Annotated in this window: 46 protein-coding genes and 1 tRNA gene (1 of these 47 only partly in view); 26 read left to right on the plus strand and 21 right to left on the minus strand. The window is 46.8% G+C overall.

All coding sequences use genetic code 11. The features are described from left to right. The 4 genes from COW15_RS16760 to COW15_RS16775 form a co-directional block, all read left to right on the plus strand. Nucleotides 1–192: hypothetical protein (locus COW15_RS16760; RefSeq protein ID WP_293633940.1), on the plus strand; the 192-nt coding region annotated here is incomplete at its 5' end. Nucleotides 193–443: 251 nt separating this feature from the next. Further along, nucleotides 444–857, plus strand: coding sequence for a septal ring lytic transglycosylase RlpA family protein (locus COW15_RS16765; protein WP_293633942.1), 414 nt, complete (start codon nt 444–446; stop codon nt 855–857). A gap of 199 nt (nt 858–1,056) precedes the next feature. Then, entirely contained in the window at nt 1,057–1,914 is an 858-nt protein-coding gene (locus COW15_RS16770) for a sulfurtransferase (RefSeq protein WP_293633944.1), read from the plus strand. A gap of 103 nt (nt 1,915–2,017) precedes the next feature. Beyond that, entirely contained in the window at nt 2,018–2,527 is a 510-nt protein-coding gene (locus tag COW15_RS16775; RefSeq protein ID WP_293633946.1) for a DUF2937 family protein, read from the plus strand. A gap of 123 nt (nt 2,528–2,650) precedes the next feature. Here the strand turns inward: COW15_RS16775 and COW15_RS16780 are convergent, their stop codons facing one another. Further along, nucleotides 2,651–3,958: an FAD-binding oxidoreductase gene (locus COW15_RS16780; protein WP_293633948.1), complete on the minus strand. Its 1,308-nt coding sequence runs from the start codon at nt 3,956–3,958 to the stop codon at nt 2,651–2,653. A 233-nt stretch (nt 3,959–4,191) separates the two neighbouring features. Here COW15_RS16780 and COW15_RS16785 point away from each other — a divergent pair, with 233 nt between their 5' ends. The 10 genes from COW15_RS16785 (at nt 4,192) to gabT (ending at nt 16,414) form a co-directional block, all read left to right on the plus strand. Continuing rightward, nucleotides 4,192–4,740, plus strand: a complete 549-nt coding sequence (locus tag COW15_RS16785) for a cupin domain-containing protein (RefSeq protein WP_293633950.1) — start codon at nt 4,192–4,194, stop codon at nt 4,738–4,740. 423 nt (nt 4,741–5,163) lie between these two features. Further along, nucleotides 5,164–5,925, plus strand: a complete 762-nt coding sequence (locus COW15_RS16790) for a gamma-glutamyl-gamma-aminobutyrate hydrolase family protein (protein WP_293633952.1) — start codon at nt 5,164–5,166, stop codon at nt 5,923–5,925. 2 nt (nt 5,926–5,927) lie between these two features. After that, nucleotides 5,928–7,283 carry a glutamine synthetase family protein gene (locus COW15_RS16795; RefSeq protein WP_293633954.1) on the plus strand — a complete coding sequence of 452 codons (1,356 nt, stop codon included), beginning with the start codon at nt 5,928–5,930 and terminating at the stop codon, nt 7,281–7,283. Between the two features lie 632 nt (nt 7,284–7,915). After that, on the plus strand, nt 7,916–9,016 hold the full coding sequence (locus COW15_RS16800; protein WP_293633956.1) for a polyamine ABC transporter substrate-binding protein: 1,101 nt from the start codon (nt 7,916–7,918) through the stop codon (nt 9,014–9,016). A gap of 173 nt (nt 9,017–9,189) precedes the next feature. Beyond that, nucleotides 9,190–10,326: a polyamine ABC transporter ATP-binding protein gene (gene potA / locus COW15_RS16805; RefSeq protein WP_293633958.1), complete on the plus strand. Its 1,137-nt coding sequence runs from the start codon at nt 9,190–9,192 to the stop codon at nt 10,324–10,326. Further along, nucleotides 10,323–11,228 carry an ABC transporter permease subunit gene (locus COW15_RS16810; protein ID WP_293633960.1) on the plus strand — a complete coding sequence of 302 codons (906 nt, stop codon included), beginning with the start codon at nt 10,323–10,325 and terminating at the stop codon, nt 11,226–11,228. Before potA ends, COW15_RS16810 begins: the two co-directional genes overlap by 4 nt. Further along, a complete protein-coding gene (locus COW15_RS16815) occupies nt 11,225–12,040 on the plus strand; it encodes an ABC transporter permease subunit (protein WP_293633962.1) in 816 nt (271 codons plus the stop codon). Before COW15_RS16810 ends, COW15_RS16815 begins: the two co-directional genes overlap by 4 nt. A gap of 268 nt (nt 12,041–12,308) precedes the next feature. After that, nucleotides 12,309–13,595, plus strand: a complete 1,287-nt coding sequence (locus tag COW15_RS16820; RefSeq protein WP_293633964.1) for an FAD-binding oxidoreductase — start codon at nt 12,309–12,311, stop codon at nt 13,593–13,595. A 60-nt stretch (nt 13,596–13,655) separates the two neighbouring features. Next, nucleotides 13,656–15,104: an NADP-dependent succinate-semialdehyde dehydrogenase gene (gabD, locus tag COW15_RS16825; protein ID WP_293633966.1), complete on the plus strand. Its 1,449-nt coding sequence runs from the start codon at nt 13,656–13,658 to the stop codon at nt 15,102–15,104. A 32-nt stretch (nt 15,105–15,136) separates the two neighbouring features. Further along, entirely contained in the window at nt 15,137–16,414 is a 1,278-nt protein-coding gene (gene gabT / locus COW15_RS16830; RefSeq protein ID WP_293633968.1) for a 4-aminobutyrate--2-oxoglutarate transaminase, read from the plus strand. Nucleotides 16,415–16,505: 91 nt separating this feature from the next. On the opposite strand, the gene COW15_RS16835 is transcribed toward gabT, so the two are convergent. The 10 genes from COW15_RS16835 to COW15_RS16880 form a co-directional block, all read right to left on the minus strand. Further along, nucleotides 16,506–18,068, minus strand: a complete 1,563-nt coding sequence (locus COW15_RS16835; protein WP_293633970.1) for a peptide MFS transporter — start codon at nt 18,066–18,068, stop codon at nt 16,506–16,508. A 241-nt stretch (nt 18,069–18,309) separates the two neighbouring features. Beyond that, nucleotides 18,310–19,098 carry a DUF6445 family protein gene (locus COW15_RS16840; protein ID WP_293633972.1) on the minus strand — a complete coding sequence of 263 codons (789 nt, stop codon included), beginning with the start codon at nt 19,096–19,098 and terminating at the stop codon, nt 18,310–18,312. A gap of 9 nt (nt 19,099–19,107) precedes the next feature. Then, complete coding sequence (locus COW15_RS16845) at nt 19,108–20,619, minus strand: tryptophan halogenase family protein (protein ID WP_293633974.1); 1,512 nt, start codon at nt 20,617–20,619, stop codon at nt 19,108–19,110. A gap of 20 nt (nt 20,620–20,639) precedes the next feature. Further along, nucleotides 20,640–21,659 (minus strand): cupin-like domain-containing protein, encoded by a 1,020-nt coding sequence (locus COW15_RS16850; RefSeq protein ID WP_293633976.1) that lies wholly within the window; start codon nt 21,657–21,659, stop codon nt 20,640–20,642. Between the two features lie 13 nt (nt 21,660–21,672). Then, the gene (locus tag COW15_RS16855; RefSeq protein WP_293633978.1) at nt 21,673–22,395 is read right to left on the minus strand and encodes a SapC family protein; all 723 of its coding nucleotides are present in this window, start codon (nt 22,393–22,395) and stop codon (nt 21,673–21,675) included. 58 nt (nt 22,396–22,453) lie between these two features. Beyond that, entirely contained in the window at nt 22,454–24,085 is a 1,632-nt protein-coding gene (locus COW15_RS16860) for a tryptophan halogenase family protein (protein ID WP_293633980.1), read from the minus strand. Between the two features lie 248 nt (nt 24,086–24,333). After that, on the minus strand, nt 24,334–27,330 hold the full coding sequence (locus COW15_RS16865) for a TonB-dependent receptor (protein ID WP_293633982.1): 2,997 nt from the start codon (nt 27,328–27,330) through the stop codon (nt 24,334–24,336). A gap of 543 nt (nt 27,331–27,873) precedes the next feature. Further along, nucleotides 27,874–28,881, minus strand: a complete 1,008-nt coding sequence (locus COW15_RS16870) for a LacI family DNA-binding transcriptional regulator (RefSeq protein WP_293633984.1) — start codon at nt 28,879–28,881, stop codon at nt 27,874–27,876. 58 nt (nt 28,882–28,939) lie between these two features. Further along, nucleotides 28,940–30,265 carry a glycoside-pentoside-hexuronide (GPH):cation symporter gene (locus COW15_RS16875; RefSeq protein WP_293633986.1) on the minus strand — a complete coding sequence of 442 codons (1,326 nt, stop codon included), beginning with the start codon at nt 30,263–30,265 and terminating at the stop codon, nt 28,940–28,942. A 10-nt stretch (nt 30,266–30,275) separates the two neighbouring features. Continuing rightward, nucleotides 30,276–31,631 (minus strand): GH1 family beta-glucosidase, encoded by a 1,356-nt coding sequence (locus tag COW15_RS16880; RefSeq protein ID WP_293633988.1) that lies wholly within the window; start codon nt 31,629–31,631, stop codon nt 30,276–30,278. Between the two features lie 267 nt (nt 31,632–31,898). Between COW15_RS16880 and COW15_RS16885 the strand changes: the two genes are divergently transcribed. The 4 genes from COW15_RS16885 (at nt 31,899) to COW15_RS16900 (ending at nt 39,391) form a co-directional block, all read left to right on the plus strand. Continuing rightward, a complete protein-coding gene (locus COW15_RS16885; RefSeq protein ID WP_293633990.1) occupies nt 31,899–33,194 on the plus strand; it encodes a sugar MFS transporter in 1,296 nt (431 codons plus the stop codon). A gap of 82 nt (nt 33,195–33,276) precedes the next feature. Then, nucleotides 33,277–35,949 (plus strand): exo 1,3/1,4-beta-D-glucan glucohydrolase, encoded by a 2,673-nt coding sequence (locus COW15_RS16890; protein WP_293633992.1) that lies wholly within the window; start codon nt 33,277–33,279, stop codon nt 35,947–35,949. Between the two features lie 193 nt (nt 35,950–36,142). Next, nucleotides 36,143–37,039, plus strand: coding sequence for a fructokinase (mak, locus tag COW15_RS16895; RefSeq protein WP_293633994.1), 897 nt, complete (start codon nt 36,143–36,145; stop codon nt 37,037–37,039). A 231-nt stretch (nt 37,040–37,270) separates the two neighbouring features. After that, entirely contained in the window at nt 37,271–39,391 is a 2,121-nt protein-coding gene (locus COW15_RS16900) for a methyl-accepting chemotaxis protein (protein WP_293633996.1), read from the plus strand. An 86-nt stretch (nt 39,392–39,477) separates the two neighbouring features. Here the strand turns inward: COW15_RS16900 and COW15_RS16905 are convergent. The 5 genes from COW15_RS16905 to rpsU all read right to left on the minus strand — a co-directional run bounded on the left by COW15_RS16905 (nt 39,478) and on the right by rpsU (nt 44,369). Continuing rightward, nucleotides 39,478–39,554, minus strand: a tRNA-Ile gene (locus tag COW15_RS16905). A gap of 360 nt (nt 39,555–39,914) precedes the next feature. Beyond that, on the minus strand, nt 39,915–41,759 hold the full coding sequence (gene rpoD, locus COW15_RS16910; protein WP_293633998.1) for an RNA polymerase sigma factor RpoD: 1,845 nt from the start codon (nt 41,757–41,759) through the stop codon (nt 39,915–39,917). Between the two features lie 136 nt (nt 41,760–41,895). After that, nucleotides 41,896–43,620 (minus strand): DNA primase, encoded by a 1,725-nt coding sequence (gene dnaG, locus COW15_RS16915; protein WP_293634000.1) that lies wholly within the window; start codon nt 43,618–43,620, stop codon nt 41,896–41,898. An 83-nt stretch (nt 43,621–43,703) separates the two neighbouring features. Continuing rightward, nucleotides 43,704–44,147 carry a GatB/YqeY domain-containing protein gene (locus COW15_RS16920; RefSeq protein ID WP_293634002.1) on the minus strand — a complete coding sequence of 148 codons (444 nt, stop codon included), beginning with the start codon at nt 44,145–44,147 and terminating at the stop codon, nt 43,704–43,706. 6 nt (nt 44,148–44,153) lie between these two features. Next, nucleotides 44,154–44,369 carry a 30S ribosomal protein S21 gene (rpsU, locus tag COW15_RS16925; RefSeq protein ID WP_006080725.1) on the minus strand — a complete coding sequence of 72 codons (216 nt, stop codon included), beginning with the start codon at nt 44,367–44,369 and terminating at the stop codon, nt 44,154–44,156. A 215-nt stretch (nt 44,370–44,584) separates the two neighbouring features. Here rpsU and tsaD point away from each other — a divergent pair, with 215 nt between their 5' ends. Further along, complete coding sequence (gene tsaD / locus COW15_RS16930) at nt 44,585–45,601, plus strand: tRNA (adenosine(37)-N6)-threonylcarbamoyltransferase complex transferase subunit TsaD (RefSeq protein ID WP_293634246.1); 1,017 nt, start codon at nt 44,585–44,587, stop codon at nt 45,599–45,601. Between the two features lie 65 nt (nt 45,602–45,666). On the opposite strand, the gene plsY is transcribed toward tsaD, so the two are convergent. Then, a complete protein-coding gene (gene plsY / locus COW15_RS16935) occupies nt 45,667–46,278 on the minus strand; it encodes a glycerol-3-phosphate 1-O-acyltransferase PlsY (protein WP_293634248.1) in 612 nt (203 codons plus the stop codon). A gap of 268 nt (nt 46,279–46,546) precedes the next feature. Between plsY and folB the strand changes: the two genes are divergently transcribed. From folB to COW15_RS16955, 4 genes are all read left to right on the plus strand, one after another. Further along, a complete protein-coding gene (gene folB, locus COW15_RS16940; protein ID WP_293634250.1) occupies nt 46,547–46,915 on the plus strand; it encodes a dihydroneopterin aldolase in 369 nt (122 codons plus the stop codon). Between the two features lie 50 nt (nt 46,916–46,965). Continuing rightward, a complete protein-coding gene (gene folK, locus COW15_RS16945) occupies nt 46,966–47,469 on the plus strand; it encodes a 2-amino-4-hydroxy-6-hydroxymethyldihydropteridine diphosphokinase (protein WP_293634252.1) in 504 nt (167 codons plus the stop codon). A gap of 18 nt (nt 47,470–47,487) precedes the next feature. After that, a complete protein-coding gene (locus COW15_RS16950; protein WP_293634254.1) occupies nt 47,488–48,288 on the plus strand; it encodes an undecaprenyl-diphosphate phosphatase in 801 nt (266 codons plus the stop codon). Nucleotides 48,289–48,389: 101 nt separating this feature from the next. Beyond that, nucleotides 48,390–49,250, plus strand: a complete 861-nt coding sequence (locus tag COW15_RS16955) for a putative RNA methyltransferase (RefSeq protein ID WP_293634256.1) — start codon at nt 48,390–48,392, stop codon at nt 49,248–49,250. Nucleotides 49,251–49,852: 602 nt separating this feature from the next. Here COW15_RS16955 and COW15_RS16960 read toward each other — a convergent pair. Together COW15_RS16960 and COW15_RS16965 are read right to left on the minus strand one after the other, a co-directional pair. After that, a complete protein-coding gene (locus COW15_RS16960; RefSeq protein WP_007650000.1) occupies nt 49,853–50,119 on the minus strand; it encodes an Lpp/OprI family alanine-zipper lipoprotein in 267 nt (88 codons plus the stop codon). A 234-nt stretch (nt 50,120–50,353) separates the two neighbouring features. Further along, entirely contained in the window at nt 50,354–51,604 is a 1,251-nt protein-coding gene (locus COW15_RS16965; protein WP_293634259.1) for a multifunctional CCA addition/repair protein, read from the minus strand. Nucleotides 51,605–51,790: 186 nt separating this feature from the next. Here COW15_RS16965 and COW15_RS16970 point away from each other — a divergent pair, with 186 nt between their 5' ends. Both COW15_RS16970 and COW15_RS16975 read left to right on the plus strand, forming a co-directional pair. Next, entirely contained in the window at nt 51,791–53,470 is a 1,680-nt protein-coding gene (locus COW15_RS16970; RefSeq protein WP_293634261.1) for an ExeA family protein, read from the plus strand. Then, nucleotides 53,470–54,567, plus strand: a complete 1,098-nt coding sequence (locus COW15_RS16975; protein ID WP_293634263.1) for a general secretion pathway protein GspB — start codon at nt 53,470–53,472, stop codon at nt 54,565–54,567. Before COW15_RS16970 ends, COW15_RS16975 begins: the two co-directional genes overlap by 1 nt. A 105-nt stretch (nt 54,568–54,672) precedes the next feature. On the opposite strand, the gene nhaD is transcribed toward COW15_RS16975, so the two are convergent. Continuing rightward, nucleotides 54,673–55,920: a sodium:proton antiporter NhaD gene (nhaD, locus tag COW15_RS16980; RefSeq protein WP_293634265.1), complete on the minus strand. Its 1,248-nt coding sequence runs from the start codon at nt 55,918–55,920 to the stop codon at nt 54,673–54,675. Nucleotides 55,921–56,468: 548 nt separating this feature from the next. On the opposite strand from nhaD, the gene COW15_RS16985 reads away from it, so the two are divergent. After that, nucleotides 56,469–56,666, plus strand: coding sequence for a hypothetical protein (locus COW15_RS16985; RefSeq protein WP_006080737.1), 198 nt, complete (start codon nt 56,469–56,471; stop codon nt 56,664–56,666). 103 nt (nt 56,667–56,769) lie between these two features. Here the strand turns inward: COW15_RS16985 and hemL are convergent, their stop codons facing one another. Then, a protein-coding gene (hemL, locus tag COW15_RS16990; protein WP_293634271.1) for a glutamate-1-semialdehyde 2,1-aminomutase crosses the window boundary here: on the minus strand, nt 56,770–57,671 show its 3' portion. The gene runs 391 nt beyond the window's last position; only the last 902 of its 1,293 coding nucleotides appear in the window; its start codon lies beyond the right edge, outside the window; its stop codon occupies nt 56,770–56,772.

Below are 57,671 nucleotides of genomic sequence, written 5' to 3' on the forward strand. Positions count from 1 at the left end.
TACGTTAATGCTAAAAAGGTGAGCCAAGGTGATTTGCGAGACGACCGTCCGCCCCCATGGATGGGGCGGTCGAGCATCCAGGGAGGGACTTGCTGCGTGTCGGTGAGTGAACACCATGGCTTGCCCATCAGTAGGGGCCAGCATTTAAGTTACCAAACAAGTTATTTAGTCGTACTAGGCCTCTATTTTTAACGCTATTCTGTCTGTTTTTTAAGTCAGTATGTCCGCAACCTTTTGGCTTCAAACCGAGAGCATTCACCTGTAAATACGTGATTTTAGCGTGCAACTGCGGTAGCCTCGTGGACATTTATTGTTTCTTGTTCTGATCTTTTAGGATGTGGGCCTTGAGCTTTGTCATCTAAGGTTATTCGTTATTTTCCCTGTGACGTTTGCTGAGCCTATTGCTCGTCAGTAAAGCGTTCACTCATTAGAGAGGGGGTCGTGTGAATGCACTTCAAAACATAATTAAGCCGCTCAATTTCGTCAAATTAGCTGTGCTGGCATTGTTAAGTTTTTTGGCCGGTTGTTCTTCAATGCAGACGGGTGAGAATGGTAATTGGGTGGGATTCACTGAAGCTGGCCAGGCTTCCTTTTATGGGGATAAACATCAAAATAAGCAGACGGCCAGCGGTGAGCTTTACCAGCATAAATTAAAGACGGCGGCGCATAAAAAGCTGCCCTTTGGCTCGAGCGTTAAGGTCACCAATGTCGATAATGGTAAAAGTGTGATTGTGAAAATCAATGATAGGGGGCCTTTCGTGCGTGGCCGTATTATTGATCTGTCTAAATCGGCCTTTAGTAGCATAGGCAACACTTCCTCTGGTTTGATTGATGTGAAAATTGAAGTCATTAAGTAGCGGCTATTTTAAAAATGAGCGGCTTGAGAGCACTGTTCAAAATACGGCTTCGCCGCAATCTAATGATTGAGTGCATAAAATCGAGTCCACGCTTTTAAATAAAACCCCAAAGCAGACAATTTGTTAAGCCGATATTTGGGCTTTATGACATTTGGTGAGAGACTAGTGGCAGACTTAGATAACAGTAAAAGGACCCGCTATGGAATACCCACTTGTTAGCACGCAGTGGCTCGAAGCACACCTCACCGATCCCCATTTAGTCTTGCTCGATGCCAGTATGGAAACCGTTATTGGTAAAGACCCCCTAGTTTACGATGAGCCTATTTGCATTCCGCGCTCACGTCGGTTCGATGTGGAAAATGTATTTTGTGATACGACTTCCACCCAAATCCATGCCTTGCCGACATTTGAGCAATTCATTCAAGGGATAGCGCAACTTGGCATTGAGACTGACAGTGTTATCGTTATCTATGATAATCAAGGTATTTATTCATCCCCACGGGCATGGTGGACCTTTAAAGTCATGGGCTTTAATCGAGTCTATGTGCTTGATGGTGGCTTGCCCCAGTGGATTGAAGAAGACCGCATCACTTCATCGCGTTATCAAGCCGAAGGCGTCGATTATGGCCCGACGGATATCGATACTTTAGCTGATGTACTGCAATACCACCCCGAGCGGGTGGTGGATGCCGAGGCCGTGTTATCACGTATCGAAGATGCCGAAACCGCGATTGTCGATGCCCGTGGGGCGCCACGGTTTTTAGGTCAAGTCAGTGAGCCGCGCCCCGGTGTGCGCTCAGGGCATATTCCTCGCTCGGTTAACCTACCCTTCGCTCAAGTGCTCGATGGCAATAAAATCAAAACGGCCAGTGAGTTACAGGTTATTTATCAAGGGCTAGCTGCGGATAAGTCTGCACGGATATTTAGCTGTGGTTCTGGGATTACGGCGTGCATTTTGATCTTGGCTTCGGTAGCGGCGGGGCATACCAATCCCATTCTCTATGATGGCTCCTGGGCGGATTGGGGCAGTCGTACCGATCTCCCCATAGAGTGCTAAGTGAGCTTTATATTGACATTCGTGCTGTAGATTAAGTTAGCGTGGTTTTTGTTGAACATCATGGGATTTTTACGTCGTTTGGCAAAATGCTAAGGAGACGGTCTTGATTGGCAGATTAATTGATAAGTTGATGTTTGGGTTGATTCTGGTGATTGCCTTACAGTTACCGCAACTGGCTGATCATTATCAGCAATTTCTAGCTGGGCTTTATGAGTCGACTCGATGGCAGGTTGAGGGTTACGAGGCAACGGCTAAGGAATATCATTATGCCGATGTTGAGGCCATGATTGCCCGTCACCAGCAAAATGAGGAACCTAGTGTGCGTGCCGACGCCGAACAAAAGCTGCAGACACTGGCGCTTTATAAAGAGCTAACACAGGGCGTGGCGATCTTTAATACGGGCAATTTGTTTGAGAAAACTGCCTATATGTTTAATCCCGTCCGCTTTGATTATCTTAAGAAAACCATCAGCAACTTTAAGTCTGGGATACCTTTAACCGCCAGTGGGATTGGCTTTGGTGTTGTGGTGGCGTTAGGCGTGCATTACCTTGGTTCTATCCCTTTTATCCTGTGTGCAAGGCGTAAAAAGCGGCAGAGATTGGCGAGCACTTAAACAATGAGCATTTAAACAATGAGCACTTAAATGACTCGTACTTAAATAATAGTGATGCCCATCGAATCGTTTATCCGGTGGGCATCATGCGCTAGTTTTTAAACAAGTCCTTAAAATAAGCTCTTAAAACAAGTCCTTAAATCTATGATACAGCATGCCAGCCGCGAGCATAGGTGAGCGAAATGTCGGGCCGCCGGGGAAGGTCATGTGCTTGATTTTAGCGAATACATCGAAATGTCCCGCCTGTTGGCAAATGGCCTCGGCCAGTAGTTTGGCCGCCATATGGGTGGCGTTCACCCCATGTCCCGCATAGGCTTGGGCATAGAAAATATTATTGGCATCGGGTAGGCGACCAATTTGTGGCATACGGTTAGCACCGATACCTATCATACCGCCCCATTTATAATCGATGCGTACGCCTTTTAACTGCGGGAACACCTTCTCCAGATTTGGTCTCAGTGCCGCTTCAATATCTCTGGGGTCTTTACCTGAGTAAGTGCAGAGGCCGCCAAACAGCAGCCGGCGGTCTGCGGATAAGTGAAAGTAATCTAAGGCAATTCGCATATCGGCGAAGGCCATATTTTGCGGAATGATACTCGCGCATTGGGCTTCGGTTAAGGGTTCTGTCGCCAGCAAATAACTGCCAGCGGGCAAGACTTTACCACCGAGGTAAGCATTGAGTTTATGGCCTATATAGGCATTGCCCGCCAAGACTAAATATTGGCAATTGACAGATCCCTTGGCGGTAATGACCTTAGGTCTAGCCCCTTGAATAATCTTCTCTGCAGCACTGTATTCAAACAACTGAGTACCGAGATTGCGGGCGACTCGGGCTTCACCGAGGGCAAGATTGAGCGGATGCAAATGGCCACTGCCCATATCGACTAGCGCACCTTGATAAAAATTTGAACCTATGACTTCACCTAGTTGTGGCTTAGTTAACAGCTTGATTTCTTGCTGATAACCCATGGCTTTGAGTGCGCTAAATTCTTCTTCAAGCTCATCCATATGGCGAGGTTTTACCGCTAAGTCGCAATACCCCATTTGCAGATCGCAGTCGATTTGATGTTCTTGGATGCGATTGCGCACAATTTCCACCGCTTCAAAGCCCATTTGTTGAATGGCTTGCACCCCTTCTATGCCGATTTCATTTTGAAATTGCGAAGGGTCATGGCCTATGCCGCGAATGAGTTCGCCGCCATTACGCCCCGATGCCCCCCAGCCGATACGCTTGGCTTCCAATAAAACCACACTCAGCCCACGCTGAGTGAGTTCAATCGCGGTATTGATGCCGCTAAAGCCGCCGCCCACAATACAGACATCGGCGCTGATTTCGCCTTCAAGCTGTGGATGCGCATAAATTTCCTTCGCTGTATCCACATAATATGAGTGTGGGTACTGTTCGCTGTGCACTGGGGGGGGACTTGCCATTATGGCTCCAAAAATTGTTTTTATTGTAAATTGGACTTGTCTCAGTATACTCATCACACTTTTAACATGGCACAAAAAAGTGTTCGTTTTATTTAACACGCTTTTTATGTAGAATACAATGAAAGCGGTAAAACACGCGCTTGGGAGCGAAAAATCGCCCTAGATGGTGTTTATCCTGAACAACCTGTTCGTCATCTATCGGGGAGACCCGAGCCTTTGGGGAGATGTTAAATTTGGATATTGGAGCCAGTCTCAAAACTGTTCGAAAAATGAAAGGCTTATCTCAACGAGAATTGGCCAAACGTGCTGGTGTGACTAACAGTACGATTTCAATGATCGAAAAAAACAGTGTTAGCCCATCGGTCAGTTCTTTGAAAAAAGTATTGTCTGGTATCCCTATGTCTTTAGTGGACTTTTTCTCCATTGAGGCCTCATCTGATAGTGAGCAGAAGGTTGTTTATCGCTCCGATGAGTTGTTGGATATTGGGACGGGTCCATTGGAGTTTAAGCTGATAGGCCGTGACTTTCCGAATCGTGCAATGTCAGTGATGAGCGAAACCTATCCACCTGGCTCTGATACGGGTGAGGAGATGCTAAAGCACGAAGGTGAGGAAGCCGCTATGGTGGTCGAGGGGAAATTGGAACTGACTGTTGGGGATGACATTTATATTCTGGCTGCGGGTGATAGCTATTATTTTAACAGTGAGTTGCCCCATAGATTTCGCAACCCCTTCGACGAACCTTGCCGTTTGGTGAGCGCGACGACACCGGCAAATTTCTAATTAAATCACCAACTTGCTATATTGGTTAGGCCACTTATTCGCTAAAAGTGAGTGGCGTAATACTGTTATTCAACACAACTGCGTATTTATCTTTTCTCATCCTGTCATATTTGTTATATACCCTCCTCTTTGTGTAAATAATATTGGTTCAAATTTAACTCGGATACGATTTAATTTACGCTACAAAAAGCGGGGTTTTTGCCAACTGAAGCACTATTTTATTCACATGAAATAACATTAAATAACCTGAATATAGATTTAACTATATGTTATTTATACCTATTAATCGCAGGCGGATTAAATAGCCTTTAACAAGTACTTAACCTCTTGCCTAGGGGGTAAATTCGGTGTACTGTGTGAAAAAATGAACGTTTGAAGTTAAAGTGTTCGTTATGCTAGTAAAATAAATTCTTAAGGTGAGCTATGTCTGTCGAGTTGCCCTTCATTGGCGTGATTGCATGTAATCAACAGTTAGGATCACATCCTTTTAATATAGTGGGTGAAAAATACCTACTCGGTGTAGTGAATGGCGCGAAAGGTTGGCCCTTAGTGATCCCGTCTTTGGGGGCGGACCAACCCATTGAAGCTATTTTGGCACGACTCGATGGCCTTTTGTTTACTGGCTCACCTTCCAATGTTGAACCCCACCATTATGCAGGCCTTCCCAGCGAGGAGGGGACACACCACGATCCCAAACGTGACGCGACCACGCTGCCGCTTATCCATGCTGCCATTGCAGCTGGCGTGCCAGTGCTGGGGATTTGTCGCGGTTTTCAAGAGATGAATGTAGCTTTTGGGGGCAGTTTGCATCAAAAGCTCCATGAGGTGGGTGGTTTTATTGAACATAGAGAAGATAAAAATGCCTCGTTAGAGGTGCAATATGGGCCATCCCACAGTATCACTGTGGAGCCTGGGGGGGTCATTTACGAGGCCTGGGGCCGTAGCTCTGCAGAGGTTAACTCTGTTCATACTCAAGGCGTGGAGCGTCTGGGTGTTGGGTTGCGGCCAGAAGCTTATGCTCCCGATGGATTAGTGGAGGCTTTCTCCGTAATAGGTACTAAAGAATTTGCCCTAGGTGTGCAATGGCATCCGGAATGGAAGGTGAGTGAAAACCCATTTTACCTGTCTATTTTCAATGCCTTCGGTGATGCATGCCGACGTAGGGCGACAACTCGAGTGAAATAATAATGAATAAGCTAATCGCTTTTTTAAAAGAACGAAAAATCACAGAAGTCGAATGTGTTATCAGTGATATGACCGGCATTGCCCGCGGTAAAATTGCCCCAGTAGATAAGTTTGTCTCTGAGAAGGGCATGCGTTTGCCCGAAAGTGTGCTGTTGCAGACGGTGACCGGTGATTTTGTCGGTGAAGATATTTATTACCGCTTACTCGATGATGCGGATATCGATTTTGTCTGCGTTCCCGATGAAAATGCCGTCTTTATGTTGCCTTGGACCATAGAAGCCACGGCACAGGTGATCCACGATTGCTATGACAGAATGGGCAATCCTATCGAGTTATCACCTCGTAACGTGTTGAAAAAAGTGTTATCCCTCTACGAAGAGAAAGGTTGGGAACCTGTTATTGCACCGGAAATGGAATTCTATTTGACCCGCCGTAGTGATGACCATGACTTACCGCTCAAGCCGCCTATTGGGCGTTCGGGTAGACCCGAGGCGGGCCGCCAGTCATTCTCTATCGATGCAGCCAACGAATACGACCCCTTGTTTGAAGACATGTATGACTGGTGTGAAATTCAAGGCTTAGATATCGATACCTTGATCCATGAAGATGGCCCCGCACAAATGGAGATCAACTTCAGTCATGGCAACCCTCTATCTCTAGCCGATCAGGTTTTTATCTTCAAACGTACCCTACGTGAAGCGGCTCTTAAGCACGATGTGTGTGCTACTTTTATGGCCAAGCCGGTTACCGATGAACCGGGCAGTGCGATGCATATTCACCAGAGTGTGATTAATAAAGAAACAGGTAAAAATATTTTTACCAATGAAGATGGCACTCAAAGCGCATTATTTCTGAGTTATATTGCAGGGTTACAGAAATTTATCCCTGAGTTGTTACCTTTGATGGCGCCGAATGCTAACTCCTTCCGTCGTTTTCTTCCCGGAACATCTGCCCCGGTTAACTTAGAGTGGGGTGTTGAAAATCGTACCTGCGGTCTACGTATTCCTGAGTCGTCACCACAAAATCGTCGTATCGAAAACCGTATCCCAGGCGCCGATGCTAACTGCTATTTAGCGATTGCAGCGAGTTTGTTATGTGGTTATATCGGCATGGTCGAAGGACTAAAACCCTCGACGCCTGTGCAAGGCAAATCGAACGAAAGTCGTAGCAATAACCCGCATTGCTTGCCTCTAACCTTAGAGGAAGCGTTAGCGGCAATGGAAGAGAGTGATGCCTGTAAGGAATATTTAGGCGAAGCCTTCACTACGGGGTTTGTGGCGGTAAAACAGGCCGAACTTGAGAACTTCCGCCGTGTGGTCAGTTCTTGGGAACGGGAGTTCCTGCTTCTGAGTGTGTAATGCGGGTTGTTTTAACATAGAAATGGCTCGGCATTTGGCTATCTTGACTCAACATGTTGCCTATGTTCGAGCCGAGTTAAAAAATCCTTCGCACTACTTTGGTGCTCTTGATTAACTTTGGTTGCTTAACTTTAGTGCAGCAGTATTTTTAACTCAAAGGCCGTTATTTATCTGAGTTTGGGTAAATAAATTTATGTAGACCCATTCAGTTAGGCATGAAGCGGAAGATTTTTTTCAGCATTGGTATTATGTACAAACAAGATTAAAATTTATTTTAGCTAACTGGTTGTTAGTCAAATTAAAAAGATACTTTATTTTGATGGTTTCAGCGGTTGTTTTAGGGACTTGAGGCATTTGCCTTAATGTTGCAATATGTAGGGTATGTGTCATATCTAGTCTGTTTTTGTGAGTGTTAATGCAATCGTGAAAACAGATCAATTTGGCATGAAATCTGATATCTACAAATTGCAGCGACCTAAATCAGAAGGCATGATTAGGGTGCTGTAGAGACTGCCGATGCGGTTTTTAAGGTGTAGCATTGGTCGAGAATAACAACAATAACCGAGCTGTTGGTCGGTGACACAATTTCAGAATTGATATAGGCAATTCTGCTACCCGAGAAAGGAGAAAGCATGAAGCTATTTAATAAGATGACCACTCTGGCTTTAGTGACGGCCGGCGCACTCGCTAGCGTCGCAGCACAGGCCGAAGAAGTGGTGCGCATGTATAACTGGTCTGATTATATCGCGGAAGATACCTTAGAAAACTTCAAGAAAGAAACGGGCATTCGGGTGGTTTACGATGTGTTTGACAGTAACGAAGTGCTGGAAGCTAAGTTATTGTCTGGCCGCAGTGGTTATGACATCGTTGTGCCTTCTAATCACTTTCTTGCAAAACAAATCAAAGCCGGTGCTTTTAAGCCGTTAGATCGTTCTAAACTCCCTAACTTTAAAAATCTTAATGCTGAGCTGATGAAACAGCTTGAAAAAGCCGATCCGGGTAATCAATATTCAGTGCCTTATTTATGGGGTACTAACGGCATTGGTTACAATATCGATAAAGTGAAATCCGCCGTGGGTGAGGATGCGCCATTTGATTCTATGGAGCTGATTTTTAACCCTAAATATGCTGAAAAAATCTCAAAATGCGGTTTTGCTATGTTAGATTCCGCCGACGATATGGTGCCACAGGCCATGATTTACTTAGGCTTAGATCCCAACAGCACTAAGGCAGAAGATTATGAAAAAGCGGGTGAATTACTGGAAAAAATCCGTCCCTATGTGACTTATTTTCATTCATCGCGTTATATCTCCGATCTCGCCAATGGTGATATCTGCGTGGCCTTTGGTTTCTCCGGTGACGTATTCCAAGCTGCGGCCCGTGCCGATGAAGCGGGGAACGGCAATAAGATTGGTTATTCGATTCCCAAAGAAGGGGCTAACCTCTGGTTCGATATGTTAGCTATTCCAGCCGATGCGGCGAACGTTGAGAATGCCCATAAGCTTATCAATTATTTGTTGCGTCCTGACGTAATCGCCCCCATCTCTAACTATGTAGCTTATGCCAATCCAAACGATCCGGCTCAGCCTCTAGTTGATGAGGCAATCCGCACCGATCCCGCAATTTATCCACCTAAAGAAGTCCTAGAGAAGTTGTACATTGGTGAAATCCGCCCCCTAAAAGTTCAACGCGTACTCACCCGCGTGTGGACCAAAGTGAAGTCTGGCCAATAATCGATTCGGGGCAGGCTCTGCTTGCCCCTGCTTTGGTCTACTCACTAAATACATAGACTATCCCCTCAGCATGGTTGGGAAGGGTCAACAGATTTAGCCTCTATTCATTAATTTATTGTGTAAATCCCAAGTGTTGAGCGTGCTATCGTATCAATCTTGGGTGGAGAAGTACTATGGCAAGCACCTCGGGCGTCACCAATAAACCGACAACAAAGACGCAAGAAAAAGTACTGCTCAAGATTGAGCGGGTAAGCAAACTCTTCGATGATGTCCGCGCGGTTGATGATGTGTCATTGACTATTAATAAGGGAGAGATTTTTGCCTTACTCGGTGGCTCAGGCTCGGGTAAGTCGACCCTATTGCGCATGTTAGCGGGATTTGAAAAGCCCACCTCTGGCCGTATTTATCTTGATGGTGAAGATATCACCGATTTACCCCCCTATGAACGTCCTATTAATATGATGTTCCAGTCCTATGCTTTATTTCCCCATATGACTGTCGCGGAAAATATTGCCTTCGGTTTAAAGCAAGATAAGCTGCCTAAAGCTGAAATTGAACAGCGTGTGCAGGATATGCTCAAGCTGGTGCATATGGAGCAATACGGTAAGCGTAAGCCGCACCAGTTATCCGGTGGCCAGCGTCAACGTGTTGCACTAGCACGCTCCCTTGCCAAACGTCCCAAATTATTACTGCTCGATGAGCCTATGGGGGCATTGGACAAAAAACTGCGTACGCAGATGCAGTTAGAAGTGGTTGAAATTCTTGAGCGCGTCGGCGTGACTTGTGTGATGGTGACCCACGACCAGGAAGAAGCCATGACAATGGCGGGGCGTATCTCCATCATGAGTGATGGCTGGATTGCCCAAACGGGCTCGCCAATGGACATCTATGAGAGCCCAAATAGCCGCATGATTGCCGAATTTATCGGTTCGGTGAATCTCTTCAGTGGTGAGATTGTGGTCGATGAAGTCGACCATCTGATCATCAAGCCCAACGAGTTAGCCCAATCTTTTTATGTGGGTTATGGTGTAACGACCAACGTCGAAGATAAACATGTTTGGTTAGCCGTGCGCCCCGAAAAGACCATTATTAGCCGCGAGCAGCCAGAGGGTGAATATAACTGGGCAAAGGGGGTTGTGCATGATATCGCCTATTTAGGCGGGATTTCAGTGTATTACATTCGTTTGGAGAATGGTCAAATTGTCCAGTGCAGTATGACTAACCGTGAGCGCCGCGCCGATCATGCCACCTGGGGGGATGAAGTATTCATCAGTTGGGAGGACACCAGTGGCGTGGTGTTGAGATCATGAAGATACCGTCAAAATTAAAATGGCTGAAAGGGCGCGTCTGGACCATAGGATTTCCCTATGCTTGGTTATTGCTGTTTTTTGCTTTGCCCTTTGCGATAGTCCTTAAGATCAGCTTCTCAACGGCGGCGATTGCCATACCCCCCTATGAAGCCACGTTCCAATATAGCGACGATGTGTTAAATATCTTCCTGCATTTAGGTAACTATTTGATGTTGCTTGATGATTCGCTGTATTACACGGCTTATCTCAGCTCATTGAAGATGGCGTTAATTTCGACCATCGGCTGTTTGATTATTGGCTATCCAATGGCCTATGCGATTGCCCGTGCCCCAGCGCGTTTGCAAACCGTGTTGTTATTGTTAGTCATGCTGCCTTCGTGGACCTCATTCCTGATTCGAGTTTACGCTTGGATGGGGCTGTTGAGTAACACCGGCATTATCAACAATACCTTGATCTGGTTAGGTATTATTTCCGAGCCGCTCCAGATCTTAAATACCAATATTGCCGTATATATCGGCATCATCTATGCCTATCTGCCCTTTATGATCCTTCCGCTTTACGCCACCTTAGTAAAGATGGATATGAGCCTTATCGAAGCGGCATCGGATTTAGGTTCTAGCCGATTAAATACCTTCTGGAAAATTACGTTCCCACTCTCTAAGAGCGGTGTGATTGCCGGTTCTATGTTAGTGTTTATTCCTGCCGTGGGTGAGTTTGTGATCCCAGAACTCCTCGGCGGCCCAGATTCCCTGATGATAGGTAAAGTGTTGTGGCAAGAATTCTTCAATAACCGTGATTGGCCCGTGGCCTCCTCATTGGCGATTGTGATGTTGGCACTCTTGATTATTCCTATTACCTTATTCCATCGCTATCAGGCCCGTAGTTTGGAGAAAGACCTATGAAAAAGCTGAGTTTTTCTTCTGTGATGTTGTGGTTCGGACTGTTTTTTCTGTACGCACCTATGCTGATCCTGGTGATTTATTCATTCAACGAATCTAAGCTCGTGACCGTATGGGGAGGATTTTCCCCTAAATGGTACGGGGAATTATTTAAGGATCAGCAAATTTTGGATGCGGTTTGGACCAGTTTGCGGATTGCATTTTACAGTTCCACCATGGCGGTGATCATTGGCACTATGGCTGCCTTTGTGATGACGCGTTTTAAGCGTTCATGGGCAAAGTTAACCCTATCAAATATGATCACAGCACCGCTGGTGATGCCTGAGGTGATCACGGGTCTGTCTTTGTTACTGCTGTTTGTGCATATGGCGGATCTCTTAGGTTGGCCAAAGGAGCGTGGCATGTTGACTGTGTGGATTGCCCACTCGACCTTCTGCGCCGCCTATGTGGCCGTGGTCGTGTCCTCAAGACTGCGTGAGTTGGATATGTCGATCGAAGAGGCGGCAATGGACTTAGGGGCAACACCGCTTAAGACCTTCTTCCTGATCACTGTGCCTATGATTTCGCCGGCACTAGTGGCGGGTTGGTTGTTGTCTTTCAGCTTATCCCTAGACGACTTAGTGATCGCAAGTTTTGCCTCGGGCCCAGGAGCAACAACCTTGCCTATGGTGGTGTTCTCCTCGGTGCGTTTAGGGGTATCACCTAAGATCAACGCCCTAGCGACGCTGATCATTCTGTGTGTGTCTTTAATCGCCTTCCTCTCTTGGTATATGGCAAGACGAGCCGAACAGCGTGAGCGCATGCCGCTTAACTAATGATAAAAGCAGCTGATAAAAGCAGCTGATAAAAGCAGCATGGCCTTATTAATCAAGGTTATGCTGCTTATTTTCAATAAACCCCTCTCCAGCCATTTTCGTTAAGCCATATTCACACTTTGGTCATACTGGGCGCAGAATATTTGCCTGTTTGAAATATCAAACAAAATGTAAATTATTATGCTTTTGTGGCTAGTCATTCGATTTTTGAAGGTGTAGGATGTGATAGTTGTTTAAAATAATGAACAAAAAAACTCAAGGGAACATCATGTCTGCCATACCCCACACTGGATCATATTATGCGGCATCGGCCAACGATAAAGTCGAACGCCCGCGCCTACAGGAATCGATTGAAGCCGATGTTTGTGTGATTGGCGCGGGTTATACGGGCCTTTCTGCCGCACTGCATTTATTAGAATCAGGCATGAGTGTCGTGGTGTTAGAAGCCGCTCGCATTGGCTGGGGCGCCTCGGGCCGTAATGGCGGGCAGATCGTCAATAGTTATAGCCGTGATATTGATACCATTGAAAAAACCGTCGGCAAAGAACAAGGTAAGCTCTTTGGCAAAATGGCCTTTGAGGGCGGGCAGATCATCCGCGATCGCATCGCTAAGTACAACATTCAATGCGATCTCAAAGATGGCGGTGTGTTTGCTGCGATGAACGAAAAGCAAATGGGCCATCTGCGCCATCAAAAACAACTGTGGGAAAGCCATGGCCATGTTAATCAGCTTGAACTCCTCGATGCCAAAGGCATTCGCGGTGTGGTAAATACTGAGCGCTATGTCGGTGGTATGTTAGACAAAAGCGGCGGCCATATTCACCCGCTTAACTTAGCCCTAGGCGAAGCGCGGGCGGTGGAATCCCTCGGCGGTAAGATTTTTGAAGACTCGGCGGTGTTGAGTGTCGATGAGGGCGATAGCCCTGTTGTGCATACGGCGCAGGGCAGTGTCAAAGCCAAGTTTGTGGTCGTGGCGGGTAACGCCTATTTAGGTAAGTTAATGCCAGAGCTACAGGCAAAATCTATGCCCTGCGGCACGCAAGTGATCACCACAGAGCCCTTGAGTGCCGATCTGGCGGCGAGCTTATTACCACAGGATTACTGCGTCGAAGACTGTAACTATTTGCTCGATTATTTTAGGCTTTCAGGCGACAAGCGGATGATTTATGGCGGCGGCGTAGTCTATGGCGCCCGCGATCCGGCCGATATCAAGTCGATCATCATTCCGAATATGCTCAAAACCTTCCCGCAATTAAAAGATGTGAAGATCGATTATGCCTGGACGGGTAACTTCCTCCTGACACTGTCGCGCCTGCCACAGGTCGGTCGTATCGGTAAGAACATCTATTATTCACAGGGCTGCAGTGGCCACGGCGTCACTTATACCCATCTGGCGGGCAAGTTACTGGCCGAGATGCTCAATGGCCAAGCCACGCGTTTCGATGCCTTTGCTGCATTGCCACATTATCCCTTCCCCGGTGGTCACGCACTTCGCATCCCTTTTAGTGCTATCGGAGCTTGGTATTACACTTTGAGAGACAAGCTAGGTATCTAGTCTGTTTCATTTATTTTTATTCGAGGCAAGCGATTGCCTCACTAATGCGAGGACGTCCTTGTGTTGCTAAAAGATCCGAGTTTGCTGCGTCAACAATGTTATATCAACGGCCAGTGGTGCGATGCCGAGTCTAAAGAGACTGTGGCTATTGCTAATCCTGCGACAGGCGCTGTGATTGCAAGTGTTCCTGTAATGGGGCAAGTCGAAACCCAAGCCGCGATTAAAGCGGCTGAAGCGGCTTTACCTGCATGGCGAGCACTGACGGCCAAAGAGCGCGGCGCTAAATTAAGACGCTGGTTTGAGTTACTCAATGAAAACAGTGATGACCTCGCGTTATTGATGACCACAGAACAGGGCAAACCGCTGGCGGAAGCCAAGGGTGAAGTGACCTACGCGGCGTCCTTTATCGAGTGGTTTGCCGAAGAAGCGAAACGTATCTATGGCGATACTATTCCTGGGCATCAAGGGGATAAACGCTTGATGGTGATCAAGCAGCCCGTTGGCGTAACGGCGGCGATTACGCCGTGGAATTTCCCCGCGGCGATGATCACCCGCAAAGCGGCTCCGGCTCTCGCCGCGGGTTGTACTATGGTGGTTAAGCCTGCGCCGCAAACGCCGTTTACCGCATTAGCCTTGGCTGAACTTGCCGAGCGTGCGGGCATTCCTGCTGGGGTGTTCAGTGTGGTGACGGGTGATGCGATCGCGATTGGTAATGAAATGTGCAGCAACCCGATAGTGCGTAAGCTGTCGTTCACTGGCTCAACCAATGTCGGCATTAAGCTGATGGAGCAATGTGCGCCAACTCTTAAAAAATTATCTTTAGAATTAGGCGGTAATGCGCCATTTATCGTGTTTAACGATGCCAATATCGATGCCGCTGTCGAAGGCGCCATGATCGCTAAGTACCGTAATGCCGGCCAAACCTGCGTCTGCGCTAATCGCATTTATGTGCAAGACGATGTATACGACGAATTCGCCCTAAAACTCAGCACAGCTGTGGGCAAGCTCAAAGTCGGAGAGGGGATCAAGGAGGGCGTGACTACGGGCCCGCTGATCAATGCCGCCGCGGTCGAGAAAGTCCAGAGTCACCTTATCGATGCCATCGCCAAAGGCGCATCTGTGCTCACAGGCGGCAAAGTCCACGATCTTGGCGGTAATTTCTTCGAGCCAACCGTGCTCACCAATGTCGATAAAAGCATGCGTGTCGCCCGCGAAGAGACCTTTGGCCCACTCGCGCCGCTGTTTAAATTCAGCGATGTCGACGATGTGATTAAACAGGCTAACGATACGGAATTTGGCCTCGCTGCCTATTTCTATGGCCGCGATATTTCGCTGGTGTGGAAAGTCGCTGAGGCCTTGGAATACGGCATGGTTGGGGTCAACACTGGCTTGATTTCGACTGAAGTCGCGCCCTTTGGCGGGATGAAATCCTCAGGACTGGGGCGCGAAGGTTCTAAGTTCGGCATCGAAGAATATTTAGAAATGAAGTACATCTGCATGTCCGTTTAATACGGCCCGATTTGGCGTGTGAGGAACACTAAATGACAACAACCAATGATTCATTGATGGCACGTCGCCAAGCCGCAGTTGCGGGTGGCGTCGGGCAAATTCACCCTATTTTTACCGCGCGCGCCGAAAACGCGACCGTGTGGGATGTTGAAGGTCGCGAGTTTATCGATTTTGCGGGCGGCATTGCCGTGCTCAATACCGGTCATCTGCACCCTAAAGTGAAGGCGGCGGTTGCGGCTCAGCTGGATAATTTCTCCCACACTTGTTTTATGGTGCTCGGTTACGAGAGCTATATCCAAGTGTGTGAAAAGCTCAATCAACTGGTGCCAGGGGATTTTGCCAAGAAGACGGCACTATTTACCAGTGGTTCAGAAGCGGTTGAAAACGCAGTTAAAGTGGCGCGTGCCTATACCAAACGTGCCGGTGTGATTGCCTTTACCTCTGGCTACCATGGTCGCACTATGGCGGCCTTGGCACTGACCGGAAAAGTCGCACCCTACAGCAAAGGTATGGGGTTGATGTCGGCGAATGTGTTCCGCGCCGAGTTCCCCTGCGAGCTGCACGGCGTGTCCGATGATGATGCCATGGCCTCGATTGAACGTATCTTTAAAAATGATGCCGAGCCAAGTGATATCGCCGCCATTATTTTAGAGCCAGTGCAGGGCGAGGGCGGTTTTTACGCGGCATCACCGGCCTTTATGCAGCGGCTGCGCGCACTGTGCGACCGTGAAGGCATAATGCTGATCGCCGATGAAGTGCAAACGGGCGCTGGCCGTACTGGCACTTTCTTTGCCATGGAGCAAATGGGCGTAGCTGCGGATATCACGACTTTTGCTAAATCTATCGCGGGTGGTTTCCCTCTTTCGGGCATTACCGGCCGCGCGCAAGTCATGGATACGGTGGGCCCCGGTGGTCTTGGTGGCACCTATGGTGGTAATCCGTTAGCCTGCGCCGCTGCACTTGCTGTCATTGAAGTGTTTGAAGAGGAAAAGCTGTTAGACCGCGCTAATGCAATAGGTGAGCGTATTAAGTCTGCATTGAATGTGATGCAAATCGAACATGCACAAATCGCCGATGTGCGTGGTTTAGGCGCCATGATCGCCATCGAATTGATGGAAGATGGCAAGCCTGCGCCACACTATTGCGTGCAAGTGTTGAGTGATGCCCGTGACCGTGGATTGATTTTATTATCCTGCGGCACTTACGCTAATGTGCTGCGTATTTTGGTGCCATTAACGGCGCCGGATGCACAAATCGATGTGGGCCTGGGTATCCTCAAAGCCAGCTTCGATGCAGTGCTAAAAAGTTAATGCTGGTCGCTAATCCGTAGTCAATAAAAAATGCCAGTCAGTAATACTGACTGGCATTTTAGGTTTGTGGTTATACCGACTCAGTGCTTATTTATTGCTCAGCTTTTATATCGCGCAGTGATGCCGCGGCACTGTCATTACCATAGCCATCGGTATTGTTATGGGCATGGTGACTCTCCGTCAGTCGACGCATGAGCGGCAATACGGCTAAGGCGATAAAGGTACAGATTATGGCCGCAATACCTAGTTTGTTGAACAGACTGGTATACACAGGTAAGGTTTGCAATGGGTCGACCAAATCCTGTGGCACACTGGCGAAGTTAGCAACCACACCGCCCAGATACTGTGAAATACCGGAGGCGACGAAATAGGCGCCCATCATAAAGCCGCCCATGCGTGCAGGTACGTAGCGGGCAATCATGGCAAGACCAAGACCACTCACTAGCAGTTCACCTAAAGAGTAAGAAGCATAGCCCCAGATCATGATCCAAGATGAGGTTTTACCGTTGACGGCAAATTGGCCTGCAAAACCATAGATAAAGAAACCTATCGCCACTACCGCAAAACCTAAGGCAAACTTAGCGGCAATCGAAAAGTCTTTATTATTGCGTCCTGCCCAAGAATAGCTCCAAGCCAGCACAGGACTTAACACCATGATCCATAGCGGGTTAAGCGCTTGGAATTGGGCGGGTGACCAAGTCCATAAATGGGTGCCAAACACTTGGAAATCCCAATCCACGTTACGTAATGCGAAGAGTGCAAGCGAGGTGGACATTTGTTGATAGAAGATAAAGAAGAACACGGTTTGTACCGTCAAGATCAGTGCCGCAATTAAGCCTGCACGCTCGCTTGGCTCACTGGTACGAATTAAATGGAAGAAAATACCTAATACGGCTACGCCAGCGGCGTAAACGAATACACGGGCAACATCTTCATATTCAAGAATAATGGCCGAAGCAACAACAGATAGTGCCGCCAATACTAACACTATAGCGAGACTTTTCTTGTTCACCGGGCGCGTATCAGGCTCGGAGCCATAATGGGCCAGACTCTTACGCATTAAGGCGTAGTTACCTAAACCGACCAGTAAGCCCACACAGCACACGGCAAAGGCGGCGTGCCAACCATATTCATTGCCATATTGGGCGTTAACGTAATCTTTAATCCAAGGCGTTAGCAACATGGAGAAGGTTGAGCCGACGTTGACCGCCATATAATAGATGGTAAACGCACTGTCGATTTTTGAGTCGTCACCTTCGTAGATCTTACGGACTAAGTTACCCGCATTGGGTTTGAACAGGCCGTTACCGACCACAATCACCCCAAGAGCGGAGAACATAAACCAAGTGTTTTCGGTTGGCACTGTCATCAGTGTGTAGCCTACTGACAATATTCCCGCACCCAGCAACATAGTGCGTTTGGTACCGAGGATCTTATCCCCAACCCAGCCACCAATTGCCGGTGATACATAAATGAGCGCCGCGCAGGCGCTCCATACTAAGTTTGCCCGTGAGTCATCAAAGCCAAGGCGCTGCACCATAAAGTACACGATCAGCGCCTGCATGCCGTAATAACCAAAGCGTTCCCATAATTCGATAAGAGACACAGTCATAAATGAATGTGTTTTACTTACCGGAGCAGTCCCAATAGTCATATCGCTCGCTTCCAACATTGTTGTTTTAATATTTGAACTCAAAAGTATAAGGCGATAATCCAAGCAAACCAATGGCAGAGACTGGCAAAAACAGACTTTGTTACAAATGAACTGATAAATTTTAAGCTGTATTTAAGGCGTTGGGTCCTGTTAACTACGATTTGGGAGCGTAGATAAACCGAGCTAAAACGAAAGTCGTCAGCGTCAGCCACAGTGGCATAAGGCTTTATGTATCGCTGAGTTAGCGGGCTGAGGGTTTAAACTCGATAAAAATATTGCTCGTTAGCCGGCCTGTTTGGGGGTTGGCATCAATATCGGTTTGTGGGTTCACTAAGGTGGAATGCAGTAGATTACCGGGATAAATCACTAAACGATTCGGGCGATACTCTACTTGATGATAAATCTCAAAATGACTATCGCTTTCAACACAATAGCCCGAAGGATGGCGAGTAATCTCATCGACCAAGGGCTGAGCCGACTTAAAGTAGTCCGGCATACGTTCTTCATTTATCCGCTCAAAGCCCGTCGCAATATGGCGGAAAAACGCCGTATTGCCATGGGGGCCGTCGTTTAAATAGTGCAACAGCGCGAAATAGTGCGGTGATGGAGTATCAAAATGTGGCAGGCATTGCAGCGGCTTAAGGGCACTCGCGGGGGTGCTGATCAGCGAGAAATACAGCGCCTGTAATTTGATGCTTAAGCTCGAAGGGAGTTGATACACATCATAAATCAGTTGGTACACAAGATTGAGCACATCGGTGACATAGGCCTGCGGCAAGGGGGCACGCACGCCGGGGTAAAAAGACCCGTTATCGGCAGAAAAGTGCGCTTGGTTGTAAGCGCACTGGCGTATTGGCAACAGATCCGCCGCAAAATTATCGATAATAATCAAGGGCGTCTTTTCATTGCCAAGATAGACTAGCTGAGGCGTGAGCTTGACTGCCTGTGGCTTAGTTGCCTGTTGTTTAGTTGCCTGTTGTTTAGTTGCCTGTGGCTTAGCCGTATTCGCGTTGCGATCTATGGTTTGCATCCCTGTCCCTCACATTGCCATAGGTTTAGTGTTGGTCAAAACCTCAGCAGGGCAATAGTGCTGAATAAAATCGAGGTGGGCAGGTAGGCTTTCTACCTTACGCTTAACGGTCGATTTAATGTTGTTTAAGAAGGCTTCGAGTTCAGGCTCTTCCATCACATCGACTATCGGGTGATAGTGTTTTGGCATTATGCCTTGGCCCATCATCACTTGGATCCATGAGCTTTCGCCAAAGAGTTCGCTACCGTATTTATAGACTTTGCCGCTGTCGGCAAACATTTCGATTCGATGTTTGAGTGACGCTGGAATGTCCATATTTTTACAATAACGCCAGAAACGGCTGTCCTCGCGTTCCGTGGCCTTGTAATGCAAGATGATAAAGTCGCGGATATTGTCCATTTCGAGTTTAGTTTGTTGATTAAACTCATCAATATCGGATTGCATTATGCCCGCCGACGGAAATAGTTGCATCAATCTGATAATACTACGCTGGATCAAATGAATGCTGGTGGATTCCAGTGGCTCTAAAAAGCCGCCGGACAGCCCGACAGCAACACAGTTTTTATGCCAATGCAGGCGACGGGTGCCGGTTTTAAACTTAATGACCCTAGGTTTATTCAGCGGTTCCCCTTCAAGATTAGCGAGGAGCAACTCAGTGGCATCCTCATCTGAGATAAATTTGCTGCAAAAGACGAGGCCATTGCCCGTGCGATTTTGCAGTGGAATACGCCACTGCCAACCCGACTCGCGGGCAATCGAGCGAGTATAGGGAATAGGGGCACCTACGGACTGGGTTTGCACCGCAATCGCACTGTCACAGGGGAGATAATGACTCCAATCTTCAAAGCCAGTATTAAGGGTTTGCTCGATCAGCAGTGCGCGAAAGCCGGTGCAATCGATAAATAAATCCCCTTCGATTGTTTCGTCATTCTCTAGGACGAGCGCTTTGATATTGCCGCTATCATGATGCTGTAATACCTGTTTTATTTTTCCTTCAATACGATGAATGCCGTGTTGCTCGGCCATTTTTCGAAGGTACTTGGCATAGAGGCTAGCGTCCATGTGGTATGCATGGTTGTAATCTTGGTTTGGCAATACGGCAAAGCGTCCTTGGCGGGCGGCGAGATGTTCGGCGCAGTAGTCGCCAATGTCACTCACTATGCCGAGCTGTTTACCTTTCAACCAAAAATGTTGAAAACCACAGGCCCAACAATCTTTACCTAAAAAACCGAAGGAATGCAGGTAGTTTTTATTGGTATCCTGCCAATTTTCAAAGGAGATCCCGAGTTTAAAGGTCGCATTCGTCGCAGCCATCACCTCTTGTTCTTTGAGGCCGAGTAATCGATGAAAAATGTGCAATGTGGGAATTGTCGCTTCGCCCACGCCGACCGTACCAATTTCATCGGATTCGACCAGCACAATTTCTAAGTGTTTGCCCATCAACTTAGTGAGCGCCGCAGCGGCCATCCATCCGGCTGTTCCGCCACCCGCTATCACGACTCTTTTTATGGCTGTTGTCATCGTTTATATCCTCAATTGGGCTAACGTTTGAGCTTATTGGTTAAATCTGCCCGCAATTTTCGGGCGTTGACTTCATCGAGTGGGGTAGTCAGCATGCCTTGGGCTGCGCTAGGAATATGCTCTTGATCGCCATCTTCATGGTCAAAAATATAGTGATCGAACAGGGCCTTCCACGCCTGACGTTGCGCCTTGGGTAAGGAGCGTAAACTTAACATCGCATGCAGTAAGGCATTATTGGGGCGACCAAGATAGCCGGGCGTATCTCGCCACCAATGGGTAATGAGCACATTAAAGCCATCCATTCCGCGCACATGGTGCCACCACATACTGGGGATGAATAACACATCACCGGGTTCCAGTGCGGCGACTTGCGCGGCTTCCATCGCCTTGGCAAATTTAGGAAAGCGGTCAAAATCGGGGTTATCCATATCGACTAGGCTAATATCTTGGCCGCCCGGGGCAAACTCCATTGGGCCAATATACAGATTGCTGATTTGCTCCGGCGGAAACAGGGTAAAAGTGCGTCTACCGACGACATTGCAGGCTAAGTTATGGGGAAAGTCGAAATGGGCCGCGATACGAGTTTGATTGCCAAGCCAGATATTGGTGAGCGGTGACAAAGGCGCAAGATTAAAACTATTATCGGCGCCAAGTCCAGGTAAGCACTGATTAATATCGGTTGAGCCCATATAAATACTGGCATCTTGCGGTTGAGATAGCTGGGTGAAGATTTGCCGCAGATCTAACTTACCCGCCTGATAATTAAACCCATCTAAAGTGTCGTTATAAAACACGCGGCCTCGATGTTCTGGCGCTAAATAATAGGCGGTGACGGGCATGCCTTTATAAAACTGGGCCAGATACTTCATCGCGCTATCGCTGGATTCAAGCCCTGCTTTCACTAAGGGCCAGTTTGCGCAAAGTCCTTTAAATACCAAAGGCTGCTCAGCGTCTTTAATCAGCGCGAGCATCTCCTCGGTTGAGCAGTTTTCAAGGTGTTTGACGACATTAGCTTTAGGTTCAATCAGATCAAGACTCATGGCTACGACCTAGTTAACCTTGCGCATTTTTAAGGTTAAGCAAGTCACGTACTCTTGCCTGTGAGGCCAAGGTCATGTAAATCGCCTCTAGGTAACCCTTAGCATGCAGTTGCGTGAGCACTTCTGCCGAGAGGGCCGCTAGCGTTTCTTCATTAATGGTATAGAAACCCATCATTTGATGCTGGTGGCCATTGTCGAGCTTGATATCTAAGGTAAAGGATTCCAGCAACTTATGTTCGATAAGCAAATCGATAAAGTGCTTACTGTCGATAAGCCCGTGGTGGATACCTTCCAGCATATCCCCAATGTCATCCAGATATTGCGTATTGCCACCATAGGGATGGAACAAAGCTTGGCCTTCGGTTGTGCTGACTCTTGGGCTCGCCATATCGATATGTATGACCCTCTGTTTGCGCTCGACACCGTCTTCGCGCACGTTTTGCTGACCAATCAGAAACGGCTGACGACGTAGGGTGAGGGGAATATAAGACGCCTGCCAAGTGCCATTATTTAGGAACAGATTCTCATTATGTTGGAAACCATAAAGCGCCACCGCAAAGAGCTGGCCTGTGGTCTGATCCTTTTGGAAAAAAATCGGATAATACGCCTGTACGCTGCGAAACTCCGCCGGAAAGGTGACACTGAACCAGACATTATCGCCGTACTTAGCACTACGCTCAGTAATAATTTTAATATCTTTATGATCTACGCTATTAAGTAATACGTGTTGGCTCATAGGGTTACCTTTGTCCTTTGTTGGTTCTCACTGCCGCGAGTTATTCTTGTTATTTGTGTTAAATCTTAGAAAAACCAAATTGCCTGACCTTGTTTAACAGGTCGCGATTGTTCGGAAGACTCTGGCTCAATGCATTAATCTTTTTTTGATTCTCGCTAAAAAGTCTTTGGGCGACTTGCTGTTGCGACGGTTTGATATGAGTCGGTAGGGCAGTATGAAAGCCCATTCCATAAAGTACATATTGGAAACTTGCCGCCGGAAATAAGGGTTCTTTATAGCTAATATCGTGACTGCTTGGCGCTTGATAACGCCATAGGTCGAGTTGCTGCTGTAATCTTTCAGGAATGGATGCGGTGTCCCGGTGATCGCGCCAGTAACCATCCACTTCGCGTCGACTCACGACATAATGCAGTTTCAAAAAATCGATGATTTGCTGCCAGTGGCGCTCGTAGCGTTCATTCACTCGCTGGGCAATTGTATCCATCACGCCGCGATGCGTTGGCAGTTGTGTGGCTAAGGTATTTGCCGTCCATTCCACTAAAGCCAATGCCGATGCTTCTAAAGGTTCAATGAAGCCTGCCGCCATGCCGATGGCAATACAGTTGTTTTGCCAGCATTTTGCATGGTAGCCAGGGTTGATATTCAGCTTTCGATATTCTTGTTTACGACTATCAACTGCGTTGCTGGATGCCGATTGAGGCTTGGTTGATGTGTCATTGGCTAAATAGGCTCTCAAGGTTTGTTCTGCCTCGTCATCGCTACAATGGGCCGATGAATAGACATAACCCACGCCTTTGCGAGTCGGTAAACCTATATCCCAGATCCAGCCATTGGGCTGCGCCGTCGAGAGTGTGCATGAGGCGATAGGGCTATTTTCTTCGGCATAGGGGACTTGTATTGCTAAGGCGCTGTCGTTAAACAGCACAGCTTTTTGGCAGAGGAAGGGCACGTTAAAATGCTCGCCCAGCAGCAATGATTTAGTGCCAGAACAATCGACAAACATATCCCCTAAGATCACGCCATGTTCTTTGGTCGCAAGGCTTTCGATATCGCCATTGGGATGACTGTGAACCTGAGTGACATGATCACGAATATACTTGATCCCCAGTTTTTCGGTGCAATGCTGCATTAACAGCTGACTAAATTTTCCCGCATCTAAGTGATAGCCGTAATTGTTTTGAAAATGATATTCAGGCGTCGCAATGGTTTTCGGTGCCAGCCCTAACTGAGTCAGCGCATCTTGGTTGGATACCGCATGGGCAAAACTGACCTTGTCACTGTGGGGTAACCAAAAGGGACACAAATCTAACTCTTGATGGCCATGGGGCAGGCTAAAGGGGTGTATATATTGGTTGGAACCGAATGGGTTAGTGTGTTCAGTATCGTCGTGCTGCCAGTGAATAAAGCGTGAGCCTTGCTTGAAACTCGCGTCGCATTGGCGGATAAATTCGGTTTCGCTGATGCCGATTTTATCTAAGGTGTTACGCATCGAAGGCCAAGTGCCTTCGCCGACGCCGATAGTGGCAACATCGGGGGATTCTATCAATGTGATATCGAGTCTAGGAGAGTGCGCAAGCTGGCCTTTATCGACATTATGCTCGGCGGCCAAAAGAGCTGCGGTTATCCAACCGGCTGTGCCGCCACCGACAATGACAATCTTATTAATGGCTGTGTGAGTTGCTTGCTGCATATTGAATGCCTAATCTTTTATTGTTGTTTATGAAAGGCTTTTATATTTTTTCGTTACCACTAACGCGGTTAACGCTTGCGTTAGGATTGAATAGTTTTACTGCGATTTCCAGTATTTATTTTGCGCATATTGACTAAAAAGAGCGGCTACCTCCGTGTAGCCTGCCGTCATCCTGATAAAAATGAGGCATCTATGGCATACCTCACACGACCTTAGGGTAAAGATCTGTTGCTCTTTAACTAGTACGACTAGAAAGTGTAACGTGCACCTATACTGTAACGCGCTCCAGTCTGGGTGTAGTTCAACACTTGTTCCGTCGCACGACCATGTACACGGGTGGCTTCATTGGTGATGTTTAAGCCTTCAATGAAGATGGTTAAACCTTCAACCGCTTCAACGTCGTAGCCTATGTTAAAGTCCACCTGTGAATAGGCTTCGGTATATTGAGGGTTAGCCCCCGTGCCTTGGCCTGTTGAATTTAGGAACTCATCACGCCAGTTGTAGGCGATACGAGCCGAAAAACCATAGTTTTCATAGATACCGACTAAGTTTGCGGTATCGCTGATCCCTAAAATCACGTTCTGAGTAGCATCACCTGGGCGGCCTAAGTTAAAGTTATCGTAGCTGTCCCCCGCATCCACCATAGTGTAGTTGGCTTGGAGACCAAATCCTGATTCACCAAAGAAGTGCTGGATAGAAAACTCCCAACCATCGATCACATTGCTTAAATCACTGTTAGTTGGGTTGGTAATAAGAAAGTTTAGCGCTGGATCACCTGGGTTACCGGTGATCTCGATGTTGCCGTTATCAGGGTTGAGCGTCACATTCGGATCGGTTGCACCGTATTTGTCATAAATCCATTGACGTTGCTGAATCGCAGTAGTGGCACCTGCCGCAATGGCTTCATCAACATACTTGCCATGTGCTGGATCCGGAATGTTGTAGATGTCTGAGTTTTCAGGGTTGCTGCTGATAAAGTTAGTCACATCTTTACGGAAATAACCGATTGAGACATAACTGGCATCGTTGTAATACCATTCAGTCGACAGGTCGTAGTTCGTTGACTCGAGTGGTAACAGACTTGGATTACCCGCCGAGCCGCTACCACCGTTGCGATAGGCAAGCGTTCCTACTGTGGTGCCACCTTGAATAGAGGTGTAATCAGGACGACCAATCGTTTGGCTAAAGGCGGCGCGGACGAACACATCTTCCAGCATTTCAATATTAAAATTGAAGCTGGGTAACAGGTAATCGTAATCACCCTTTTGAGTCTGATAAACGCGATTATTATCTACCGAGCTGGTTACTGCTATTTCAGATTCTGCAATCCAAGTTGCTGTATCATAAGAGGAAACGACAGAAGTGGATTCAACGTCAGTTTTTTCATAGCGTAAGCCAAAATGCACATCGTAGGGCATATTGGCAATTTCGCTGGCGAAATTATATTGGATATAGGCAGATTGAGATTTTTCTTCAGTGAAACGGTCAGTGCCTTTGGAGTAATCAGTTGAAGGGCAGAAGCCATTACCACAATCACCCACTATGCTGGTTGCATAGAGTTCTGCGGCGCGGGCGCGAACCGCCGCAAAGTCCCACAGGAACATAGTGTTTAACGGATCCGTCGATGCATTGCCGTTATAACCTGCGAAATTACCTTGGGAGCCATCGAATTTATCGATAACCGAACTGGTTGGGAACCAAGCGGCGTCTAAATCGCCGGCTGCACCAACGCCACCCCAGTCGTTACGTTGAATATCAACCTGTTGGGAGTGGTTATTCACGTCTGACATCGCAATACCAAAATCGATACTGCCCGCCTCGGCTAAATCATATTTACCCGACATTTGCAGCTGTTCAATTTCGGAGCGATTGACGGCATTGGTGAAGGTTGAACCGGTCACGCGCATATCTTCTGGGCGAACCGCATTTCCACCCCCGACGGCGAGCACTGGGACATCGCCGCTAAAATCGGTCGCTGCACTGGTACGAATAAAGGCGGCGGTACTGAGGTTGCTTGAGCTGCCATTGACATTGTTAGGCGTGCGTTCGGCGTAGGAGTTATGGTAATCCAAGTTTAAGGTCAGATTATCACTGGCTTCCCAGGCTAAGTTAAAACCGAGTGAGCCACTTTGGTCGCGGGTGCCGTAATCGCCAGCAGCCATTGAAAGATCGGCTGGTGCATCGTAGGTTTCGGAATACACGAGTGGTGATGAGACAGGGCCGTCACTCCAAGTACTTTCTTGGGTTGGCACAAAGTTAAACCATGCCGAGACGTCGTGGGACTGAGTATCTATGTCGTTACGCATGTAAGTGTAATCGAGCGTTGCGCGCAGCGAATCAATCGGCTCGTATTGCAGCACTAATTGACCGTTTGTGCGTTTGCGTTGCTGTTCTTCAAAACGGTAAATCGTGGTTTGTGGCACGCTATACACGTCATCATCACCCGGACGATTGACTTGACTGTCGTTTTTTGGAACGCCGCCCCATTCTGCATTGCTACCGCTGTAATCTTGGTCAACGATACCTGGGAAGCTGCGCCAACCGGTACCGACTTGAGCCTGCTGATTACCACTTTCCCTTTCTTGATAGCTACCTGAGATAGAAATCCCAAATTTATCATCGTCAAAGGTGTTGGAGTACAAGCCTGAAATTTCAGGTGTAGTAGAGCCTTTATCCGTGGATGAGTCATCAACGGCCTTTACACCGAAAGTCGCCTTCATGCCTGGCGAGCTTAGCGGTCTATGGGTGAGTACATTGATCGTGGCGCCAATACCGCCCGTTGGATTTTCCGCCTTAGCGGTTTTCTCCACTTCCACCGCACTGATGGCTTCTGAGGCTATGTTGGCAAAATCGAATGAGCGAGAGCCTGTGGTGACCGGCATTTGACGTCCGTTCAACAATACTAAGTTTTGATCGGCACCAAAACCACGGACCGACACTCGGCTACCTTCACCGTTTTGACGGTCGATTGATACGCCAGAAATACGCTGTAGTGATTCAGCTAAGTTACTGTCGGGGAATTTACCGATATCTTCGGCGTTAATGGCATCAACAATGCCTTCTGAGCTGCGTTTTACGTCCATCGAACGGACTAAACTACCGCGGATCCCTGTTACTTGAATAACTTCAATATTTTCTTCTTTTTTGTCAGCATCGGCTGCATGGGCAGGCATCATAGATCCCATGCCTAAGACTAGCGAAAGGCTAGTGGCCAATCTGGTTTTTCTAAATGTTCTAAGTTCCATCTACATCTCCCCGTTGAGTAGATATTCAGGCTACAACTCTCTGATTTTGTTTTTGGGTAGAACAAATTATGTACAGCTTGCTCATATTCTTGTTCGAGTTAGGTTTATGTAAGCGCTTACATAAAGCTAATTTAAATTATCCATAGAGTCAACGGTAAGTTACTTTAATGTTGCAATATAATGCTGTTTTTGTTGGTCGCCATATTTTAACTCATTGTTTTAAAATATAAATAGATCTATTTTCTGTTACATATTTATGATGCTATTGGTGATAAATAGGGGCTAAATCTGCTTAATGACATTTGAAATAGCATTTTTACGCTAGGGTGAATGCTTAAATTCAAGGGATATCTTGTGCGAGTGAAGAATATTGAGCGAGTTTTACTTGGCTTTTGGTACCGTTTTTTAAACTGTTTTTGAACCGAACTTGTTCACTTGTGCCCGTAAAATATAGCAAGAAGGTGCAGTGCCTTACCCATGGAAACGGCTCATTAGAGCAGCTCGAATACATGATCTGGCTAGGGCAGTACTCGCCTTAATGATTTAACTATTTACGAGCTTAATTGCTGAATCTCTTACAAATAATGAGGGTGTGAAGCGGCTAATAATCTCCACATCGGTTTTATTGTATACGTGCTTTAGTACCCAGAGCGCCGCCATTTTACCCATTTCATGGATGGGGTTACTGACTGAGGTGAGCTTAGGGGAAATATACTGGGGAAACGGGATATTATCGTAGCCCATGAAGGATAAGTCTTCAGGCACCTTCACCCCTTGTTCAAGGCAGGTTGAAATCGCTCCCGATGCCATTTGATCATTGGCGCAAATCACCGCAGTAAACGGCCGTTGTAGGCTGAGTAAATGTCGCATGCCATCGCAACCGCTCGACTCTTTAAACGTCCCTTCGTAGAACAGCTCACTCTCATAGGGAATGGCCGATTCGGTGAGCGCTTTTTTATGGCCCATCAGGCGCTGCCTAGCATCTAGTTTGAATAAAGGCCCTGATATATAAGCAATATGTTTATGCCCTAACGACAACATATGCTGAGTCGCGAGGTAACCGCCAAGCTCGTTATCGAGGTAAATACAGCGTTCACGTATGGCGGCAACATAGCGGTTAATCAGTACGATTGGCGTGCTGCGCTTACAGAGATCGATAAGGTAGTCATCTGAAACCGCTTCCACATCGATAATTAATGCATCACAGCCGCGATCCAGTAAAAATTGCACCGCATCCTTTTCTAGGGATTCATTACTTTTACCCGCGGCAATAATGACGTGTTTACCCGCATCACGCAGGGCATCTTCAATTTCAGTCATCATAGGCCCATAAAACGGGCCATCCAATTGTGATACTAGGACGCCCACACTATTTGAGCAGTTGGACGCTAATGATTGGGCTATCGCATTGGGGCGATAGTCCAACTGAGTCATAGCGTCTAATACCTTTTGTTTGGTTTTTTCACTGACATTGGTGTTTTTATTCATTACCCTTGACACAGTCGCAAGTGACACGCCTGCAAGTACCGAAACGTCGTAAATAGTGGCCATATCGTCTCAAATTAGAGGGACTGAAAAGTACAATGCCTTGAAGATTAGCATATTTTTATTAGCTGGCTCTATTTAATTCCAGATGGATTTCATCCACTTTTTGGTTATTTAGCCTATAACGACGCATGATAAATGCGACCAAAATCGAGCCGATAGCGGGATAAAGGGTAAATGAAATTAAGATGCCATTGAGCGTCGTTTCACTCTGAACTACATCGGCTTGATAGCCATAACTTGCCAGTAACCACCCTGCCGCTGCACCGCCAATGGCTACCCCAAGCTTGATAAAGAAAATCACCGAGGAGTAAATCATACCTGTAATACGCACGCCGGTTTTGTATTGACCATAATCGACCGTATCCGCCATTTTAGCCCAGAGTAATGGGGTGGCCATATTAAAGGTAAAGCCCCAGACAATATAAAGAGTGAAGGCGAGAACGACTTGATCTTTAGGGACAAAAAAGTGCAGTACACACAGAGTCGCGGCTAGGAGCTGCAACACAATATAGGCTTTGACCTTACAAACGTGCTTGGCTAATGGCTCTGCGAGAATGCAGCCAAAAATATTGCCAACCATACCTAAGGTGATGAAAAGAGTGATCATATCCGGTAGGTTAAGGAAATATTTTACGTAGTAAATGGCGAGGCTAGTGCGTAACACCATGCCGGATAATAGGCAAACCGCGGCGGCGGATAACACTCGCCATTGGTCATTCTGTAATAGGTATTTAACGTCCTGTTTAAAGCTAGAATTTTGATCGACTGGTGGGTGTAAGCGCTCTTTTGTGCCCCAGAAGCAGGTTAGAAACATGGCAACACCTAAGATGCTCATGGCAAGGATCGTGAGCTGATAGCCCTTTGCTTGGTCACCTTTACCGAGAAACTCGACTAAAGGAAGGGTAAGTCCTGAGACCAGTAAACCACCGAGCATGGCGAACACAAACCGATAGGATTGCACCGAAACCCGCTCTTTGGGATCGGCCGTCAGTACGCCACCTAGGGCGCAATAGGGAATATTAATGGCGGTATATACCATCATCAATGCCGTGTAAGTCACGAAGGCATATATCATTTTCCCATTTTCAGATAAATCTGGGGTGGTAAATGCCAATACACTGATAATCCCAAAGGGCAGGGCAAACCAGAGTAAATAGGGTCTGAATTTCCCCCAACGCGTGTTTGTACGGTCTGCCAATGCCCCCATTAAAGGATCTGTGACGGCATCAATCAACCGAACGAGCAGAAACATAGTGCCGACAAAGGCGGGTGAAATGCCAAAGATGTCGGTGTAAAAAAAGGTAAGGAACAGCATAACGGTTTGAAAAACGATGTTGCTGGCGGTGTCGCCAAGCCCATAAGCTATTTTTTCTTTTATGCTAATCATGGCTTTAGCCTTATTTATTATTGTTATTCGTTAAGTGGGCCCTTGAGCGAATCAAATCGCTGTAGGCGTGACCACTGGCCTTTATCGTGCGGGTTTGGCTGGCATAATCCACATAGACTATGCCAAAGCGTTTTAAGTAGCCTTCGGCCCACTCAAAATTATCCATCAAGCTCCAGGCAAAGTAACCCTGAATGTTAACACCTTGTACTATGGCATTGTCTACAGCGGTTAAATGGTGCTGGTAATAGCTGAGTCTATCGAAGTCATCGATACGCCCATCAATACACTTATCGTCCATGGCTGCGCCATTTTCTGTGATGAAAACAGGGGGTAAATTATAGGTTTGATTTAAAGAGACCAGTAAGTCGGTAAAGGCCTGTGGATAGATCTCCCAGCCTATGTCGGTTTTGGGTACCCTTGGTAAATCAACTTGTATAAATCCGTGTGTTGTATCGGCCTGATATACGGCGCGGGTATAAAAGTTGACCCCTAAAAAATCAATGGGTTGACTGATAAGCTCAAGGTCGCCGTCGTGAATTTCCGGTCTGTCTTCTGGTGCTAATGTTGTGAGAAGCGCTGGGTAGGCCGCATCGAAAATCGGCTTGATATACCACTGATTAAAATAATCATCGGCTTGTTTTGCGGCCTGAATATCGGCGGCACTTTGGGTTAATGCGTAGCAGGGCGTGAAGTTAAGCACTATGCCATTCATGCTGTTAGGGCTGTTCCTTTGCAGCACTTGCATCGCTAAGCCGTGGGCGAGTAACAGGTGGTGAGCCGATTGGCGGCCATAGGCTTTTTTCATTAAACCGGGGGCGTGAATACCTGCCTCATAGCCTAAATATGAGCTGCAAAAGGGTTCATTTAAGGTGGCGTAGGAATACACTCGGTCGCCGAAGGCTTGGCTTATTTTGTCGGCATAGTCTTTGAAAAGGTAAGCCGTATCTCGGTTTAACCAGCCGCCTTGATCCTCAATATGTTGAGGAAGATCCCAATGGTAAAGCGTAACAAATGCTTTGATATTTCTACGTTTTAGCTCGTCTAGAATGCCAATGTAGAAATCAACACCCCGTTGATTAATGCTGCCATCTTGATTTAAGACGCGTCCCCACGCGATTGAAAAACGATAGGCATCCACCCCGAGTGATGCGATTAAGGCGATATCTTCTTTCCATAGATTCAAGTGGTTGCAGGCAACATTACCATTGGAGGCATCACGGATTTTATCTGGTGTTGCGCAGAAGGTGTCCCAAATACAGGTTTGGCGAGAGTCCACGCCACCTTCGATTTGAAATGAAGCGGTCGCAACACCAAAAGTAAACGCTTCGCTTTGGAGTCTCGAGTTCTTTGGTAAAGATATTTTCATATATTCAGTCACTTAATTGTATTTTTGAATTTATTCCTGCGATTTAAAACACAGAGTTCAAGATAAAGAGAGTAAAGATGCTTGCCGACAGTCACTAAAAATATTGACTTTGGTTATCGACATGTTAACAATGGAAGCGCTTACATCGAGGTTAGTGACTAATCATAAAAAGGTCAATATGTGATTCGGATAAATTAATCACGCCATTTTGACTAAGAAGATTAAACGTTTTTATCTAGGTAATCGGTTGGGGAGAAAAGGGCAAATATGGCTATTACAAATGAAACTAAGGTGAGTGCAGTGAGTGAGTCGACAAGGAGTGTGCACCAGAGTGGCAACTTTAGGTTCGCTTTAGTGGCCTTAACATCGTTGTTTTTCATGTGGGGATTCATTACTTGTCTTAACGATATCTTGATACCTTACTTAAAAAATATGTTTGAGCTGAATTACGCCCAAGCCATGTTGGTGCAGTTTTGTTTTTTTGGGGCTTACTTCATTGTCTCCATCCCCGCTGGTGCACTCGTGGGTAAAATTGGTTATCAAAAAGGCATAGTCACAGGGCTTGGTATTGCGTGTTTAGGCTGCTTATTGTTTTATCCTTCGGCGAGTTTTGCCTCCTATTGGATGTTCCTAGGCGCTTTTTTTGTTTTAGCCTCCGGCATTACGATTCTACAAGTGGCGGCTAATCCCTACGTCAGCGTGCTGGGACCGGCGAAAACCGCCTCATCGAGACTCACGTTGACCCAAGCGTTTAATTCCTTTGGCACCACAGTCGCCCCGTTTTTCGGCAGTTGGTTGATTTTATCGACCTCACATCAAATGACGGGAGAGGGTGCATCTGACCTTATGGTCAGTGCTGCGGCCCAAGCGAGCACAGTCCAAGTTCCCTATTTGATTTTAGCGGCCAGTTTATGTGTGTTGGCGGTCATTTTTATGCTGTTAAAGCTGCCTTTTTTAGGCCAAAAACTGCCGGCGAGCAGTGCTAAAGTGCTGGGCAGTGCATGGCAATTTCCACATCTTGTTCTCGGTAGCGTGGGGATTTTTGTGTATGTGGGGGCCGAAGTCGCCATTGGTAGTTTTCTGATTAGTTTTTTAGTTCAGCCCGATATTGGTGGTTATACCCATGCCGAAGCCGCGCATTACATTGCCTACTATTTTGGTGGCGCTATGGTTGGGCGTTTTATTGGTGCGGCCGTGATGCAAAAAATCAAGGCCGGCAAAGTGTTAGCCTTTAATGCGATTTGTGCTTGCCTGCTGGTGGCCTTAGCCATGTTCAGTACGGGGGCGATGGCGATGTGGGCCTTACTGCTAGTCGGGTTATGTAACTCTATTATGTTCCCGACGATTTTCAGCCTAGCATTGCAGGATCTTGAGCAACATACCAGCCAAGGTTCTGGCATTTTATGTTTGGCGATTGTGGGCGGTGCGATTGTGCCCTTATTCCAAGGTATGTTAGCCGATCATTTTGGTATTCAATTGGCCTTTATTTTACCGCTGCTTTGTTATGGCTTTATCGCCTATTACGGCGCCAAGGGCTGTGATGCCCCAAGACCAAGATTTTAAATCAATTAAAACACGACGATTAAACACATGGATGCGCACACGGCGTGTGTATTAAGACATTTTATTTTTAAGGGCGAGAATTATGAGCGTTATCGCATTGAGACCCAAAACCTTTAGCTTGAGTTTATTGGCTGTGCTGACCTGCGCTTGCTTAAGTGGATGCAGTAAAACAGAGCAGGTGAAGGAAGTTGTGCCTAGTCAATCCGTTAATCCCAATGATATGGTCACATCTAGCTCGCCCAATAGCCCCAATAGCCCCAATGGCTACAGTATCGATGGCAAGCCTACCGATATTAATATTTGGCCACAGTTAACTATACCTCATAAAAATCAGCCAGATGTTGAAAAGCGAGTCGCGGACTTATTAGCAAAAATGACGCTAGAGCAGAAAGTCGCGCAGATGATCCAACCTGAGATCCGCGATATCACGGTCGAAGATATGCGCAAATACGGCTTTGGCTCCTATTTAAATGGTGGCGGCTCTTACCCAAATCAAGATAAACATGCGACGCCAGCAGATTGGATTGCCTTAGCCGACGCTATGTTTCAAGCCTCTATGGATGACTCGCTCGATGGCATCAGTATTCCAACTATGTGGGGCACGGATGCGGTTCATGGTCACAACAATGTGATTGGTGCAACGCTGTTCCCACATAATATAGGGTTAGGTGCGGCCCAGCATCCTGAGCTTATCCAGCAAATAGCCGCGATCACCGCCAAAGAAGTGATGGTGACGGGGATCGATTGGGTATTTGCACCGACTGTTGCCGTGGTGCGTGATGACCGCTGGGGACGAACCTACGAGGGCTATTCTGAAGATCCTGCCATCGTTAAATCCTATTCCCACGCGATTGTTGAGGGATTACAAGGTGGCAATGATAAAGACTTCTTATCGGATCAGCATGTTATCGCGACTGTAAAACATTTCTTAGGGGATGGCGGCACCGAAGGGGGAGATGATCAGGGCGATAATCTCGTATCCGAACAAGCCTTGTTTGATATTCACGCCCAAGGTTATATCGGCGGGTTAACCGCGGGCGCGCAAACGGTGATGGCCTCATTTAATAGTTGGCACGGTGCTAAAAATCACGGTAACCCTTATTTATTAACCGATGTACTTAAGACGCGCATGGGCTTTGATGGCTTGGTTGTCGGCGACTGGAATGGCCATGGACAGGTCGAAGGTTGCAGCAATGAATCTTGTCCTCAGGCTGTTAATGCGGGCTTAGACGTATTTATGGTGCCAACGGCGGCATGGAAACCCTTATATGAAAACACTATCGCGCAAGTGAAGTCGGGTTTGATAGGTCAAGCGCGGATTGACGATGCCGTGAGCCGTATCCTGCGCGTAAAAATCCGAGCGGGATTATTTGACAAGCCAAGTCCTGCTAAGCGTCCTTTATCGGGTAAAACCGAGTTAATTGGCCAAGCGAGCCACAGGGACGTTGCGCGCCAAGCAGTACGCGAGTCGCTAGTATTATTGAAGAACAATCAACACTTATTGCCTTTATCCTCCAAAGCTAAAGTGCTCGTCGCGGGCGATGCCGCCGATAATATTGGCAAGCAATCGGGTGGTTGGTCTATTACTTGGCAGGGTACAGATAATCAAAATGCTGATTTCCCAGGAGCAACATCGATTTATGCCGGCATAGCAAAGGTGGTTACTGCCAGCGGTGGTAGCGCAGTGCTGAGTGTCGATGGTCAATTTGAAGCTGCGAATAAACCCGATGTGGCGATTGTGGTATTTGGTGAGGAGCCCTATGCCGAAGGCAATGGTGATATCGATAATCTTGAATATCAAAGGGGTAATAAGCGTGACTTAGCACTATTGCAAAAGCTCAAAGCCGCTGGGGTTCCTGTGGTCTCTGTGTTTATCAGCGGCCGACCTTTATGGGTCAATCCTGAGTTAAATGCCTCTGACGCCTTTGTCGCCGCTTGGTTGCCTGGCACCGAAGGTGCAGGGATTGCCGAAGTGTTATTCACTCAGGCCAATGGCGATGTTCAGTATGACTTTACTGGTAAATTGTCTTTCTCATGGCCGTCGACACCGCAGCAAACTCGCGTGAATGTTCACGACAGTGATTATTCGCCACTATTACCCTATGGTTATGGCTTGAGTTATGCGGATAAGGCTGATACTACTGCGCCTGCGGTATTATCGAATCGTTTGTCCGAAGATAACTTCGGTGAACAAGTGCCACTTAGCCAGAAGCCGTTATTCGAGCGTGCCGTTAAGGCGCCTTGGAAAATGCTAATTGGCAGTGTTGAAGGTGACAAGGTTTCGATGGAACCTATCGCCAGCAGCGTGCAGGCAAATGATGTTGTTACGATTAAAACCTTTGATAAACAAGTGCAAGAAGATGCCCGTCACATTAGTTTCAACGGTAAAGCGCTTGGTTTTGTGAGCTTGCAGGGGAACTTCCCGGAAGACTTGCGGGCTTATCTGGCGAGTAAGTCAGTGCTCAGCATGCAAGTCAAAGTGGGTTCACCGATTACGGCGCCAGTGAATGTCGGCATGATCTGCGAAGGCGATTGTCGAGCCAATGTGGATATTAGCACTCAGCTAAGCGCATTAAGCCTTGATACTTGGAGTGAACTAAACATAGATCTCACTTGCTATCAGGGGCAGGGGATCGATTTTGGTAAAATTATCTCGCCTTTCACCTTATCTTCATCGGACGCCGTGGATATCAGTTTTAGCGATATTATCTTAAAGCCAAAGACGGCGAATATGGTGTCGGTCGAGTGCCCGTAATGTAACACCTCAAGGCGCAGAGAGTCGTTTAAATGACAACTTCGCCTTAATTTAGACAGTCATGAATTGCCATGACTTTGGCTGAGGCTAATGTTGTTTTTGACTTGAGTCAGTTTTCAATGACAGCGTATGGCAGTAGAGATGATCTTCACCGAGCCATTTTGGGTTAAATATATTGAGATGGAGTAAGTTGATGTTACGAATTGGTATCGATCTTGGCGGCACAAAAATCGAGTTAGTCGCATTAGATGACGCTGGTAAAGAAGTGTTTCGTAAACGTATCCCAACACCGAGAGAATATGTTGCAACAGTCGATGCGTTAGTCGCACTCGTGACAGAAGTCGAAGAGAGCCTGCAACAAACCGCCACGATAGGCATTGGTATTCCTGGGGTGATTTCCCCTTTTACTGGCCTAGTTAAAAATGCTAATTCAACGTGGATCAATGGCCATCCCCTCGATGTGGATCTGGGGGCTCGATTAAACCGTAAGGTGAGGATCGCCAACGATGCGAACTGTTTTGCCGTCTCTGAAGCGGTCGATGGCGCCGCTGCCGGCAAGTCACTGGTCTTTGGTGCCATTATTGGCACTGGCTGCGGCGCTGGTATCGCCATCAAAGGCCAAGTGCATGATGGTGGCAATGGCATCGGCGGTGAGTGGGGTCATAATCCTTTGCCTTGGATGAAAGCTGATGAATTTAATACCACGAGGTGTTTTTGTGGTAACAGGGACTGCATCGAGACGTTTATCTCTGGGACGGGCTTTGTACGCGATTTTCGCGCCGCAGGTGGTATCGCTGACAGCGGTATTGAAATTGCCCAAATGATGCAAGCGGGCGATCCGCTGGCGACTCAAGCATTTGACCGCTTTATTGACCGTTTAGCTCGTTCATTGGCCCATGTGATCAATATGATGGATCCTGATGTTATCGTCCTTGGTGGCGGAGTTTCTAACATCGATGCTATCTACACAGAATTGCCCAAGGTTTTACCTTTATATGTGGTTGGCCGTGAGTGCCACACTCCAGTTGTTAAAAACTGTTATGGCGCTTCATCGGGGGTGCGTGGTGCCGCTTGGTTGTGGGGACGTTAACTCTAGACTCAATCTGAAATAGTGTTTGATATTTAAGGCCAAATTCATTTATTTGAATTTGGTTTTTTTTTGATTTTGTCATGCAAAAGTTTTACATTTCATTAGCAAATCTTTATCTTAAGTGCTGGTAATTCTTATGCTAAGTGCTATTTTTAGTACTGGTAGAAAATATAAAAAAATGAATTAGATCAAAATAATTACGCTATTGTCGTTCTCTTGGGAGTTGACTAGATGAAGCATTTGTCCATCAGTACTAAGTTGTTGTGGATCACTTCCGCCTTGTTCCTATCGATAGTCGCAATTTTATCCATTAGCCTCTGGTGGACACTATCGGATCAAAATGCTCAGTTATCCGAGCAAGTGCAGAATAGCTTACAAAACGAAACCCGCGATAAGCTCGAAGCTCGTGCCGGTGAGTATGGCGAAATGGTCGCCGGATTTATTAATGAAGCTTACCGGATCCCCTTTTCTTTCGCTGGCATGCTTGAAAGTACCGCAGAAGAATTGCCCTTAAAGCGTGATCGTTTAGAGCTTGCCGTGGCAGCAGTGCTCAAGAAGAATGCGCAAATTTCTTCCATGTACGCCCAATTTGAATCTAATGGTTACGATGGCCTCGATAGCGAGTTCCTGAATGTTCAGGTGAGTCATAGTGTGGCTTCGTCGGGAGCCCTAGAGGTCTATTACACTCGCAATGATGATGGCACGGTTGAACATCAACAAGTTGATGATTCGGCAGAAAAGTACCTCACCAGCCTGAATGAGTTTGGGATCAGAGATGCCGAATGGTATTTGTGTGCTAAAGAGACTCTCAAACCCTGTCTGATGGAACCTTATTTATATGAAATTACCCCTGGTAACACCGCTCTAATGACCTCGTTGACAGTACCCGTACTTAAGCATAAGCAATTTATTGGTGTAGTGGGGGTGGATGTCAATTTGCCGGTATTTCAGTCCCTGATTGATACACTGTCAAAGAGTCTCTATGACGGCCAAGCCAAAGTGACCCTCTTGAGTACCCGAGGTCTAGTGGTTGCGGCAAGTCATTACAGCAAAAAAGCTCGGCCCTTATCCGAGTCGGTCGATCCCCAATTGGCATCGCAAATCATCTCGTTACACAAGAATGGTAAGTACATGATGAATGACGATGAAATTATCGTCGCTTACCCGATCAAAATTCCCCTAGCCAATGCCGAGTGGTCATTAGCTATCCAAGTTCCTAAGGCGCAGGCCTATAAAAGTTCGATCGCACTCCACGATAAAATGGATGAAATGGCGACCTCTTTAGGCAGCCTATTATTGATAGTGGGCTTAGTGGTGTCTGTGCTTGCTGTGGTGACTATTAGCCTCGTTATCCGCAGTATCATCTCGCCACTCAAGATGATCCAGGGGCGTGTTGAGCATTTAGCCAGTGCAGAAGGCGATCTCACTCAATCGATAGAAGTAGATGCACATGCGGAATTGATTGCCCTTGGAAAAGGATTTAATTCCTTCATCTATAAGTTAAAGAATTTAATTGCTGAGTTAAAAACCTTAGCCAGTCGTACCCAAGAGGAAAGCCAATCCTCGGCAAAAATTGCCCAACTTACCCGTGACAGTGTTCATCGGCAGTATGGCGAAATTGAAAGTGTGGTCACAGCCGTAAATCAAATGAGCGCGACGGCTCTCGAAGTGGCTAAAGCCTCGGAACAAACGGCCTCAGAGACAGAGGCCATGTCCCGGAATATACGCCACAGTGAAGAAAGCCTAACCAAAGCGATGGATTTTGTGGCAACTATGTCTCAGGAATCGATGCAGGCAAAAGTTGCCGTCAGTAAGGTGGCTGAAAGTAGCACAAATATCAGTCGTATCCTTGAGGTGATTAGCTCCATTGCTGCGCAAACTAACTTGCTGGCCCTAAACGCAGCCATTGAAGCGGCGAGGGCGGGAGAGCAGGGACGTGGTTTTGCAGTCGTCGCCGATGAGGTGAGGGCGCTTGCCTCTAAAACCCAAAGCTCAACCGATGATATCAGCGTACTGATCGATGCGTTGCAAAAAGAGGTGCACAGTGCTTCCGGGATTATTGATAAAGGTGCCGAGCGCGCACAAATGGCGGTTTCGCAAACCGAACAAGCGCTCACATCCCTTAACTCTATGGTCAGTCAGATAGAAGAGATCTCGGCCCAAGTGACCCATATTGCCGCCGCCGCAGAGGAGCAAAGTGCAGTCACTGAAGAGGTAAACCGCAATATTACCGGCATTTCCGATTCGGCATCAGAACTCGCAAGGCTTGCGGGTGAGGCGCAGCAAAGCAGTGTGGTACTCGCCGAGCTTGTTAAACAACAACATGAGCAGCTAGGTAAGCTAAAAACTTAGCACAAAGTTGTTTGTGTAGAACACATTGATATGGATTTAGATACAAAAAAGCCCATTGAATCAATGGGCTTTTTCGTTGAATTGGGTGGTGGCCCCTCACGGACTTGAACCGTGGACCTAACGATTATGAGTCGTGTGCTCTAACCAACTGAGCTAAGGGGCCGACTAAAGGTAATCGTCATTACCTAAAGCGGGAGGAAGTATACTAAGCTTGTTTGCGCTTGTCACCCGTGTTTTGGTTTGAAATTCACGCAACTGATTCAATTGGTTATCTGTTAAGCAATTGACTTGCCGCCAAGGGGGAAATTACAGGTTAAACATCTTATTTTAAGATTTAATCCTTTCTGCATTAAGGTATTTCTTCTTCATTTTTACGGCTAAAACTACGGTAAACTTTCCCTTTATAGGCTAAATCATCCATTCAAATGGTTAACGTTGCTGCCAGATTGCTAGGGTATTTGAAGATATTGAGATAATAAAAAGCCCCGCACTGTGGCGAGGCTTGATTGAGTGTCGAATTAGACTATTCGTCTAAGAACGACTTTAAGATTTCAGAGCGTGAAGGGTGGCGCAGCTTACGCAAGGCCTTGGCTTCAATTTGACGAATACGTTCACGGGTCACGTCAAACTGTTTGCCCACCTCTTCCAGCGTGTGGTCGGTATTCATATCGATACCGAAACGCATACGCAGCACTTTGGCTTCGCGAGCCGTTAGCCCCGCTAATACCTCATGGGTAGCACTCTTTAAGCTTTCGCTGGTAGCGCTGTCCAGTGGCAATTCGAGGGTAGTATCCTCGATAAAATCACCTAAATGCGAATCTTCATCGTCACCGATTGGGGTTTCCATGGAGATGGGTTCTTTAGCGATTTTCAGTACCTTACGGATCTTGTCTTCCGGCATCATCATACGCTCAGCCAGTTCTTCAGGGGAGGGCTCGCGGCCCATTTCCTGCAGCATCTGACGAGAAATACGGTTTAGCTTGTTGATCGTTTCGATCATATGCACCGGAATACGGATGGTGCGCGCTTGGTCGGCGATAGAGCGAGTAATTGCCTGACGGATCCACCAAGTGGCATAGGTCGAGAACTTGTAACCACGGCGGTATTCAAACTTATCCACCGCTTTCATCAGGCCTATGTTGCCTTCTTGGATCAAGTCCAAGAATTGCAGACCACGGTTGGTGTATTTCTTCGCGATAGAAATAACCAGACGTAAGTTAGCCTCAACCATTTCTTTCTTCGCACGGCGGGCTTTAGCCTCACCGATGGACATACGACGGTTGATGTCTTTGATTGCCGCAATGGCTAAGCCGGTTTCTTCTTCAACGGCGGCCAGTTTGCTACGGCAGCGCAGCACATCGTCCTCAACCATTCTTAGGCCTTCGGCGTAAGGCTTATTTGAGGCTTTTTCGGCATGGAACCAATCTAGATTGGTTTCGTTACCAGTGAAGAATTTAACAAAGTTTTTCTTCGGCATTTTGGCTTGCTCAACGCAAAGCTTCATTACCAAACGCTCTTGCACGCGCACGCGGTCCATCATAGAACGCATGCTTTTCACTAAACGGTCAAACTGTTTAGGGACTAGGCGGAATTCTTTGAAAATTTCGCCGATTTCGAATAGCGCTTTGACCGACTCAGGATGCTCACGACCTTTAGCTTCAATGATTTTGAGCGCATTTTCATAGGCGGTTCTTAATTGGCTAAAGCGTTCACGGGCTTCTTCAGGATCGGGGCCTTTATTACCGTCATCATCTTCATCGCCGCCTTCTTCATCGTCCTCATCTTCGTCGTCTTCATCGTCAAGATCTTCATCCGACAGTTCTGAGCCGATATGTGTGGCAGTAGGCGCGACATCTTCTTCGTCCGGGTTGACAAATCCAGAGATAATATCAGACAGACGCAGTTCATCGGCCTCAAATTGGTCGAATTGTTCAAGGATCATGGCGATCGCTTGTGGGTATTCGGCGACAGAGCTTTGAACTGTGTTGATGCCTTCTTCGATGCGTTTGGCGATAACAATTTCGCCTTCACGGGTCAACAGTTCAACGGTTCCCATTTCACGCATATACATGCGCACGGGATCGGTAGTGCGACCAAGCTCACTCTCTACTGTGGCTAGGGCCGCCGCAGCTTCTTCTGCTGCATCTTCGTCTGTGTTGTCTTCCGACATCATCATGTCATCGGCATCGGGGGCTTCTTCGAACACCCGAATACCCATGTCATTTATCATCTGGATAATATCTTCGATCTGGTCAGAATCGACCATGTCTGCAGGTAAGTGATCGTTCACTTCTGCATAGGTTAAGTAACCTTGCTCTTTACCTTTGGCAAGCAACAGCTTGAGTTGCGACTGCGGAGTATGATCCATAGATATCATCCAAGTTGGGAAACTGTTACAACGACGGACAATTAGCTTTAAGCTAAGTGCCGCGCAAATCGTCAATTATAGCCGTGTGCACATGTCTGTGCTAGTCACTGGGATAGTGAATGAGGACATTTTTGCCTCAGTTCAATCCTTTCATGACTGAGATCAGCTTCTGTAGCTGTATCTTCTCTTCTTTAGTATGAGTCTGTTTTAGACTCAATTCCTGGTATCGCTGCTCAATATATTGATTGTTCAACCAAACTAGGGTCTGTTTAAACTTTTCAGCTAAGTTTTCATCCGCCACTTGATGGTCCCATTGGGCCAATTTATGGAGAGTGCCGCTGTGTGGGCTATCTCTGAATTGTTCAAGTAGTTGTGCGCTGTTTAACCTATGCTCTCGAGTTAAATTGAGCAGCAGTGGCAGCAAATCTATGCCTGGCATCTGCAGGTGATTAAGTGCGGGTTGTGGGGGTAAACCCATTCCCAGCTGAGGATGCTGTACTAACAGTGCGATGGCGAGTCGCAAAGGGGTACCGCGTCCTTTGAGTCCTGCTGAAGCGGTAGGCTTAGTTTGTTTGACACTAAATCCTAGCTTTTTCTTCATATCCTCTGAACTATTCATTCCGAGCTTGTGAGCTAAGTTCTCAAGCAGCAAATTTTGTAGCACAGTATCTTGAATTTTTTCAATTAGGATAAAGGCTTGCTTGGCTAAGTTACCTTTATCCGTACCGTATTTTGTTGCTAGGGTATCGAAGATAAACTCGGGGAGCGATATGGCGCTATTCATCAGAGTTTCGAAGGCTTCTTTACCTATTTTTCGCACCATTGAATCCGGATCTTCCGCCTGGGGCAGAAACATAAATCGCACTTGATCGCCGGGCTTTAAGAGTGGTAATGCCGTTTCTAAGGCTCGCCACGCCGCTTCTGTACCAGCACGGTCACCGTCGTAACAACATACCACTTCCTTGGCACTACGAAGCAATAACTGAAACTGTTCCGCCGTAGTGGATGTTCCTAAGGAGGCCACTGCATAGTCGACACCGTATTGGGCAAGGGCTACTACGTCCATATAGCCTTCGACGATCAGCACCTTGTCAGGATCGCGATGGCGTTGCTTTAGTTCATATAGACCATAAAGCTCATTGCCCTTATGAAATATGGGCGTTTCCGGTGAATTCAAGTACTTGGGTGTGCCATCACCTAAAACTCGGCCACCAAAGCCAATCACCCGTCCACGGCGGTCGCGGATGGGGAACATGAGTCGGTCACGAAATCTATCATATCTCTTACCGCTGTCATTGCTGATTAGCATGCCGGCGGTCAGCAGTTTGTCCTGTGCATCTTGATTTTGACGATAGCGACCTAATAGGCCGTCCCAGCCGTCGGGTGCAAACCCAATACCAAAATGTTCCACTATGTCATCGGATAAGCCGCGATAGACGAGGTAGTCGATAACTTTTTGTTTATCTTGGTGTTGTCTAAGTTGGGTTTGAAAATAGCGGCTTGCTTCTTCCATTAATTGGTATAAGTCGCGACTTAAGCCATCATCATGGCGTTTGCCAGTACCTTGCTCTCTGGGAACCTCTAACCCAAGTTGTCCTGCCAGATCTTCTATGGCATCGACAAAGTCGAGTCTGTCATATTCCATCACAAAATCGATGGCATTGCCGTGGGCACCGCAGCCAAAGCAATGATAGAACTGTTTATCCCGGCTAACGGTGAAAGAAGGTGATTTTTCACTATGAAAAGGGCAACAGGCCGAGTAGTTCTTACCCGCCTTTTTCAAGGGCACCTTACGATCGATTAGCTCGACTATGTCGGTGCGAGCGATTAGCTCATTGATAAAATCACGAGGTATTGCCATTGAATGCTTAAAATCTCGCCTAAAGCGAATTTAAACAAACAAGCCGCGCATAGGCACGGCTTGTTCATACATTGAAACGCTAATTATTGCAATTTTGCGCGGATCATAGCGCCGATAGCGCCCATGTCTGCACGTCCTTGAACTTTAGGTTTTAATGCTCCCATTACTTTGCCCATATCCGCCATGGAGGATGCACCTATTTCAACAATAGCTGCATCGATGAAGGCTGCGATTTCCGCCTCAGAGAGGGGAGTCGGCAGGAAAGCTTCAATGACTTGAATCTCTGCTGCTTCCGCTTCGGCCAACTCGTTACGACCCGCTGCTTCAAATTGAGCAATCGAATCGCGACGTTGTTTCACCATTTTGGTTAAGACAGCTATAACCTGCTCATCAGTCAGAGTTTCGCGGGTATCCACTTCAATCTGTTTAATGGCGGCTAATGCCATACGAATAGTGCCCAATCTCGCCTTCTCTTTGGCGATCATGGCCTGTTTCATATGGTCTTTTAGCTGATCAATTAGGCTCATAAGAGATTAGTATAAACGTACGCGACGTGCGTTTTCGCGAGAAAGCTTTTTAGCTAAACGTTTAACTGCAGCTGCTTTTGCGCGCTTACGTGCAGTAGTTGGCTTCTCGTAGAATTCACGAGCACGCACGTCGGCTAAAATACCAGCTTTTTCACAAGAGCGCTTGAAACGACGCAGAGCTACGTCGAATGGTTCGTTTTCACGTACTTTAATAATTGGCATACGCCATCACCCCTTAGGTGTAGGTTGTGTGGTTCAATTGCTCGAACCAAGTCTATTTAAAATGGTGCGGAATTTTATACCGAGACAACTAGGCTTGTAAAGCCCTAATACTGCACTGTGTTTGCTGGCGGGGAGAATATAGGTCTGTCTAACTGGAGTAATTGCCTGCATGCAGGTAGAATTGACGCCCTTTTATTATTTTCTGATGAGGCACCATGCGGGTTTTAGGTATTGAGACATCCTGTGACGAGACAGGCATTGCCGTCTACGACGATAAGCAAGGATTGTTATCCCATGCTTTATATAGTCAAGTGAAATTGCATGCCGATTACGGTGGTGTGGTGCCTGAATTAGCTTCTCGGGATCATGTGCGTAAGATAGTGCCGCTTATTCGTCAGGCACTGAAAGATGCCAATACCGAGATTGCCGATCTCGATGGGATTGCTTATACCAAGGGCCCTGGCTTGATTGGTGCCTTATTAGTGGGCGCCTGTGTTGGACGCTCACTGGCTTTTGCTTGGGACAAGCCTGCGATTGGGGTGCACCATATGGAAGGGCACTTATTGGCCCCTATGCTTGAGGAGGATGCGCCTGAGTTTCCATTTGTGGCCCTATTGGTTTCCGGTGGGCATTCGATGTTAGTCAAAGTCGATGGCATAGGTCTCTATGAAGTGCTCGGCGAATCGGTTGACGATGCTGCGGGTGAAGCCTTTGATAAAACAGCCAAATTAATGGGTTTGGATTATCCTGGTGGCCCACGTTTGGCGAAGCTTGCCGCAAAAGGTGTGCCTGCGGGTTATCAGTTTCCGCGCCCAATGACCGATAGACCTGGGCTAGATTTTAGTTTCTCAGGGTTAAAGACCTTTACCGCCAATACCATTGCCGCAGAGCCCAGTGATGAACAGACTCGTGCTAATATTGCCCGTGCCTTTGAAGAGGCCGTGGTTGATACTTTGGCCATAAAATGCCGCCGTGCGCTAAAGCAAACGGGTTATAACCGCCTAGTGATCGCTGGTGGTGTCAGTGCCAATACGCGTTTACGGGAAACTTTAGCCGAGATGATGGCGTCAATCGGTGGCCGAGTTTACTATCCCCGTGGCGAGTTTTGTACCGATAATGGCGCTATGATTGCCTTTGCGGGATTGCAGCGTTTAAAGGCGGGACAACACGAAGATTTAGCGGTAAAGGGCCAGCCACGTTGGCCACTCGATACCTTACCGCCAGTGGCATAATGGCTGCCTATTAATGTAAAAAACTGCGCTAAGGCGCAGTTTTTTATGGGGGACACAATCTAAGCTTAAGGGGTTTTAGGACGCTTTTTACGTGAGACTTTCGATTCTTCACCCTTGAGAAGCCGCTGAATGTTTTCCTTATGACGTATGATGATCAGCGTCGATAACATGGCCACGGGGATGGTAAATCGATCGTCAAGCCACCAAGTATAAAGTGGGGCGAGTAGGGCGGTAATAATCGCAGCAAGGGAAGAGTAGCGGCTAATGAGCAGTAACACGACCCAAGAAGCCATAAGGCAAATCGCTAAATCATCACCAATGGGAGCCATGGCACCGAAAGCGGTTGCCACCCCTTTGCCACCTTTAAAGCCAAAGAAAATGGGATAGATATGCCCAAGACAAGCCGCGATGGCAATAAGCCCAAGGGAAATGGCATCGATCCCCATTAAATAGGCGAGATAAGTTGGTAATGCGCCTTTGAGCATATCAAAAAATAGCACCATGGCCGCCGAGCTGGCGCCACCGATCCGCAGCACATTTGTAGCTCCCGGATTACCAGAGCCTTGGGATCTTGGATCCGGCAGGCCTCTCATCCTACATACCAGCACAGCACTTGAGACAGAGCCTGCCAAATAGGCGCTCACAATCATCAAAAGTGTCAGTGTTAATGGACTCACATTGGTTTCCTTACGCGTCTTAAGGTATTATCGCGCCACCATTTAACAAGTCTGTTTGGCTTGTGTATTCGGTCATAGGTTAATGCGATAACGCTACTATTAAAACAGAGATAATTTCTGAACGAACAAATCCTTTTCGGGCCATATCCTACTTTGGATTAGCGCGAGTAGAAAGTAAATTAGTCGTCTGTTGGAACATGGCGGATTATACAGACTCTATCGTGTTTAGCTTATCAGACCTCATAGTAATGAGTAAGTTGGAGACTGTATGGATAAGGTACTTATACGGCAATTACGTGTTGATACTGTGATAGGTGTCTATGACTGGGAAAAGAAAATCCAGCAGAGCCTATTTCTAGACTTAGATATGGCTTGGGACAATAAGCCGGCGGCAATGGGCGATGATTATCAATTTGCACTTTGCTATGAAACGGTTTCTAAACGGATCACCCAATTGATTACCGAGCAACCCATTGAACTTATTGAAACAGTTGCTGAACGTGTTGCCGAATGCTTGCTGGGTGAGTTTAACGTCGCTTGGGTTAAGGTGGTTGTAATGAAGCCAGGGGCTGTTGCTACTGCTGCCTCGGTAGGCGTTGAAATTGAGCGCTCACAACCCACATCCGTCGAGAGTTAAGATAATAGTGGTGAGTTATCGTCGTTTTTAAAGACATTTCGGACATCTGCATGGCACTTATTTATATTAGTTTAGGCAGTAATATTGAACCCAGTCGCTATTTACAGGCGGGATTGCGGTCATTAAGGGAATGCTTTGGTCCACTTAAACTTTCTTCTATGTATGAAAGTGAGGCAGTGGGATTTAGCGGGACAAATTTTTTAAATATGGTGGCGAGTGTCGAAACTGATTTGAATATTGCCGAGATAGTTGCGCAGTTTAAGCAAATCGAGCAGAATCACGGCCGGCTTGTTGGCGCAAAGAAATTTAGCCCAAGGACATTGGATTTAGACCTACTGCTTTTTGATGATCTTGTGTGCCAAACCCCAGTGGTGTTGCCCAGAGCCGAAATAGTCAATAACGCTTTTGTGTTGTGGCCTTTAGCTGAACTTGCTCCGGAATTGATCCATCCAGTGCTCCATAAGAGCTATGCAACACTCTGGGATGAGTATGATAAAGATTCACAGCGGCTTTGGCCTGTGACGTTTGAGTGGCCTGTAGGGCTGACGTTTTAATTTGTTGATAGGGTTGTCATGGATACGTTTCAGGTAATTATTTTAGCGTTGATTCAAGGGTTAACAGAGTTTCTTCCTATTTCTAGTTCGGCTCATCTTATTCTCCCTGCCCAGCTTTTAGGTTGGGAAGATCAGGGATTATCCTTCGATGTTGCGGTGAACACGGGTTCATTGTTTGCGGTCGTGATTTATTTTAGACACGAACTATGGACCATGTTCAATGCTTGGATTGCCAGTATATTTAAGGGTAAGCATTCAGATGATAGCAGACTCGCTTGGTGGATTATCCTAGCAACACTCCCCGCAGTATTTTTTGGGTTTATGGCCAAGGATTTTATCGAAACCCATTTACGCAGTGCAGGTGTCATTGCTGTCACTACCGTCGTTTTTGGTTTGTTTTTGTGGTGGGCGGATAAGATGTCACGCCATGATTTAACTGTTTATCAAACGGGTTGGCGCAAGGCATTGCTGATTGGTTTTGCACAGGCATTGGCGTTAATTCCTGGGACCTCAAGATCGGGAGCCACTATGACGGCTGCACTTATGCTCGGTTTAAGCCGAGATGCTGCCGCTCGTTTCTCATTTCTTATGTCGGTGCCTGTCAGTTTAGGTGCGGCGATTTTAGTCGGTAAGGACTTAGCTGAAAGCCCTCTTCCCATTGATTATCAAGCACTCACATTGGGCACAGTGATCTCGTTTGCGGCGGCTTATCTTTGTATCCACTATTTCTTAAAAATCATCAGCCGTATGGGAATGACCCCCTTTGTGATATATCGCCTTGCGCTGGGCGCAGTCCTATGTGGGTTTATCTTTCTATAATAGTCATAGTGGCGTTTTTCTAAGAATCGGGTCTAGCACCCGATTTTTGTTTTTGGAGCTTCCTCATTTTTCTGAAGCTTAACTCATTTTTGGAGCTTTATATGGGTCTCGAATTTCAGTGTCCTACCTGTGGACTTGCGTTAAAACAACATCAATCCTCCCAAGGTTTCTATTGTGCTAATAAACACCACTTCGATCGAAATCCGCAAGGTTATTGGGTTTTTACTCAGCCCCAAAGGCAAAAACCGACGGGGGATTCCCGTCAGCAGGTAAGAGCGAAGCGTTTTCTATTAGAATCGGGTATTTTTTCTCCTCTGATCGATAAGATGGCGATGATGATCTTGAGCTTACAGAAGGAGGAGTTCAGCCTGTTAGATTATGAGTGTGCTGAGGGCTTCTACCTGCGCGCTTTGTCTTCCAAGCTTGCTGAGCTTGCCAATGGGATAAATGTCCATTACAGCGGCGTTGCGGACGCAGAAAATGCCGTTTTTGCGGCAGCTAAAGCGCAAACGCCTGGCATGTTATGTTTAAGCACCTCAAAAGTCTTACCTTTTGCCGATAACAGCATAGATTTAGTGACTGTGATTGATAAGCCACTCAAGGGGAAAGAGTGTGTTCGTGTGCTTAAGGAGCAAGGGTTTATGTTGCTAGTCTTGCCTGGCACTCGGCATTTATGGCAGTTAAAGGAACATATCTATCCCGATTTGACAGAAAAATCGGTGCAAATTAATTTACCCTCAGGATTGTCGATCAAAGAAACACAAGCCCTGAGTTTTAATCTGACCGTATCGGGTGAACAGGCATTAACCCTATTAGATATGACGCCCTATGCGTGGCGGGCAACGGATAAGATGAAACACGATATTCAAGCAAAGCACTTTGAATCGCTCGAAGTCAATTTTGTATTAGTGTTGGCGCAAAAATGTCCCTATGGGTCTAAGTCCCTTAAAAGTAACGATTGAATAGATTGTTTTTTAGCCTATTCATGGGGTTAGATATTTTGTTTTGAGGTGCTAAATAGCCTCTTATTATGCAAGTCCATGATAGATATTGACGTTTTTATGTTGTTTTTATGTAAAGATAATCAAGGGCTGCGTTATTGTTAACTTTACGCTTATTTGTTTAGTGATAAATATAACGTTCCTCTTGTCTTTGTTTCCCTTAGGGACTCAATTTTGGTGATTGAGCTTTCTTTTAAATGCCTTCATTCTTCATCTATAAAAATAACTTTTTTAAGGAAGCGGTAAACACTGCTTAAAGGATCTTAAAAGTATAAGTTTGTCGGAAAGATTAAACCGCAAATGGTTATTAAAGCGGGTTAATGGTTTACTGAAGCACAGGCTTTATACAGAGGTTAATTTTAAGGTACACAGGTTAATAGCAGGGATCATTCCGGTGTAAATTGGATAGGGCTTGGGTGTTTTCTAGCTGAAGGTCATTAATTAGAAGCAGGAATTCTTTAAACTGAAGGCATAAAAAAAGGCTTGGATGGATGCACTATTCGTTGTCATCTCTCACAAGCCTTTTAGCTTAACCTACTGAATTGTAGGCTAATTATTTATCATTACTTCTTGTAACGAGAAGCAACGTTGTCTAGACGGTCGTTAGCACGCTTAGCTTCTGCTTGTGCGTCCATAGCTGCTGCTTTAGCATCTTTAACGTCTGCAGACAGTTTGCTTTGCTCAGATTTCAGAGAGCCGACATCAGCTGACAATTGATCAACTTTGTTGCCCAGAGTAGCAACGCTTTCTTCCAGAGCAGTAGTGTTTGCACAACCACCTAGTAGGGCAGTCATTGCTAAACCAGCAATCATCAGTACTTTTTTGTTCATTGTAAAAAATCCCTTAAAATAGGTTGGATTTGAATGTTTCGCCACTTTGTAATCGAAACTGCCTAATTATGACATAGCTATTTTAATTTGCTACGAATATTAATGCGTTTAACCACTATAGACATATAAATTTTTTTTAAAAGCATTTTTTAGTGGTTATATCGACGATTTTCATCAAAAAATGGCACTGTATTTACCATAAAGTGATGCCGGCTTTACAATTTTATTACAATTTTATCGAGTGCAATGTTCTGCATCATTTTGCTTTTGGAGTTTTAGTATGTTGACGGCTTCGATTCGCTTCAAATTGAGCGCTTGCTTTATCTCTGCTCCTTGAAAACCTGCGGTAATAATCGCACTGACATTAACCTTACTGGCGGCTAAAAAACAATCAGCAAGGTACTCTCCCTGGGGATATTCGTGGGCTTCAAATCCTGTTCGTCCACGCATGTCGGCAATGCAGCTTAAAATAACTTGATTGAGCCGCTCAGGTTTGCGCCAGAAGTCGGCTTTATCGAATATTTTGATGATGGTTTCGGGCCTCAACTCAAACGCTTGGTGCACATTTTGGTGTTGATCGCTCACTAATAACGCCAAATCGCGCATTTCGTTCGGCACGCGTAAGCGTGTGCAAAGGGCTTTGATCAGCGGTAAGCCCTTTTGGCCATGACCGTGATGTTTAGGTAGATGCTCCTTAGGGCTTAATGCTTTGCCTAAATCATGGACGAGTGCGGCAAAACGCACGTTTTTATCCTGAGTGAGTTGGGCTGCTTGGGCGAGCACCATTAATGTATGCACGCCCGTATCTATCTCGGGGTGCCATTTTTCTGGTTGGGGAATTCCGAATAAGGCAAATATTTCGGGAAAGAGTATTTTGAGGGCGCCACATTGGCGTAGTACCTCAAAAAAGATCTCAGGGTTAGGCCCGCCTAAACTCTTATCGACTTCCTGCCACACTCGTTCCGCCGTTAATGCGCTGAGTTCATCACTCGCACTGATATGGCGCATAAGCGCAAAGGTTTCGCTGGCGATACTAAAACCCAGTGCATGGAATCTTGCGGCAAATCGGGCGACACGTAGTACTCTAAGGGGATCTTCGATAAAAGCATCGGAAACATGGCGTAATTGACGCGCTTCAATATCTTTAATGCCGCCGAAGGGATCGTATAAGTTACCTTCTTCATCTTGAGCGATCGCATTAATGGTCAAATCACGGCGTAGCAAGTCTTGCTCTAAGGTAACATCCGGGCTGGCATAGCAGTGAAAACCACCGTAACCTAACCCTACTTTACGCTCTGTTCTTGCGAGGGCATATTCTTGCTGAGTTGTCGGATGGAGGAATACCGGAAAATCTTTACCTACTTGACGATAACCCCGTCGCAGCATTTGCTCGGGGGTCGCGCCAACGACCATATAGTCTTTATCTTTAATGGGGAGATTGAGCAGGCTGTCACGTACAGCGCCGCCGACTAAATATATTTTCATTGGAATGATTCGGCTAATCTGTCATAGGGATAGCTTAACATGATGATAAGATTCCCTGTGTAACCTAGGGGCAGATATTTATTTGCAGATATTTATTAAATGTCACATCGATGTTGCGGATGCTTTGACAATAACAGTGTGACGCTTTAACGTGAGCGTTATTTTTAGCTAAGGATGATTGGTGGTATGTACAAGGCCTTTTATGGACTCAGTGATAACCCTTTTTCAATTGCACCCAATCCCCATTATTTATTTTTAAGTGACAGGCACAGGGAAGCCTTGGCTCATTTGACCTATGGGTTAGGTGAAACCGGTGGCTTTGTGTTGCTAACCGGGGAAGTCGGCACAGGTAAAACCACTGTATCGCGCTGTTTGCTTGGGCAATTACCCGATAACACTGATACTGCATTTATCCTGAATCCCTCACTCACAGAGTTGGAATTACTCGCCACTCTCTGTGATGAGCTTAAGATCAGTTATGGGGATAATCCTAGCCTTAAGCAGTTAACCGATCATTTGAGCCGCTTTTTACTGGCAAATCATGAAAAAGGTCGCAATACCGTACTCATTATCGATGAGGCTCAGCATCTGCGCGCCGAAGTGTTAGAGCAACTCAGGCTGCTCACTAACCTAGAAACGGACACTAAAAAGCTGCTTCAGGTGATACTCATTGGTCAGCCTGAACTGCAGTTACTGCTCAAACGACAAGAGCTTAGGCAACTTGCCCAGCGGATCACCGCGCGTTATCACCTATTACCACTCAATGAAGATGAAATCGCCCTCTATGTGTTGCACCGCTTACAAGTGGCGGGACGATTCGAGCCTTTGTTTACCCGTAAAGCGATTAAGGTGTTGCAAAAATATAGTGATGGTATCCCTCGATTAATTAATCTTTTATGTGAACGCTCGCTGATGGCGGGCTATGCACAATCGCGCGTGCCCATAGATCATCACATGGTGAGACAAGCTGCGGCAGAAGTATTAGGTGAAGAGGAGCCGGCTCAGAATAGGTATCTTTGGCCGACAGCGACCGCTGCGGCGTTATTGGTCGCTTTTGGCGTTTCCTATTGGCTATTTACCGATAAACCTGTCAGTGCGGCGTCAGCGTCCAATATAGTCGTTGAGTCTGCACCAACCAATGTGACAGCATCAAACACTCAAGCTTTGAGCGCGGCCGAAGAAACAAATAAGTTAGTACCACCTGCAGATCCAAGCAGTCAGGTGACTCAGGCGTCGATACCTGATCCCAATCAACGCTTGCTAAATGATGTGATTAATCAGAGTCGCGATATCGATACCGCCTTTGCCGGACTCTTCAGTGTTTGGGGGAAAGTGCCCTATAAGGGATTGACTGCCTGTCAATCTGCCGTTGAACAAGGGCTTGCCTGTTACCAGCAACAGGGAAACTGGATGTCGCTCACGCGATTAAATTATCCGGCAGTTGTCTATTTAGTCGATGATAATCAGCAAGATTTTTATGGCGCTGTGATTGCGGTGGATGGCGAGCAGTTGTTGATGCAACTGGGAGAGCAACAACTGTGGGTAGACAGAACTTGGTTTAACCAGCACTTTAGCGGGACGTTTGAAATCCTCTGGCAATCGCCGAGTCTACCTATGATGGAAATCAGCCAAAAATCGAGCCCGGGACAACTACAGTGGCTGGAAAATGCCCTTGCCCATGTGGCTAACCGCAATGCGAGAAGAGTTTCCCAATTCGATCTTAAATTAGAAAATGATCTTAAAACATTCCAAAGCCAGCATGGGTTAAAAGCCGATGGCATTGCAGGTAATCAAACATTAGTGAGACTAAATTTGTATTTAAGTGAGCAGGGGCCACGTTTGACCGATAATGGAGCGCAGAGTTAATGTCCATTTTACTCGATGCGGTCACCCGTAATAAACAGCAGCAGTCGTCGCCCTTACCCGATGCGGTATTAACGCCAAGGGCTCATTATCCCCAGCCCCGTCAGGCAAGTGTTCCCGTTGCTAAACTTTCGGCATTAGCACTCGCCATTGCGTTAGGCGTGGGGGTAGCATGGGGCGTGGCTATGTATCGACAATCTGAGTTTCGACAATCTGAGTTGCTTCCGGCGGATAAGCCCCCAGTAGGCGTGTCAGCGATGATCGCCGCAACGACACCCACAGCGCAAACGGTGGTTCAAAGAGCCGCTCAGGGGACAGTGACAGACTCTGAACGGACAACAACTGCACAGATATCTGCCGCAGATAATCTCAATACGGGGATTCGCCTTGCAGGAAAAGTTGCTCTGCCTAGGGCGCAGGAATTAAATGGCGGCGCATCAGTGGTACCTGCGCCATCGAATGCCAATAGTTATGGTGTTAGTAGCATTCCACAAAATCGCGATCCAAGTTATCAAGATTACCTCACCACGTCTGCGGTTGTAGATGCGACAACGCCTGACTCAAGTCAGTATTCAGTGATCGATGAAAATGGCATAAACCCAGCGGAATTAGCACAAATGCCTGTGAGCCAAGAACCTATTATGCTAGGCGCGGGTGCTAATCACCAAGGTTTAGAACAGTTGGAAGCATTACGTCAGCAGGTCAGTGCCGCTGCGGCAGATGTGGGCTTAGAAACCAACCAGAGTCGTAAAGATGATCAGCTGGTTGCTACATTTCAAGATGCACTAAAGGATGTGGAATATGTTAAGGCGGCGAAAACGCCTGTCACTGAGCCTAAGTTAGATCCCATCCCTAAGCCCGCAGGGGATGATATTCCTAAATACGGCCAATTACCCGCTGGACTGCAGTTGCAAGTGCCGGAATTTAATATTGTGGCCCATGTGTATTCCACGGATGCGAGCCAGCGTTGGTTAAATGTGGACGGCGCGGAGTTACAGGAGGGGGATATGATAGGTGGCAAGTTGAAGATCATCTCTATTCGTCCAAGGGATGTTGTCTTGGATATACAAGGGACACAATTTAAAGTTCCTGCGATTTAAAGCCTCTGCTATTTCAGTGCTTGCAGTTTAAGCTCCCTAAATTTTAATGATGCAACCAAAAGAAAAGGCGCCAAGAGGCGCCTTTTCCCTACCATCACATTAAGGTTATGCGAAGAAATTATAAGCAAGAAACAGTGTTAGACCATATCCAACGCTATAGCATAGGAATAGGGCTGGCACGTATTTGAGGTAGCTTACGAAAGTCAGTTCCTTCACTTTGCTCATGGCAACAATGCCCGCAGCGGAACCAATAATCAGCAGTGAGCCACCCACACCCACGCTATAGGTTAAGCCGAGCCATTCTGGCGTATTCAGCACAGGGCTTGCTTTTAACAATGCAGCCGTTAATGGCACGTTATCGATCAAGGCTGAGCCCATACCTGTGACGAAGTTAGAGATGTTTGGATTAAACATGGCATAAGCTTCGGTCAGCATATCTAAGGTGCCGATTTCTTTAAGCATACCGACAAGCAGTAAAATTCCTAAGAAGAACAACAAGGTGTCATATTCTACTTGGCGAATATATTCGAGGATCTTGATTTCTTCTTTATCGCTGCGCGTAGTATGGCCAATCAGGAACATGATCGACAGACCCGTTAAGAAGGTCAGCACCGGTGGGATCCCAAATAATATGTTGAGTAGCATGGTCATTAAAATAGTGCAGAAGAACACGAGGGCAATCAAGACATCAACGGTTTGATAAGTATGTTTGATTGGCGTCGTGCTCACCACACCTTCGGCTTTGAGTGAGAACAGGGTAGCCAGCAGAATCACGCTCACGGCCGATGGGATAAACAACATCAGCAGTTCAGACATATGCACATGGCCACCTAAGAAGATCATCAGTGTTGTCACATCGCCGGTGATCAAGGCTACACCGCCTGAGTTCACCGCGAAGATAATCAACACCGCCATTCTGCGGCGCATTTGCTTGTCGAGTTTAAAGGTGGTTAATAAGCCTAATGACACTAACGTCGCGGTGACGTTATCACAAAATGCTGACAGCACGAGCGCGAACAGTGCCACTTGGATCATCAGCATGCGCACAGAGACTTTCTGCGGGAACAGCTTTTGCACCATGATTTGGATCATGCCCTTAGCGTTGAGGTAAGCAACGAAGGTCATGGTCGACATCAAAAATAGCCAAAGGGTGGCAATTTCGAGCAAGTTTTCATTGAGTTGATGGGCGATGATTTTCTCATGGGCGGGATCTCCAGCAGCCATAAACAGCGCTACCCAAGATATACAGCCAAAGAATAAGGTGGTTTTTGCTTTATTAAGGTGGGTCACTTCTTCGAAAATAATACTGAGCAATGCGAGCAAGGCCAGTATGATGAGAAAGGTATATAACATAACTGCAATTCCAACTGCTGTTTTAATGTCGTCGCTGGCCTAGGGCAAGCTATGGATGGCATTTTTAAGGCAACATTAAGCTTGCCTGCTAACGCGTGCGGATCAGAACATAATGGGGGAAAGAACGCAACTGTTAGCTGTAACTCAGTTTTATTTGACTTTGTGATGTTGATCTCGTGGTTTTGGCTCTATTTATAGCGAAATATATCGCATATTTCCTATTTTACAGACCATTTTACTATATAGCTGTGGGGGATTATGGCCTGTAAAGTAAGATCTACGATTAAAGTCTAAGCAGTCAGTTTGTCGATCCTTCAATTAATTTTTGTTCAGCAAGATATTCATGAATGCTGCGGCCAGAGTGGAGTTGTTTTTCCACACTTTCCCCTGTTATTGGCCTCAATGGCGTAATTGATTCGCGTGTCACAAAAATGTCTTTGCCAAAATCTTGACTGGATACAAAGTGAGCGCTATCTTGTGGCTGCTTTCTTATCTGGACACAGGATGTTGTGTTAACACTGGATGTTGTGTATTTGGAGTAGATGTAAATGACATTTGTTATCCGGAGCCTTTTGCTTTTGGGCTCACTCGTTTGGTTAACGTATTCTGGCAAGCAGCTTATTGCACTGGGCGTGATGAGTCAGCCTGAACTGGCCATTGAGCATATTAATTTGACCATACAGCTCGTTGTGGCGGCGATCATATTTAAATCGGCTTTAGGTTCTAAGAAGTCTGATAGCTACTAGCGCTAAACAAAGCTAACTGAATCTAGCTAAATCTAATTAAAGCAAAGGGACGCTATTGCGTCCCTTGGTTATTTTTAACGTGCAGCAACCCTAAAATCTAGGTTTAGTTTGCCGCTTTCATGCTCGCTAATACACGGTCTGCCGCTTCTAAGGTTAAGCGCAGTTCTTCTTCGCCATGGGCCATAGACAAGAAACCGGCTTCATAGGCGCTCGGTGCCAAGTACACGCCTTCATCTAACATGCCGTGGTAGAAAATACGGAACTGCTCGATATTGCATTGGGTCACTTGGTCGAAACGGGTGATCTCCGCTTGTTCCGTGAAGAAGAAACCGAACATGCCGCCAACATAGTTGATCGCCATTGGAATACCGTGCTTATCCGCCGCCGCTTTAAAGCCTTCGGCGATACGTTTGGTTTTCGCGCTCAGCGCTTCGTACAGACCTTCTTCACACAGGGCGTCCATTTGTGCCAGACCCGCTGACATTGCAATAGGGTTACCCGATAACGTTCCCGCTTGGTAAACCGGACCGGTTGGTGCAATAAATTGCATCACGTCTTTACGGCCACCGAAGGCACCCACTGGCATACCGCCACCAATGACTTTACCGAGCGTGGTCAAGTCTGGTGTGACGCCGTAGTAACCTTGAGCGCCGCTTTGTGATACGCGAAAACCTGTCATCACTTCATCGATAATCAACAGCGCACCAAACTCATCACACATATCACGCAGGCCTTGAAGGAAACCTGGGATAGGTGGGATGCAGTTCATGTTGCCAGCAACCGGCTCGATGATGATGCAAGAAATGTCTGTAGGATACTGTTCGAACAAGGTTCTGACTGAATCTAAGTCGTTATACACAGCGGTTAAGGTGTGTTTGGCGAAGTCTTCAGGAATACCGGGTGAGCTAGGTTGACCTAAAGTTAACGCACCAGAACCGGCTTTCACTAACAGGCAATCCGCATGGCCGTGGTAACAACCTTCGAATTTTAAGATCTTGTCACGGC

Origin of the sequence: Shewanella sp. CG12_big_fil_rev_8_21_14_0_65_47_15 (genome assembly GCF_002783505.1) — a bacterium.
GTDB lineage: Bacteria > Pseudomonadota > Gammaproteobacteria > Enterobacterales > Shewanellaceae > Shewanella.

Bases quoted from the DNA above. Each gene is read 5' to 3' on its own strand.
- COW15_RS16770 (WP_293633944.1), top strand. From the start codon at position 1,057: ATGGAATACCCACTTGTTAGCACGCAGTGGCTCGAAGCACACCTCACC.
- COW15_RS16780 (WP_293633948.1), bottom strand. From the start codon at position 3,958: ATGGCAAGTCCCCCCCCAGTGCACAGCGAACAGTACCCACACTCATAT.
- COW15_RS16790 (WP_293633952.1), top strand. From the start codon at position 5,164: ATGTCTGTCGAGTTGCCCTTCATTGGCGTGATTGCATGTAATCAACAG.
- COW15_RS16795 (WP_293633954.1), top strand. From the start codon at position 5,928: ATGAATAAGCTAATCGCTTTTTTAAAAGAACGAAAAATCACAGAAGTC.
- COW15_RS16800 (WP_293633956.1), top strand. From the start codon at position 7,916: ATGAAGCTATTTAATAAGATGACCACTCTGGCTTTAGTGACGGCCGGC.
- potA (WP_293633958.1), top strand. From the start codon at position 9,190: ATGGCAAGCACCTCGGGCGTCACCAATAAACCGACAACAAAGACGCAA.
- COW15_RS16810 (WP_293633960.1), top strand. From the start codon at position 10,323: ATGAAGATACCGTCAAAATTAAAATGGCTGAAAGGGCGCGTCTGGACC.
- COW15_RS16815 (WP_293633962.1), top strand. From the start codon at position 11,225: ATGAAAAAGCTGAGTTTTTCTTCTGTGATGTTGTGGTTCGGACTGTTT.
- COW15_RS16820 (WP_293633964.1), top strand. From the start codon at position 12,309: ATGTCTGCCATACCCCACACTGGATCATATTATGCGGCATCGGCCAAC.
- gabT (WP_293633968.1), top strand. From the start codon at position 15,137: ATGACAACAACCAATGATTCATTGATGGCACGTCGCCAAGCCGCAGTT.
- COW15_RS16835 (WP_293633970.1), bottom strand. From the start codon at position 18,068: ATGACTATTGGGACTGCTCCGGTAAGTAAAACACATTCATTTATGACT.
- COW15_RS16840 (WP_293633972.1), bottom strand. From the start codon at position 19,098: ATGCAAACCATAGATCGCAACGCGAATACGGCTAAGCCACAGGCAACT.
- COW15_RS16845 (WP_293633974.1), bottom strand. From the start codon at position 20,619: ATGACAACAGCCATAAAAAGAGTCGTGATAGCGGGTGGCGGAACAGCC.
- COW15_RS16850 (WP_293633976.1), bottom strand. From the start codon at position 21,659: ATGAGTCTTGATCTGATTGAACCTAAAGCTAATGTCGTCAAACACCTT.
- COW15_RS16855 (WP_293633978.1), bottom strand. From the start codon at position 22,395: ATGAGCCAACACGTATTACTTAATAGCGTAGATCATAAAGATATTAAA.
- COW15_RS16860 (WP_293633980.1), bottom strand. From the start codon at position 24,085: ATGCAGCAAGCAACTCACACAGCCATTAATAAGATTGTCATTGTCGGT.
- COW15_RS16865 (WP_293633982.1), bottom strand. From the start codon at position 27,330: ATGGAACTTAGAACATTTAGAAAAACCAGATTGGCCACTAGCCTTTCG.
- COW15_RS16870 (WP_293633984.1), bottom strand. From the start codon at position 28,881: ATGGCCACTATTTACGACGTTTCGGTACTTGCAGGCGTGTCACTTGCG.
- COW15_RS16875 (WP_293633986.1), bottom strand. From the start codon at position 30,265: ATGATTAGCATAAAAGAAAAAATAGCTTATGGGCTTGGCGACACCGCC.
- COW15_RS16880 (WP_293633988.1), bottom strand. From the start codon at position 31,631: ATGAAAATATCTTTACCAAAGAACTCGAGACTCCAAAGCGAAGCGTTT.
- COW15_RS16885 (WP_293633990.1), top strand. From the start codon at position 31,899: ATGGCTATTACAAATGAAACTAAGGTGAGTGCAGTGAGTGAGTCGACA.
- COW15_RS16890 (WP_293633992.1), top strand. From the start codon at position 33,277: ATGAGCGTTATCGCATTGAGACCCAAAACCTTTAGCTTGAGTTTATTG.
- mak (WP_293633994.1), top strand. From the start codon at position 36,143: ATGTTACGAATTGGTATCGATCTTGGCGGCACAAAAATCGAGTTAGTC.
- COW15_RS16900 (WP_293633996.1), top strand. From the start codon at position 37,271: ATGAAGCATTTGTCCATCAGTACTAAGTTGTTGTGGATCACTTCCGCC.
- rpoD (WP_293633998.1), bottom strand. From the start codon at position 41,759: ATGGATCATACTCCGCAGTCGCAACTCAAGCTGTTGCTTGCCAAAGGT.
- dnaG (WP_293634000.1), bottom strand. From the start codon at position 43,620: ATGGCAATACCTCGTGATTTTATCAATGAGCTAATCGCTCGCACCGAC.
- COW15_RS16920 (WP_293634002.1), bottom strand. From the start codon at position 44,147: ATGAGCCTAATTGATCAGCTAAAAGACCATATGAAACAGGCCATGATC.
- rpsU (WP_006080725.1), bottom strand. From the start codon at position 44,369: ATGCCAATTATTAAAGTACGTGAAAACGAACCATTCGACGTAGCTCTG.
- tsaD (WP_293634246.1), top strand. From the start codon at position 44,585: ATGCGGGTTTTAGGTATTGAGACATCCTGTGACGAGACAGGCATTGCC.
- folB (WP_293634250.1), top strand. From the start codon at position 46,547: ATGGATAAGGTACTTATACGGCAATTACGTGTTGATACTGTGATAGGT.
- folK (WP_293634252.1), top strand. From the start codon at position 46,966: ATGGCACTTATTTATATTAGTTTAGGCAGTAATATTGAACCCAGTCGC.
- COW15_RS16950 (WP_293634254.1), top strand. From the start codon at position 47,488: ATGGATACGTTTCAGGTAATTATTTTAGCGTTGATTCAAGGGTTAACA.
- COW15_RS16955 (WP_293634256.1), top strand. From the start codon at position 48,390: ATGGGTCTCGAATTTCAGTGTCCTACCTGTGGACTTGCGTTAAAACAA.
- COW15_RS16960 (WP_007650000.1), bottom strand. From the start codon at position 50,119: ATGAACAAAAAAGTACTGATGATTGCTGGTTTAGCAATGACTGCCCTA.
- COW15_RS16965 (WP_293634259.1), bottom strand. From the start codon at position 51,604: ATGAAAATATATTTAGTCGGCGGCGCTGTACGTGACAGCCTGCTCAAT.
- COW15_RS16970 (WP_293634261.1), top strand. From the start codon at position 51,791: ATGTACAAGGCCTTTTATGGACTCAGTGATAACCCTTTTTCAATTGCA.
- COW15_RS16975 (WP_293634263.1), top strand. From the start codon at position 53,470: ATGTCCATTTTACTCGATGCGGTCACCCGTAATAAACAGCAGCAGTCG.
- nhaD (WP_293634265.1), bottom strand. From the start codon at position 55,920: ATGTTATATACCTTTCTCATCATACTGGCCTTGCTCGCATTGCTCAGT.
- COW15_RS16985 (WP_006080737.1), top strand. From the start codon at position 56,469: ATGACATTTGTTATCCGGAGCCTTTTGCTTTTGGGCTCACTCGTTTGG.